This is a genomic window from Curtobacterium phoenicis (assembly GCF_047238015.1).
Lineage (GTDB): Bacteria > Actinomycetota > Actinomycetes > Actinomycetales > Microbacteriaceae > Curtobacterium.
Genome location: NZ_JBDFLZ010000002.1, coordinates 3,587,427 through 3,643,093, shown reverse-complemented (window position 1 = coordinate 3,643,093; position 55,667 = coordinate 3,587,427). Strand labels below are relative to the sequence as shown.

General features: G+C 71.3%; 55 protein-coding genes and 2 tRNA genes (1 of these 57 only partly in view). 31 read left to right on the top strand and 26 right to left on the bottom strand.

Annotation, left to right across the window (positions count from 1 at the left end; translation table 11 throughout):
• On the top strand, positions 1-749 hold the 3' portion of the coding sequence (locus tag ABC270_RS17500) for an anti-sigma factor (RefSeq protein WP_412881983.1). 154 nt of this gene lie to the left of the window's left edge; only the last 749 of its 903 coding nucleotides appear in the window; its start codon lies off the left edge, out of view; the stop codon is at positions 747-749.
• 455 nt (positions 750-1,204) lie between these two features.
• Here ABC270_RS17500 and pstB read toward each other — a convergent pair whose 3' ends face one another.
• The 8 genes from pstB to ABC270_RS17460 all read right to left on the bottom strand — a co-directional run bounded on the left by pstB (position 1,205) and on the right by ABC270_RS17460 (position 10,360).
• Positions 1,205-1,984, bottom strand: a complete 780-nt coding sequence (gene pstB, locus ABC270_RS17495; protein WP_412881982.1) for a phosphate ABC transporter ATP-binding protein PstB — start codon at positions 1,982-1,984, stop codon at positions 1,205-1,207.
• A 33-nt stretch (positions 1,985-2,017) separates the two neighbouring features.
• Positions 2,018-3,103, bottom strand: a complete 1,086-nt coding sequence (pstA, locus tag ABC270_RS17490; RefSeq protein ID WP_290133701.1) for a phosphate ABC transporter permease PstA — start codon at positions 3,101-3,103, stop codon at positions 2,018-2,020.
• Positions 3,104-3,116: 13 nt separating this feature from the next.
• Positions 3,117-4,064, bottom strand: a complete 948-nt coding sequence (pstC, locus tag ABC270_RS17485) for a phosphate ABC transporter permease subunit PstC (protein ID WP_412881981.1) — start codon at positions 4,062-4,064, stop codon at positions 3,117-3,119.
• A gap of 138 nt (positions 4,065-4,202) precedes the next feature.
• Entirely contained in the window at positions 4,203-5,315 is a 1,113-nt protein-coding gene (locus ABC270_RS17480; RefSeq protein ID WP_412881980.1) for a phosphate ABC transporter substrate-binding protein PstS, read from the bottom strand.
• 344 nt (positions 5,316-5,659) lie between these two features.
• Complete coding sequence (locus tag ABC270_RS17475; RefSeq protein WP_412881979.1) at positions 5,660-6,607, bottom strand: NUDIX hydrolase; 948 nt, start codon at positions 6,605-6,607, stop codon at positions 5,660-5,662.
• Positions 6,604-8,769, bottom strand: coding sequence for an RNA degradosome polyphosphate kinase (locus tag ABC270_RS17470; RefSeq protein WP_412881978.1), 2,166 nt, complete (start codon positions 8,767-8,769; stop codon positions 6,604-6,606). The genes ABC270_RS17475 and ABC270_RS17470 overlap by 4 nt, the downstream gene beginning before the upstream one ends.
• Before the next feature lie 89 nt (positions 8,770-8,858).
• Positions 8,859-9,680 carry a mycothiol synthase gene (gene mshD, locus ABC270_RS17465; protein WP_412881977.1) on the bottom strand — a complete coding sequence of 274 codons (822 nt, stop codon included), beginning with the start codon at positions 9,678-9,680 and terminating at the stop codon, positions 8,859-8,861.
• Positions 9,677-10,360 carry a response regulator transcription factor gene (locus ABC270_RS17460; RefSeq protein ID WP_412881976.1) on the bottom strand — a complete coding sequence of 228 codons (684 nt, stop codon included), beginning with the start codon at positions 10,358-10,360 and terminating at the stop codon, positions 9,677-9,679. The genes mshD and ABC270_RS17460 overlap by 4 nt, the downstream gene beginning before the upstream one ends.
• A 205-nt stretch (positions 10,361-10,565) precedes the next feature.
• Here ABC270_RS17460 and ABC270_RS17455 point away from each other — a divergent pair, with 205 nt between their 5' ends.
• From ABC270_RS17455 to ygfZ, 3 genes are all read left to right on the top strand, one after another.
• Complete coding sequence (locus ABC270_RS17455) at positions 10,566-10,847, top strand: hypothetical protein (protein ID WP_412881975.1); 282 nt, start codon at positions 10,566-10,568, stop codon at positions 10,845-10,847.
• 136 nt (positions 10,848-10,983) lie between these two features.
• Positions 10,984-11,586: a heme-binding beta-barrel domain-containing protein gene (locus ABC270_RS17450; RefSeq protein WP_412881974.1), complete on the top strand. Its 603-nt coding sequence runs from the start codon at positions 10,984-10,986 to the stop codon at positions 11,584-11,586.
• Complete coding sequence (ygfZ, locus tag ABC270_RS17445) at positions 11,586-12,656, top strand: CAF17-like 4Fe-4S cluster assembly/insertion protein YgfZ (protein WP_412881973.1); 1,071 nt, start codon at positions 11,586-11,588, stop codon at positions 12,654-12,656. The genes ABC270_RS17450 and ygfZ overlap by 1 nt, the downstream gene beginning before the upstream one ends.
• Before the next feature lie 124 nt (positions 12,657-12,780).
• Here ygfZ and ABC270_RS17440 read toward each other — a convergent pair whose 3' ends face one another.
• A complete protein-coding gene (locus tag ABC270_RS17440) occupies positions 12,781-13,560 on the bottom strand; it encodes a class I SAM-dependent methyltransferase (protein WP_412881972.1) in 780 nt (259 codons plus the stop codon).
• 44 nt (positions 13,561-13,604) lie between these two features.
• Here ABC270_RS17440 and ABC270_RS17435 point away from each other — a divergent pair, with 44 nt between their 5' ends.
• Entirely contained in the window at positions 13,605-14,351 is a 747-nt protein-coding gene (locus ABC270_RS17435; protein ID WP_412881971.1) for a phosphoglyceromutase, read from the top strand.
• A 94-nt stretch (positions 14,352-14,445) separates the two neighbouring features.
• Here the strand turns inward: ABC270_RS17435 and ABC270_RS17430 are convergent, their stop codons facing one another.
• A complete protein-coding gene (locus tag ABC270_RS17430; protein WP_412881970.1) occupies positions 14,446-14,994 on the bottom strand; it encodes a P-loop nucleotide/nucleoside kinase family protein in 549 nt (182 codons plus the stop codon).
• 71 nt (positions 14,995-15,065) lie between these two features.
• Entirely contained in the window at positions 15,066-15,737 is a 672-nt protein-coding gene (gene phoU, locus ABC270_RS17425; RefSeq protein ID WP_412881969.1) for a phosphate signaling complex protein PhoU, read from the bottom strand.
• Positions 15,738-15,895: 158 nt separating this feature from the next.
• On the opposite strand from phoU, the gene ABC270_RS17420 reads away from it, so the two are divergent.
• Together ABC270_RS17420 and ABC270_RS17415 are read left to right on the top strand one after the other, a co-directional pair.
• Positions 15,896-17,062, top strand: coding sequence for a sensor histidine kinase (locus tag ABC270_RS17420; protein ID WP_290133714.1), 1,167 nt, complete (start codon positions 15,896-15,898; stop codon positions 17,060-17,062).
• Positions 17,059-17,739 (top strand): response regulator, encoded by a 681-nt coding sequence (locus ABC270_RS17415; RefSeq protein WP_412881968.1) that lies wholly within the window; start codon positions 17,059-17,061, stop codon positions 17,737-17,739. Before ABC270_RS17420 ends, ABC270_RS17415 begins: the two co-directional genes overlap by 4 nt.
• 147 nt (positions 17,740-17,886) lie before the next feature.
• On the opposite strand, the gene ABC270_RS17410 is transcribed toward ABC270_RS17415, so the two are convergent.
• On the bottom strand, positions 17,887-18,504 hold the full coding sequence (locus ABC270_RS17410) for a hypothetical protein (protein ID WP_412881967.1): 618 nt from the start codon (positions 18,502-18,504) through the stop codon (positions 17,887-17,889).
• 159 nt (positions 18,505-18,663) lie between these two features.
• Between ABC270_RS17410 and ABC270_RS17405 the strand changes: the two genes are divergently transcribed.
• From ABC270_RS17405 to rlmB, 4 genes are all read left to right on the top strand, one after another.
• Positions 18,664-19,146 carry a CarD family transcriptional regulator gene (locus ABC270_RS17405; RefSeq protein WP_412881966.1) on the top strand — a complete coding sequence of 161 codons (483 nt, stop codon included), beginning with the start codon at positions 18,664-18,666 and terminating at the stop codon, positions 19,144-19,146.
• Between the two features lie 49 nt (positions 19,147-19,195).
• On the top strand, positions 19,196-20,359 hold the full coding sequence (gene ispD, locus ABC270_RS17400; RefSeq protein ID WP_412881965.1) for a 2-C-methyl-D-erythritol 4-phosphate cytidylyltransferase: 1,164 nt from the start codon (positions 19,196-19,198) through the stop codon (positions 20,357-20,359).
• Positions 20,360-20,470: 111 nt separating this feature from the next.
• A complete protein-coding gene (gene cysS, locus ABC270_RS17395; RefSeq protein ID WP_412881964.1) occupies positions 20,471-21,880 on the top strand; it encodes a cysteine--tRNA ligase in 1,410 nt (469 codons plus the stop codon).
• A gap of 28 nt (positions 21,881-21,908) precedes the next feature.
• Positions 21,909-22,919 carry a 23S rRNA (guanosine(2251)-2'-O)-methyltransferase RlmB gene (gene rlmB, locus ABC270_RS17390; protein ID WP_412881963.1) on the top strand — a complete coding sequence of 337 codons (1,011 nt, stop codon included), beginning with the start codon at positions 21,909-21,911 and terminating at the stop codon, positions 22,917-22,919.
• Between the two features lie 305 nt (positions 22,920-23,224).
• Here rlmB and ABC270_RS17385 read toward each other — a convergent pair whose 3' ends face one another.
• Both ABC270_RS17385 and ABC270_RS17380 read right to left on the bottom strand, forming a co-directional pair.
• On the bottom strand, positions 23,225-24,526 hold the full coding sequence (locus tag ABC270_RS17385) for a DUF4032 domain-containing protein (RefSeq protein WP_412881962.1): 1,302 nt from the start codon (positions 24,524-24,526) through the stop codon (positions 23,225-23,227).
• A gap of 103 nt (positions 24,527-24,629) precedes the next feature.
• Positions 24,630-25,730 carry an ABC transporter ATP-binding protein gene (locus tag ABC270_RS17380; RefSeq protein WP_412881961.1) on the bottom strand — a complete coding sequence of 367 codons (1,101 nt, stop codon included), beginning with the start codon at positions 25,728-25,730 and terminating at the stop codon, positions 24,630-24,632.
• A gap of 246 nt (positions 25,731-25,976) precedes the next feature.
• Between ABC270_RS17380 and ABC270_RS17375 the strand changes: the two genes are divergently transcribed.
• Positions 25,977-26,939, top strand: coding sequence for a DsbA family protein (locus tag ABC270_RS17375; RefSeq protein WP_412881960.1), 963 nt, complete (start codon positions 25,977-25,979; stop codon positions 26,937-26,939).
• 37 nt (positions 26,940-26,976) lie between these two features.
• On the opposite strand, the gene ypfJ is transcribed toward ABC270_RS17375, so the two are convergent.
• Positions 26,977-27,870 (bottom strand): KPN_02809 family neutral zinc metallopeptidase, encoded by an 894-nt coding sequence (gene ypfJ / locus ABC270_RS17370; RefSeq protein ID WP_412881959.1) that lies wholly within the window; start codon positions 27,868-27,870, stop codon positions 26,977-26,979.
• A gap of 134 nt (positions 27,871-28,004) precedes the next feature.
• Here ypfJ and ABC270_RS17365 point away from each other — a divergent pair, with 134 nt between their 5' ends.
• Both ABC270_RS17365 and ABC270_RS17360 read left to right on the top strand, forming a co-directional pair.
• Positions 28,005-29,147, top strand: coding sequence for a glycerol dehydrogenase (locus tag ABC270_RS17365; protein WP_412881958.1), 1,143 nt, complete (start codon positions 28,005-28,007; stop codon positions 29,145-29,147).
• 34 nt (positions 29,148-29,181) lie between these two features.
• Positions 29,182-30,123, top strand: a complete 942-nt coding sequence (locus ABC270_RS17360) for a 2-deoxy-5-keto-D-gluconate 6-phosphate aldolase domain-containing protein (protein ID WP_412881957.1) — start codon at positions 29,182-29,184, stop codon at positions 30,121-30,123.
• A gap of 10 nt (positions 30,124-30,133) precedes the next feature.
• Here the strand turns inward: ABC270_RS17360 and ABC270_RS17355 are convergent, their stop codons facing one another.
• On the bottom strand, positions 30,134-30,898 hold the full coding sequence (locus ABC270_RS17355; RefSeq protein ID WP_412881956.1) for an NAD(P)H-hydrate epimerase: 765 nt from the start codon (positions 30,896-30,898) through the stop codon (positions 30,134-30,136).
• 34 nt (positions 30,899-30,932) lie between these two features.
• On the opposite strand from ABC270_RS17355, the gene ABC270_RS17350 reads away from it, so the two are divergent.
• Both ABC270_RS17350 and ABC270_RS17345 read left to right on the top strand, forming a co-directional pair.
• Complete coding sequence (locus ABC270_RS17350) at positions 30,933-31,754, top strand: alpha/beta fold hydrolase (RefSeq protein WP_412881955.1); 822 nt, start codon at positions 30,933-30,935, stop codon at positions 31,752-31,754.
• Positions 31,755-31,807: 53 nt separating this feature from the next.
• On the top strand, positions 31,808-32,839 hold the full coding sequence (locus tag ABC270_RS17345) for an aldo/keto reductase (RefSeq protein WP_412881954.1): 1,032 nt from the start codon (positions 31,808-31,810) through the stop codon (positions 32,837-32,839).
• A 190-nt stretch (positions 32,840-33,029) separates the two neighbouring features.
• On the opposite strand, the gene ABC270_RS17340 is transcribed toward ABC270_RS17345, so the two are convergent.
• Together ABC270_RS17340 and msrB are read right to left on the bottom strand one after the other, a co-directional pair.
• Positions 33,030-33,102, bottom strand: a tRNA-Thr gene (locus tag ABC270_RS17340).
• 33 nt (positions 33,103-33,135) lie between these two features.
• A complete protein-coding gene (gene msrB / locus ABC270_RS17335) occupies positions 33,136-33,537 on the bottom strand; it encodes a peptide-methionine (R)-S-oxide reductase MsrB (RefSeq protein ID WP_412881953.1) in 402 nt (133 codons plus the stop codon).
• Positions 33,538-33,594: 57 nt separating this feature from the next.
• Here msrB and ABC270_RS17330 point away from each other — a divergent pair, with 57 nt between their 5' ends.
• From ABC270_RS17330 to ABC270_RS17300, 7 genes are all read left to right on the top strand, one after another.
• Positions 33,595-34,062: a GNAT family N-acetyltransferase gene (locus ABC270_RS17330; RefSeq protein ID WP_412881952.1), complete on the top strand. Its 468-nt coding sequence runs from the start codon at positions 33,595-33,597 to the stop codon at positions 34,060-34,062.
• Positions 34,059-35,060 carry a DUF2332 family protein gene (locus ABC270_RS17325; protein WP_412881951.1) on the top strand — a complete coding sequence of 334 codons (1,002 nt, stop codon included), beginning with the start codon at positions 34,059-34,061 and terminating at the stop codon, positions 35,058-35,060. Before ABC270_RS17330 ends, ABC270_RS17325 begins: the two co-directional genes overlap by 4 nt.
• Positions 35,061-35,157: 97 nt before the next feature.
• Positions 35,158-35,457, top strand: coding sequence for a DUF3263 domain-containing protein (locus tag ABC270_RS17320; RefSeq protein WP_290133731.1), 300 nt, complete (start codon positions 35,158-35,160; stop codon positions 35,455-35,457).
• The gene (locus tag ABC270_RS17315) at positions 35,454-36,056 is read left to right on the top strand and encodes a LytR C-terminal domain-containing protein (RefSeq protein WP_412881950.1); all 603 of its coding nucleotides are present in this window, start codon (positions 35,454-35,456) and stop codon (positions 36,054-36,056) included. The genes ABC270_RS17320 and ABC270_RS17315 overlap by 4 nt, the downstream gene beginning before the upstream one ends.
• 190 nt (positions 36,057-36,246) lie before the next feature.
• Complete coding sequence (locus tag ABC270_RS17310; protein ID WP_412881949.1) at positions 36,247-36,450, top strand: cold-shock protein; 204 nt, start codon at positions 36,247-36,249, stop codon at positions 36,448-36,450.
• A 267-nt stretch (positions 36,451-36,717) separates the two neighbouring features.
• Positions 36,718-38,337 carry a chaperonin GroEL gene (gene groL, locus ABC270_RS17305; protein ID WP_412881948.1) on the top strand — a complete coding sequence of 540 codons (1,620 nt, stop codon included), beginning with the start codon at positions 36,718-36,720 and terminating at the stop codon, positions 38,335-38,337.
• A 268-nt stretch (positions 38,338-38,605) separates the two neighbouring features.
• Positions 38,606-39,496 (top strand): hypothetical protein, encoded by an 891-nt coding sequence (locus ABC270_RS17300; RefSeq protein WP_412881947.1) that lies wholly within the window; start codon positions 38,606-38,608, stop codon positions 39,494-39,496.
• Positions 39,497-39,630: 134 nt separating this feature from the next.
• On the opposite strand, the gene ABC270_RS17295 is transcribed toward ABC270_RS17300, so the two are convergent.
• The 5 genes from ABC270_RS17295 to ABC270_RS17275 form a co-directional block, all read right to left on the bottom strand.
• On the bottom strand, positions 39,631-41,331 hold the full coding sequence (locus tag ABC270_RS17295) for a sensor histidine kinase (protein ID WP_412881946.1): 1,701 nt from the start codon (positions 41,329-41,331) through the stop codon (positions 39,631-39,633).
• Positions 41,332-41,394: 63 nt separating this feature from the next.
• A complete protein-coding gene (locus ABC270_RS17290; protein ID WP_022903465.1) occupies positions 41,395-42,090 on the bottom strand; it encodes a response regulator transcription factor in 696 nt (231 codons plus the stop codon).
• Between the two features lie 147 nt (positions 42,091-42,237).
• Entirely contained in the window at positions 42,238-43,932 is a 1,695-nt protein-coding gene (locus tag ABC270_RS17285) for a DNA repair helicase XPB (RefSeq protein ID WP_412881945.1), read from the bottom strand.
• 47 nt (positions 43,933-43,979) lie between these two features.
• Positions 43,980-45,740, bottom strand: a complete 1,761-nt coding sequence (locus ABC270_RS17280) for a helicase-associated domain-containing protein (RefSeq protein WP_412881944.1) — start codon at positions 45,738-45,740, stop codon at positions 43,980-43,982.
• Positions 45,741-45,771: 31 nt separating this feature from the next.
• On the bottom strand, positions 45,772-46,071 hold the full coding sequence (locus tag ABC270_RS17275; protein ID WP_412881943.1) for a hypothetical protein: 300 nt from the start codon (positions 46,069-46,071) through the stop codon (positions 45,772-45,774).
• Positions 46,072-46,126: 55 nt separating this feature from the next.
• On the opposite strand from ABC270_RS17275, the gene ABC270_RS17270 reads away from it, so the two are divergent.
• Both ABC270_RS17270 and ABC270_RS17265 read left to right on the top strand, forming a co-directional pair.
• Complete coding sequence (locus tag ABC270_RS17270; RefSeq protein ID WP_412881942.1) at positions 46,127-46,504, top strand: cold-shock protein; 378 nt, start codon at positions 46,127-46,129, stop codon at positions 46,502-46,504.
• Positions 46,504-47,181 (top strand): DUF3027 domain-containing protein, encoded by a 678-nt coding sequence (locus tag ABC270_RS17265; protein ID WP_412881941.1) that lies wholly within the window; start codon positions 46,504-46,506, stop codon positions 47,179-47,181. The genes ABC270_RS17270 and ABC270_RS17265 overlap by 1 nt, the downstream gene beginning before the upstream one ends.
• A 90-nt stretch (positions 47,182-47,271) precedes the next feature.
• On the opposite strand, the gene serC is transcribed toward ABC270_RS17265, so the two are convergent.
• Positions 47,272-48,390 (bottom strand): phosphoserine transaminase, encoded by a 1,119-nt coding sequence (serC, locus tag ABC270_RS17260; RefSeq protein ID WP_412881940.1) that lies wholly within the window; start codon positions 48,388-48,390, stop codon positions 47,272-47,274.
• A 116-nt stretch (positions 48,391-48,506) separates the two neighbouring features.
• Here serC and ABC270_RS17255 point away from each other — a divergent pair, with 116 nt between their 5' ends.
• The 4 genes from ABC270_RS17255 to ABC270_RS17240 all read left to right on the top strand — a co-directional run bounded on the left by ABC270_RS17255 (position 48,507) and on the right by ABC270_RS17240 (position 51,461).
• Positions 48,507-49,208, top strand: coding sequence for an iron-dependent transcriptional repressor DtxR (locus tag ABC270_RS17255; protein WP_412881939.1), 702 nt, complete (start codon positions 48,507-48,509; stop codon positions 49,206-49,208).
• Positions 49,209-49,461: 253 nt separating this feature from the next.
• Positions 49,462-50,394 (top strand): C40 family peptidase, encoded by a 933-nt coding sequence (locus ABC270_RS17250; RefSeq protein ID WP_412881938.1) that lies wholly within the window; start codon positions 49,462-49,464, stop codon positions 50,392-50,394.
• 394 nt (positions 50,395-50,788) lie between these two features.
• Positions 50,789-51,283, top strand: a complete 495-nt coding sequence (locus ABC270_RS17245) for an HNH endonuclease (protein WP_290133744.1) — start codon at positions 50,789-50,791, stop codon at positions 51,281-51,283.
• A 103-nt stretch (positions 51,284-51,386) separates the two neighbouring features.
• A tRNA-Arg gene (locus ABC270_RS17240) sits at positions 51,387-51,461 on the top strand.
• Between the two features lie 11 nt (positions 51,462-51,472).
• On the opposite strand, the gene ABC270_RS17235 is transcribed toward ABC270_RS17240, so the two are convergent.
• On the bottom strand, positions 51,473-52,495 hold the full coding sequence (locus ABC270_RS17235; RefSeq protein ID WP_412881937.1) for an aldo/keto reductase: 1,023 nt from the start codon (positions 52,493-52,495) through the stop codon (positions 51,473-51,475).
• Between the two features lie 91 nt (positions 52,496-52,586).
• On the opposite strand from ABC270_RS17235, the gene ABC270_RS17230 reads away from it, so the two are divergent.
• On the top strand, positions 52,587-53,156 hold the full coding sequence (locus ABC270_RS17230; RefSeq protein WP_412881936.1) for a TetR/AcrR family transcriptional regulator: 570 nt from the start codon (positions 52,587-52,589) through the stop codon (positions 53,154-53,156).
• A 52-nt stretch (positions 53,157-53,208) separates the two neighbouring features.
• Complete coding sequence (locus ABC270_RS17225; protein ID WP_412881935.1) at positions 53,209-53,880, top strand: hypothetical protein; 672 nt, start codon at positions 53,209-53,211, stop codon at positions 53,878-53,880.
• Between the two features lie 252 nt (positions 53,881-54,132).
• On the opposite strand, the gene ABC270_RS17220 is transcribed toward ABC270_RS17225, so the two are convergent.
• Complete coding sequence (locus ABC270_RS17220; protein WP_412881934.1) at positions 54,133-55,569, bottom strand: MATE family efflux transporter; 1,437 nt, start codon at positions 55,567-55,569, stop codon at positions 54,133-54,135.
• Positions 55,570-55,667 lie beyond the last annotated feature (98 nt).

The window sequence follows — 55,667 nt, the reverse complement described above, 5'->3', positions numbered from 1 at the left end:
TCGCGTACTCGACCGACCCGATCGAGCCGCCGGCGTCGCTCAAGGCGTCGCTGATGGCACAGATCCAGAACACGCCGCAGGTGGCACCGGCCGCTCCCGCAGCCTCGGCTCCCGCTTCCGTGCCGGTGTCCTCCGAGGCTGCGTCGTCCGGCGCTGCGTCGTCCGACGCCGGCCGGGAGGCACGACCCGCCTCCGCCCCGTCGCCCGCCTCCTCCGTGGTACCGGGCCCGGCGGAGACCACGGCTCGCCGCCGCTGGTTCCAGCGTCCGGCAGCTGCCCTGTCCGCCGCTGCCGCCGTCGCGGTGGTGTTCCTCGGCGTCGGACTCGGCGTCGGCGGGGTGCTCAGCCCCGCTGGTGAGTCGCCGAGGCCGGGCACCTCGCAGGGCACGAGCGTCCTCGACGGGATCTACGCGGCGTCCGACTTCCAGCGGAGTTCCACGCCGGTGCAGGGCGGTGGGACGGCCACGGTCGTCTGGTCGCAGGACCTCGGCAAGTCGGCGGTCATCCTCGACGGGGTCGAGGCCGCGCCGAAGGGCAAGACCTACGAGCTCTGGTACATCGACTCGAAGCAGCAGGGCGGCGCGATCACGCCCGCCGGGTTGATGGACCGGTACGCCGACGGGGTGCACTCCGCGGTGCTGACCGGCAAGGTCCGGGACGGCGTCACGGTGGGCATCACGGTCGAGCCGGAGGGTGGCTCGAAGCAGCCGACGACGACCCCGATCGCCGCGGTCCCGCTCGACGCGTAGCGGGTTCCCCTCCCTCCCTCCCTCCGCGAAACGCGCGCGTCCCGACGAAGCACGTGTCGATCGACACGTGCTTCGTCGTCCCGTGTACGCGCATGCGCTGCCGCGTCGTGACCGCGACGAAGCACTCGTCGATCGACGGGTGTTTCGTCGATCCCTGCACGCGCATGGAGCCGGCCGACCCGTGCCAGGTCCGGCGGCACCGTGGGCCAGGGCGACCACCCGCCGGACCCGGGTGGGCGCGCCGGACCCGACCCGTGCCTCCCGTCCGCCCCTCCTGACCGCAGCGCGGCGTCCGGACCACAGCGCGCCTGCCGACCACGGCGGGATGGCCGCCCACGGCGGGACGGCGACCGCGCGACCAGGGCAGCGCCCCGGAACGCCGACGGCCCCGTCGGACCGAGGTCCGACGGGGCCGAGCGTGCGGAGCGCGAGCGGTCCGAGACCGCGTCAGCGGATCAACCGAAGCGGCCGGAGACGTAGTCCTCGGTGGCCTGCACGGACGGGTTCGAGAAGATCGTCGCGGTGTCGTCGTACTCGATGAGCTTGCCGGGGTGCCCGGTGCCGGCGATGTTGAAGAACGCCGTCTTGTCGGACACCCGCGAGGCCTGCTGCATGTTGTGGGTCACGATGACGATCGTGTACTCCTTCTTGAGCTCCTCGATGAGGTCCTCGATGGCGAGGGTCGAGATCGGGTCGAGCGCGGAGCACGGCTCGTCCATGAGGAGCACGTCGGGCTGCACGGCGATCGCCCGCGCGATGCACAGTCGCTGCTGCTGGCCGCCGGAGAGTCCCATGCCGGGCTTGTCGAGGCGGTCCTTGACCTCGTTCCAGAGGTTCGCGCCCTGCAGGGAGCGCTCGACGATGTCGTCGGACTCGGACTTCGAGATGCGCTTGTTGTTGAGCTTCACGCCCGCGAGCACGTTGTCCTTGATCGACATCGTGGGGAACGGGTTCGGACGCTGGAACACCATGCCGACCTGCCGCCGGACGAGCACCGGGTCGACGCCCGCGCCGTAGAGGTCGTCGCCGTCGACCTTGACCGAGCCCTCGACCCAGGCGCCCGGGATGACCTCGTGCATGCGGTTCAGCGTGCGGAGGAACGTGGACTTGCCGCAGCCGGACGGGCCGATGAACGCGGTCACGGTGCGGGGCTCGATGGTGATGTCGACACCCTCGACCGCCTTGAACTTCGAGTAGTAGACGTTGAGGCCGTCGACCTCGATGCGCTTGGACACGTGGATTCCTTCGGGGTGGTGGTCGTTGCCGCGCTAGCGGGGGAGCTTGGGGGCGAAGAGGCGGGTGATGAAGCGCGCGAGCAGGTTGAGCGCCATCACGATGAGGATGAGGAGCAGCGCGGCCGTCCAGGCCCGGTCGACGAACGGCACCGGGTTGGCGCCCTGCTGCGAGTACTGCGTGTACGCGAAGACCGGCAGGGTCATCATCGGGTCCTTGAACAGGTCGTAGTTCATCGAGGCGGTGAACCCGGCGGTGACGAGCAGCGGTGCGGTCTCGCCGATGACACGGGCGATGGACAGCATGACACCGGTCGTGATGCCGGCGAGCGACGTCGGGAGCACGACCTTCACGATCGTCAGCCACTTCGGCACGCCGAGCGCGTACGAGGCCTCGCGGAGCTCCATCGGCACGATCTTCAGGACCTCTTCCGTGGAGCGCACGACGATCGGGATCATCAGCACGCTCAGGGCGATCGAGCCGACGAGGCCGAAGCGCGCACCGGGGCCGAGGAAGAGCGCGAAGAGCGAGTAGGCGAAGAGGCCGGCGACGATCGACGGGATGCCCGTCATGACGTCCACGAAGAACGTGATGCCCTTCGCGAGCGCGCCCTTGCCGTACTCGACGAGGTAGATCGAGGTGAGCAGGCCGATAGGGACCGAGATGAGCGCTGCGAACAGCGTGATCTCGAGCGTCCCGACGAGGGCGTGGACCGCGCCGCCGCCCTCGGAGATGACCCCGCGCATCGAGTACGAGAAGAACTGCGCGTCGAACCGGGCGAGACCGTCGGCGAGGACGGTCCAGAGCAGCGACACGAGCGGCAGGACGGCGATCACGAACGCGGTGACGACGAGTGAGGTCACCAGGCGGTCGACGGCCTTGCGGCCACCCTCGACGATGCGGGACACGACGACGATGAGGACGTCGAACAGGACCGTGCCGAGGAAGAGCGCCGCGACGACGTTGAAGTCCTTGACCGCACCGCCGGCGTTGAGCAGGGCGAACACCGCGATCAGGGCGACCCAGGAGCCGATGAGGAGCAGCCACGGCACCGACTTGTGCAGCTTGCCGTTGGCGTAGACGTTGCCGGCCATGCCGGACTGACGGAGGGCGAGGGACATCGGGTCGTACCTCTCAGCTCACTCGCTTGCGGACGATGTACCGCGCGAGCATGTTGATGACCAGGGTGATGACGAAGAGGACCAAGCCGGACGCGACGAGGGCGTTCAGCGCGGTGCCGGAGGCCTCGGCGAACTGCAGCGCGATGTTCGCGGCGATGGTCGACGGGTTCAGCGAGGTGAGCACCTGCAGCGTGACGTTCGTCGACACCGAGAGGACGAGCGCGACGGCCATGGTCTCGCCGAGGGCGCGGCCGAGGCCGAGCATGATCGCGGACACGATGCCCGACTTCGCGAACGGCAGGACCGACATGCGGATCATCTCCCAGCGGGTGGCACCGAGGGCCAGCGCTGCCTCTTCGTTGAGGGTCGGCGCCTGCAGGAAGATCTCGCGCATCACGGCGGTCATGATCGGGATCGCCATCACGGCGAGCACGATCGACGCGGTCAGGATCGTGCGACCGGTGCCGGAGACCTGCCCGGAGAACAGCGGGAACCAGCCGAGGTAGGTGTTGAGGAACGTGTAGAACGGCTTCACGAACGGCGCGAGGACGACGATGCCCCACAGGCCGTAGACGACCGACGGCACCGCGGCCAGCAGGTCGATGACGTACCCGAGCACCGGGGCGAACCGCCGGGGCGCGTAGTGCGAGATGAAGAGCGCGATGCCGAGCGAGAGCGGCACGGCGATCACGAGTGCGATGAGCGCGGACCAGACGGTGCCGAAGACGAGCGGACCCACGTAGTCCCAGAAGTTCGCCGAGCCGTTCGGCAGCGTGCCGGCCTTCGCCACGAGGGCGGGGATGCTCTGCCAGACGAGGAAGGCCGCGACGAGCACGAGCACGAGCAGGATGATGCCGCCGGAGATCACCGAGGCGGCGGAGAAGACGCGGTCGCCGACGCGGACGACGGCCTTCGGCTTCGGGATGACGGTGGCCCCTTCGCGGGCCGGTGCGGTCGTCATGGGGCTCCTGTGGCGAGGCGCGCGCCCGCGGGGGACGAGCGGGCGAGCGGGGAGGTGGAGTGGGTGGTGGTGCCGTGACGGGCGAGTGCCCGGACGCCGGTCGTGGTGGGTGGGACCGGCGTCCGGGCGCTCAGGGCGTTACTTGATGGAGGCGACGGCCTTCGCGGCCTTCTCCATAAGGTCGCTGGAGAGGGCGGCCGACTTGGCCTCCTTCGCGGCGGCGTCCTGCGCGTCCTTCGAGACGACGTAGTCGAGGTAGCCCTTCACGAGATCACCCTTGGCCGAGTCCTTGTACTCCTGGCATGCGATGGCGTAGGAGACGAGGACGAGCGGCCACGCGCCGTCCGCGGTGTCGGTGCGGTTGATGTCGATCGCGAGGTCGTTGTCCGCGCGACCCGAGACCGTCTTCGAGTCCGCGACGACCTGCGCGGCGCCGTCGGCTGAGATCTCGGTGGCCTTGTCGCCGACCATGAGCTTCGCCTTGTCGAGCGAGCCCGCGCCGGAGTCGTCGATGTAGGTGATGGCGTTCGAGGCGCTGGCCATGGCCGAGGCGACACCAGAGGTGCCCTTGGCAGAGTCACCGATCTGGAACGGGAAGGTCTGGCTCGGGTCCTTGCCCCAGGTGTCGCCGGCGTTCGCGTCGACGTACTCGGAGAAGTTCTGCGTGGTGCCCGAGTCGTCCGAGCGGTGCACGACGGTGATGTTCGCGTCGGGGAGCGAGGCGTCCTTGTTGAGGTCCTTGATCTCCGAGGCGTTCCACTTCGTGATCTTGCCGGAGAAGATGCCCGCGATGGTCTTCGCGTCGAGGGTGAGGTCCTTGACGCCGTCGACCTTGTACGCGATCGCGATCGGGGAGATGTACACCGGGATGTCGATCGCCTTCGAGTCCGCGGCGCAGTTCGCGAACGAGCCCGAGAGCTCCTTGTCGGACAGGGCGGCGTCGGAACCGGCGAAGTCCGCCGCACCCGAGATGAAGTTCTTGCGGCCGGCGCCCGAACCGTCGGGCGAGTAGTTGACCGTCACGCCCGAGGCGACGTTCTGGAACCCGGCGGTCCATGTGGCCTGCGCGGTCTGCTGCGCGGAGGAGCCCGAGCCGGTCAGCGTGCCGGAGAGCTTCGAGTAGTCCGTGCCCGAGCTCGACGAGGCGGAGGCTCCAGCGCCCGCGCCGCCTTCGTTCGAGGCGCAGGAGGACAGCGCGACGGCGCCGACGACCGCGATCGCCGCGACCGTGCCGATTCGCTTGATGTTCACAGGGGTCCCTTCGGGAATGTCAGTGCAGGTGGGACCGCTGCTGGTCCCTCGGGCCGGTGCTGACCCGGGAGCGACTGTAGGGACGACAGATGACCCGGGAGGTGCCCGCGGGTGAACGGGAGGTGAACGAGGCCTTGCCCCGCCCGCGGCGTGCGGACACGCTCGCTGCGCGGATGCAGGATCGGGTCACCGCGCCCAGGCGCAACGCATGCGTTCGCATGGTCGCCCGGTCCGTGTCGGAGCGGTGTGCGAGGACCGGCCTGGAGGCACGGATCACCGCTGCCACGCTGCTTCCGTGACGGCGTGGTCGGCCCGGACCGTCGCCGGGCGAGCTCGTCGGGTCGCTACGACGCGATCGTGTTGCGGTGCGTCTCGACGGCGACGAGCTTGCCGCCGGCGATGTGCATCACGGCGAAGTCGCCGACGGAGAGCATGGCCGCACGCCGGAGGTCGAAGTGGCGGCTGCCGTCCGCGGTCGCGCCGGCGATGCGGGCGATGATGTCCGGCAGCACCGGACCGTGCGAGCACAGGACCGTCGACTTCGCCTTGTCGATCCGCCGCAGCACGACGCCCTTCACGTTCGCGGCTCCGCGGTCGTGCGCGTCCTGGCTGATGTCCGGCGTCGACTGCACCCCGACCTTCGTCCGGGCGGAGAGCGGCTCGACGGTCGCGAGGCACCGCGCCGCCGTGCTCGACACGATCTTCTTCGGCCCGAACGCGGCGACCGGCGCGGCGACGGCCTTCGCCTGCGAGCGCCCGACGGGCAGGAGCGGCCGGGTGGCGTCCGGGCCGTCCCAGTCGGAGCCGGGGACCGTCTTGGCGTGCCGGAGTGCGATGAGCGCGAACGTCTTGTGCTCACCGGCAGCAGCGCGGTCGGCGAAGCGGTCGAGGATCTCGACGTCCCGGTCGTACGTGAGCCGGCCACGGGCGTCGTCGATCGACACCCACTCGACGGCGGCGACCTCGTCGTTGGGGTGGAACTTCCCGGCGCGCTCGAACTCCTTGTTCGACACCCGCGCCGACCAGTAGTGCACGACCTTGTCGCGCCCGTTCGGCAGCACGTACTCGGCGGTGCCCAGGGGAGCGCCGAGGTGCACCCGGTAGCCGGTCTCCTCGTCGATCTCGCGCACGGCGGTCGTCGGGACGCTCTCGCCCGGGTCCACCTTGCCCTTCGGGAAGGAGACGTCGTTGTGGTGCCCGCGGTGGATCAACAGCACCAGCGGCCGTCCGTCCTGCTCGCGCCAGACGACGGCTCCTGCCGCGACGACGGGACCGGTGGGACCGCCGCTCACCGAGTCGAGCGCTTCCGGGCCGAGATCTTGCGCATGAGGACATTCTGCACGTCCTGCAGCGGGCGCCCGTCAGCGTCGGTCGAGTGGCGCGTCCACTCGCCGTCGGACTCCAGGTGCCAGGAGCTCGTCTCGTCCGCCATCGCGAGGTCGAACATGTCCTGCACCTCGGCCACGTGCTCCGGCGCTGACAACCGCACGAGGGCCTCGACGCGGCGGTCGAGGTTCCGGTGCATCATGTCCGCCGAGCCGATGAAGACCACCGGGTCGCCGTCGTTGTGGAACGCGAACGCCCGCGAGTGCTCGAGGTATCGCCCGACGACGCTGCGGACGCGGATCGTCTCGCTGACGCCCTCCATCCCCGGCTTGAGCGAGCAGATCCCGCGCACCCACACGTCCACCGGCACACCCGCCTGGCTCGCGAGGTAGAGCGCGTCGATGATCTGCTCGTCGACCATCGAGTTCACCTTGATGCGGATGCCCGACGGCTTGCCGGCCCTGGCGTTGTCGGCCTCGGCCTGGATGCGCTTGATGAGCCCCTTGCGCAGGTGCAGCGGGGCGACGAGGAGCCGCTTGAACTTCTTCTCGATCGCGTAGCCGGACAGCTCGTTGAACAGACGCGTGAGGTCCTTGCCCACGGTGTCGTCCGACGTGAACAGACCCATGTCCTCGTAGATGCGCGAGGTCTTCGGGTTGTAGTTGCCCGTGCCGATGTGGCTGTAGTGCTTGAGCGTCCCGCCCTCCTGCCGGATGACGAGCACGAGCTTCGAGTGCGTCTTCAGCCCCACGAGGCCGTACACGACGTGCACGCCGGCCTTCTCGAGCTTCCGAGCCCATGTGATGTTGTTCTGCTCGTCGAAGCGCGCCTTGATCTCGACGAGCGCGAGGACCTGCTTGCCCGCTGCGGCCGCGTCGATGAGGGCCTCCACGATGGGGCTGTCGCCGGACGTGCGGTACAGCGTCTGCTTGATGGCCAGGACGTTCGGGTCGGCCGCGGCCTGCTCGAGGAACGCCTGCACGCTCGTCGCGAAGGACTCGTACGGGTGGTGCACGAGGACGTCCCGGGCCTTGATCGCGCCGAAGAGGTCGGGCTTGGTGTTCGGTTCGCCCGGCTGGAACTGCACGGGCGTCGTCGGCACGTGCTTCGGGTAGTGGAGGTCCGGGCGCGCGATCTTCGCGATCTCGAACAGGCCCCCGAGGTCGAGCGGCGACGGAAGCCGGTAGACCTCCTGCTCGGTGATGTCGAGCTCGCGGACGAGCAGGTCGAGCGTCACCGGGTCCATGTCCTCGGTGATCTCGAGCCGGATCGGCGGACCGAACCGACGACGGAGGAGCTCGCGCTCGAGGGCCTGGATGAGGTTCTCGGCCTCGTCCTCCTCGATCTCGACGTCCTCGTTCCGGGTGACCCGGAAGACGTGGTGCTCGAGGACCTCCATCCCCGGGAACAGGTCGTCGAGGTGGTTGGCGATGAGGTCCTCGAGCGGGATGTAGCGCTCGCGCCCGGACCCGTCGTCGGGCAGTGCGATGAACCGGGAGAAGTTCTGCGGCACCTTCAGGCGCGCGAACTCCTGCCGCTGCGACTTCGGGTTGCGTACCCGCACCGCGAGGTTGAGCGACAGCCCGGAGATGTACGGGAACGGGTGTGCCGGGTCGACCGCGAGCGGCATGAGCACCGGGAAGATCTGCTCGTTGAAGTACTCGCGCATCCGGAGACGGTCGGCTTCGTCGAGGTCGGACCAGTGCTCGATGTGGATGCCGGCGGCGTCGAGGTCCGGCTTGAGCGAGTCCATGAACGCGTGCGCGTGCCGGTCCTGCAGCTCGTGGGCCTTGCGTGCGATGTCCCGCAGGACGTCGCTCGGGGCGCGGCCGACGTTGGTCGGGACGGCGATCCCGGTGTCGATGCGACGCTTCAGGCCGGCGACCCGGACCATGAAGAACTCGTCGAGGTTGGAGGCGAAGATCGCGAGGAAGTTCGCCCGCTCCAGCAGCGGCTGCGTGCGGTCCTCACCGAGCTCGAGCACCCGCTGGTTGAACCGGAGCCAGCTGAGCTCACGGTCGAAGTAGCGGTCCGAGGGCAGCGACTCGTGCTCGACCTCGACGACCTCGTCGAAGTCGTCGAGGTCCGGTGCGACGGAGTCGCCGTCGAGCTGCGGTTCGGTGTCCATGCCCACATCCTGCCACCCGCGGCCTCCGCGACGAGGGCGGCACGTAACGGCTGTGGAAACGCCGCGTGAACGGACCGACCGTGCAGGGATCAGGGAGCGGCGTACTGCACGTCGATCGCGTGCTGGGCGAACCCCGAGCGGCGGTAGAGCGCGAGTGCCGGCTCGTTGTCGCCCTCGACGTAGAGCGCGGCAGCGTCCAGACCCCGCCCGACGAGCCGCCCCCAGCCCGCACGCATGAGCACGCCGCCGAGCCCGCGGCCCTGCAGGTCGGGTCGGACGGCCACGGCGTAGAACTCCCCGACGCCGTCCTCGACCTTGAGCCAGCACGACGCGGCGAGGACTCCCGAGGCGTCGCGGAGCAGCAGCAGGTCGTCCGCGGAGAACCACGGGTCCGCCTCGCGGGCGTGGAGGTCCTCGAGGGTCATCCGGCCCTGCTCGGGGTGGTGCGCGAACGCGGCGGCGTTGAGGTCGAGCCACGCTGCCTCGTCGTCCGGGTCGCCCGCCCGGAACGCCGTGAGCGACCAGCCGTCCGGCGCCGCGGGGTCCGGTGCGGTGGTCGGGATCGGCGCGCGGAGTTGGAGCAGGGTCCGCACGGCGCGCCAGCCGAACCGTGCGGCGAGTGCCCGCGCGGCCGGGTGGTCCCCGTGCGCCCACGCCAGCCGGGGCGCAGACGACGACCCGTCGGCGGCCCCGTCGCCCAGCGCGAGCGCCTGCTCGACGAGCGTGGTCCCGAGGCCGCGGCCACGGGCCTCCCGGCGGACCGCGACCTCGAGCTCTCCGTCGCGCACCACGGCGACCCCCTGCTCGTCGCCGATGACGGTGGCGCGCCCCGCGCGCACGTCGACCAGGGTCTGGTCGGAGAACGGCCGGGGCTCGCCCGCGACCGTGAAGGCGTCGAGCGCGACGGTCACTGGCCGGCCAGCCGGTCGGCCTCGTCCTCGTAGACGTTGAAGCGGTAGCCCACGTTCCGGACCGTGCCGATGAGCGACTCGAGGTCGCCGAGCTTCGCGCGGAGTCGTCGGACGTGCACGTCGACCGTGCGGGTGCCGCCGAAGTAGTCGTAGCCCCAGACCTCGCTGAGGAGCTGCTCGCGGGTGAACACGCGCGAGGGGTGCGTCGCGAAGAACCGGAGGAGCTCGAACTCCTTGAACGTGAGGTCGAGCGGCCGCCCTCGGACCTTCGCCGAGTAGCTGGCCTCGTCGATGACGACGCCGGAGGCCTGGATCTTCGTGCTCGCCGGCTGCTTCGCGGCACGACCGGCCGCGAGCCGGATGCGCGCGTCGACCTCGGCCGGACCGGCTGTCTCCAGGACGACGTCGTCGACGTTCCACTCGCTGTTCACCGCGGTCAGACCGCCCTCGGTGACGACGAGCACGATGGGGGTCGGCGATCCGCTCGTCAGGAGGATCTTGCAGAGGGCCTTCGCGCCCACGAGGTCGACCCGGGCGTCGACGAACACGAGGTCGCTCTGGGGCGCGTTGACGAGCTGGGCGGCCTCGGCGGGGACGTGGCGGATCCGGTGGCTCAGGAGACCGAGACTCGGCAGGACGTCGCCGGGCGCGGCAGAGGTGAGTACCAGGAGCTGGGCCACAGGACCTCCAGAGCGTGGGGGACGTCGTGGACACATCCTAGTGATGCTCGGGAAGCGCCCTGCCGTCCGGGCGGACGGTGCGGGCGCGGACGGTGCGGGCACGGCGCGGACGGCGCGGACGGTGCGGGCACGGCGCGGACGGCGCGGACGGCGCGGACGCGGGCGTCGGCCGCCCGCTCCTCGCCGCGCCTGTCATGATGGGCGCGTGACCGAGCCCGTGCAGCCGACCGACCAGCGTCGCCTCAGACTGACGTCCGTGCTCCCCGTGTGGCTGCTCGCCGTCGTCGGCGCCGTCCTCGTCATCACGCTCGCGCAGAAGGACTCGTTCGCCTGGCTGCTGCTCGTCTTCGTCCTGTGCGTCCTCGTGAGCTTCGTGCTCCAGCTCATCACCGCGACGAAGGACGGCCTGGTCGAGCGGATCAGCATCGCGTCGTCCGGGGCCTTCGTCGTCGTGCTCGTCACCGCCGTGGTGCTCCTGGCGCGTTGAGCCCGTCCGCGTAGACTCGCAGCATGGATTCGCTGCTTGCGCTCGAGCTCTTCTACGTGGGCCTCCTCGGCCTGGCGTCGCTCGCGATCGCGTTCGTCTCGGTGACCGTGATCGTGAAGCTGTTCAAGGGTCAGCGTTGATCGAACTGCCCAAGGGGCTCGCGCCCGAACTCGTCCCGCTGTCCTGGCTCGTCGGCGTGTGGGAGGGCACCGGCGTCGTCGAGTACCCCGTCGGCGACGAGGGTGAACCGCGGAAGTACGACTTCGGCCAGCGCGTGAGCTTCAGCCACGACGGCCTGCCCTACCTCAACTACTCCTCCACGACGTGGCTGCTCGACGACGAGCACACCCCGCTCGCGGCGGAGATGGGCTACTGGCGGCTCGACCGGCCGCACGAGCCGGGCGACCGCGGCCCCGCGATGCTGCTCGGCGACGGACCGACCCCGTTCGGCACGACCCAGAGCGTCGAGACGCTGCGGAACGCGACCGACGGCTTCGACATCGAGGCCGCGATCGTGCACCCCACGGGCGTGAACGAGCTCTACGTCGGCCGGGTGCTCAAGGGTCGGATCGACCTCGCGACCGACGCCGTGATGCGCTCCCCGAACGCGAAGGACTACTCGGCGGCGACCCGGCTGTACGGCCTGGTCGAGGGCAAGCTCTTCTGGGCGTGGGACATCGCGGCGCTCGGGCAGGAGCTCACCTCGCACGCCTCGGGGCAGCTCGCGAAGGTCGACTGATGACGACGCCGTTCGCGTCGCGTCCGGGGTTCGTCGCTGGTGACCACGGGGTGGCCGCGCACTACGGCAACCCGCTCGGTGAGCAGCGGCTGCTCGAGCGCGGCCGGGCCGTCGTCGAGCTCGGGCTCGGCGTCGTCACGGTCGCGGGCCCGGACCGCCTGTCCTGGCTCAACTCGATCACCTCGCAGCTCCTGACCGGCCTCCGGCCCGGCGTCTCCACCGAGACCCTCGTGCTCGACGCCTCGGGCCGTGTGGAGCACGCCGCCCGCGTCGTCGACGACGGTGCGACCACCTGGCTGCTCACCGAGCCCGAGGACGCCGCACCGCTCGCCGGGTGGCTCGACTCGATGCGGTTCATGCTGCGCGTCGAGGTCACCGACCGGTCGGCGGACTTCGTCACCCTGGGCCGGTTCGCCGGGGCCGTCGGCCCCGCGGACGCCGCGGTCGAGTGGGTCGACCCGTGGTCGGAGGTCGCGCCCGGCGGGTGGGGCTACGCCGCCCAGGAGGCACACCCCGCCTCCGACTGGACCCTCCGGATCTCCGTGGTCGCCCCCGGCACCGCCGCCGCGATCGCCGCGTCCGACGTCGCCGCCGCGGGACTCCTCGCGTACGAGGCCCTGCGGATCGCTGCCTGGCGCCCGTCGCTGTCGGACGTCGACGAGCGCACGATCCCGCACGAGCTCGACTGGCTCCGTTCCGCCGTGCACCTGTCGAAGGGCTGCTACCGGGGGCAGGAGACGGTGGCGAAGGTGCACAACCTCGGGCACCCGCCGCGTCGGGCGGTCCTGCTGCACCTCGACGGGTCCGACGCCGTGCTGCCGGCACCGGGCACGCCCGTGCTGCTCGACGAGAAGGAGGTCGGGCGGCTCTCGGCGTCCGCGGTCCACCACGAGCTCGGGCCGATCGGACTCGCGGTCGTCAAGCGCTCCCTCGACCTCGACGCGACCCTGACGCTGCACGCCGACGACGTCGTCGTGACCGCGGCGCAGCAGGTGATCGTGCCGCCGGGCGCCGGTGCGACGGCGAACGTGCCGCGCCTGCCCCGACTCGGAGCCGTCCGGCGCTCGTAGCCGCGCACAGTCCGTCCTGCTCCACGAAACGCGCGCGTTTCGACGTCCCACCCGTCGATCCCGGCGCGCATTGTCGAAACGCGCGCGTTTCGCCTGACCCGACCGCAGACCGCCGTCGAGCCGGTCAGGCGTCCACGGGCGCGACGGACGCCCACGGCACGCTGAGCTCGCCGAGTCGCCACCGGGTGGCCCCGTGCAGTACCGGCCAGCCGCGGTCCCGCATGCCGCCGACGGCCGCGAGCCACCGCTGCCTCGGCCCGTACGTGCTGATCGGTGCCGCGACGGCCCATGCCAGGTCGAGGTCGCGCAGGAATTCGTGGATGCGCTCGCCGGGCACGTTCCGGTGGATGAGGGCCTTCGGCAGGCGTTCCGCCAAGACGCTCGGCACGTCGAGCCCGGTGAGCCGCAGCGACACGGTGAACGTCCGCGGGGCGACGTCGTCGAGGGTCACCCAGGAGGCCACCCGCCCCACCTCGTCGCAGGTGCCCTCGACGAGCGCACCGCCGGGCTGGAGACGGTCCTGCATGATCCGCCAGGAGCCGACCACGGCGGACTCGTCGTACTGCCGGAGGACGTTGAACGCCCGGATCACGGCCGGTCGTCGGCCGCCGGGCGTCGGGGTCTCGAAGCCGCCGAGCCGGAACGTGACGCCCTCGCGGGTGCCGGCGTTCGCGAGCGCCACCCGGTCGGGCTCGATCTCGATGCCGGTCACCTCGACGTCCGGCCGTACGCGGGCGAGCCGGTCGCGCATCTCGAGCGTCGTGGTCGGTCGGGCGCCGTAGCCGACGTCGGCGACGAGCGGGTCCGACGTCCGGCGGAGGACCGGGAGCGCGGCGATCCACCGGTCGACGCGGCGGAGCCGGTTGTACCCGGTGGTCCCGCGCGTCACGTTCCCGATGGGCATGGACCCAGGCTACCGAGGCGCACCCGCTCGGTAGACTCGGGCGCATGACCTCCACGCTCGTCCTGCTCCGTCACGGCAACAGTGACTGGAACCAGAAGAACCTGTTCACCGGTTGGGTCGACGTCCGACTCAGCGAGCTGGGCGAGAAGGAGGCGAAGCGCGCCGGCGAGCTCATCGCCGAGTCGGGCATCGTCCCCGACGTCCTGTACACCTCGCTGCTCACCCGGGCGATCCAGACGGCGGACATCGCACTGCTCGAGGCCGACCTCGCCTGGCTCCCGGTGAAGCGCGACTGGCGCCTCAACGAGCGCCACTACGGCGACCTGCAGGGCAAGGACAAGGCCCAGACGCTCGAGCAGTACGGCGAGCAGCAGTTCATGGAGTGGCGCCGTTCGTTCGACGTCCCGCCGCCCCCCATCGCCGACGACGCCGAGTGGTCGCAGGCCGGGGACCGCCGGTACGCCGGGCTCGGCGACCAGCTGCCGAGGACCGAGTCGCTCAAGCTCGTGATCGACCGGCTGCTGCCGTACTGGGAGTCCGACATCACGAAGGACCTCGGCGCGGGCAAGACCGTGCTCGTCACGGCCCACGGCAACTCGCTGCGCGCGCTCGTGAAGCACCTCGACGGCATCTCGGACGACGACATCGCCGGGCTCAACATCCCGACGGGCATCCCGCTCGTGTACGAGCTCGACGACGACTTCCGTCCGACGAAGCCCTCGTACTACCTCGACCCCGAGGCCGCGGCTGCCGGTGCCGCCGCCGTCGCCGCGCAGGGCGCGAAGAAGTAGCACCCGCACCACGACAGCACCCCGCACGACGACGAACGCCCCGCCGGACCCCGGCGGGGCGTTCGTCGTCGGCGCCGCCTGCGGGAGCAAACGCTCAGACGAAGTGCGACGCGATCTCCTGCACGAGGGCACCCACGTCGTAGGGCTTCGCGGTGTCGACGCGGACGACGGGGACGCCCGGCGACGCGACGGGGCCGGCCGTCGCGCCGTGCTCGTCCCAGAAGGCGAGCACCCCGGCGAGGTCCCCGTGCACGTCGTGCCGCACCGGGAGCGTGCCGGGCTCGTAGCGTTCCCGCAGCCGCTCGTCGGCGGTGGCGCGGTCGACGTCGCACCACACCTCGACGGCCCGCGGCGACCCGGCGGAGGTGAGCCCGGCCTCCAGGAGGTCGCGGTCACGGGACGGGAGCCAGACGGCGTCGAGGACGACCCCGTTCTCGACGGCCCGCGCCATCGACCACATCGTGTCCATGGCGATCGCGCCGAGGTCGCGCGAGGCGATCATCGGGCCGGCGATGTCCGCGAGCGGTTCCTTGATGCGGTCCTTCGACAGGAACGGGCAGCCGAGGACCTCGGCGAGGGCGGCGCCCACCGTGCTCTTGCCCGAGCCGGGCATCCCGTTGACGACGATCGCGACCTGAGCCATGCCACGATCCTCCCGTCAGAGCGGGGAGACCGCAAAACCGCCGGTCAGGTGACTCCGGCGATGACGGCGGCTCAGGCCGGTGAGGTCGTGACCGAGGCCGCGCCGGCCCAGTCGCCCGTCGCCAGGTACTCGACCTTCTTCGCGATGGACACGGCGTGGTCGGCGAAGCGCTCGTGGTACCGCGAGGCCAGGGTCGCGTCGACGGTGTCGACGGGGTTGCCCTTCCACGTCTCGCCGAGCACGAAGTCGAAGACGCTCGCGTGCAGCTCGTCGACGGCGTCGTCCTCGTCGCGGATCTCGGCGGAGAGCGCGATGTCCTCGGTGGCGAGCAGCCGGGTGAGCTTCTGCGCCATCGCGACGTCGTGCGCGCCCATCTTCTTGAAGGTGCCGCGGAGGCCCTTCGGCACGACCTTCTCCGGGAAGCGCTGGCGGGCGAGCTGCGCGATGTGCTCGGCCATGTCGCCCATGCGCTCGAGCGAGGAGCTGACCCGGAGCGCGGTGACGACGACGCGGAGGTCGCGGGCCACGGGCGCCTGGCGGGCGAGGATGTCGATCGCGACCTCGTCGAGTTCGTTCGCGGCCTCGTCGATCTTGGCGTCGTCGGCGATGACCTCCTCGGCCAGCGCGACGTCGGACTCGCTGAAGGCCTGGGTGGCCCGGGTGATGGCGGACTCGACGAGCCCGGCGATCTCGGTCAGTCGCTCCTGGACGTCCTGGAGTTCCTGCTGGAACACTTCGCGCATGGGGGATGTGCCTCTCGTTGCGGTACCGCACGAGTGTCGTCACCGCAGGTGAACGGACGGTGACGTGCGGTTGAACGTCTGACCGGACGAGGCCGGAACCGCGCGGAACCGCGGTGAACGGCGTCCGAACCGGGCATGACCATCCCTACACTGACGGCATGGACAACGCGTGGCTCGTGCCACTGTCGATGCTCCTCGGCGGGGTCTTCGGCGCGGGCGTCGTGGTGCTGATCATCACCGCCGAGCGCACGGCTCGTGCGGCCGACGTCGCGGAGCGGACGCTCCCGGACGGCGTCGCCGCGGTGATCGCCACGATGCACAACCCCGCCGTGGTCGTCGACCCCTCGAACACCGTCGTGGCGGCGTCGCCGCAGGCGCTCACGGTCGGGCTCGTCGTGCGCCGACGGCTCGTGCACAAGGAGCTCCGTGACCTCGTGGACCGCGTGCGCGCGAGCGGTGAGATGGGCTCCGAGGACATGGAGCTGCCCCGCGGTCGGCACGGGGAGCTGATCGGCTACCTGAGCTTCCGGGCGGCGCAGCTCGGCAACCGGTACGTGCTCGTGACGGCCGACGACCTCACCGAGAGCCGCCGCATCGACGAGGTCCGGCGGGACTTCGTCGCGAACATCTCCCACGAGCTGAAGACGCCGATCGGCGCCATCGGCCTGCTGTCGGAGACGCTCGTGGCCGCGGCCGACGAACCCGAGCACGTGCGGAAGTTCGCCGCGCAGCTCGTCACGGAGTCCGAACGGCTCGGCGCCCTCACCAAGGACATCATCGAGCTGTCCCGCCTGCAGTCCGTCGACGCGCTCGAGTCCAGCGAGGAGACGTCGATCGACCGCATCGTGCAGGCCGCCGTCGACGCCAACGAGGTCGTCGCCCGCGCACGCGACATCGACATCGTGCGCGCGAAGAAGACGAAGCTCCGCGTGATGGGCGACCCGGGCCTCCTGCAGGTGGCGGTGTCGAACCTCATCGCGAACGCCGTCAAGTACTCGCCGGACCACACCCGTGTCGGCGTCGGCGTCCGGAGCACGAAGGGCTTCGTCGAGATCGCGGTCACCGACCAGGGCGTCGGCATCCCCGAGGCCGACCTCGATCGCGTGTTCGAGCGCTTCTACCGCGTCGACCCGGCTCGCTCGCGGGCCACGGGCGGCACCGGCCTCGGCCTCGCCATCGTCAAGCACGTCGTCGGCAACCACGGCGGCGACGTGCGCGTCTGGTCGCAGCCCGGCAAGGGCTCGACCTTCACCATCCGCCTGCCCGAGGCGGACACCGACCTGACCACCGCACTCGAAGAGCAACTGGAAGAGCAGCCATCGTGACCAAGATCCTCATCGTCGACGACGAGCCGGCCCTGAGCGAGCCCCTGGAGTTCCTGCTGCAGCGCGAGGGGTACGAGACCTCCGTCGCCGCCGACGGCGTGACCGCGCTGTCGAAGTTCGATGCCGAGAACCCCGACCTCGTGCTGCTCGACCTCATGCTGCCGGGGCTCTCCGGCACCGAGGTCTGCCGGCAGGTCCGCACCCGGTCGAACGTGCCGATCATCATGCTGACGGCGAAGGACTCCGAGGTGGACATCGTGGTCGGGCTCGAGCTCGGCGCCGACGACTACGTGACGAAGCCGTACTCGACCAGGGAGCTGCTCGCGCGCATCCGAGCGGTGCTCCGTCGTCGCACCGAGGACGACCCGGGGGACTCCGGCATCCTGCAGGTCGGCGGCATCCGGATGGACGTCGAGCGCCACACCGTGTCGGTCGACGGCTCGGAGACGCCGATGCCGCTCAAGGAGTTCGAGCTGCTCGAGCTGCTGCTCCGGAACGCCGGGCGCGTGCTCACCCGCGGCCAGCTCATCGACCGCGTGTGGGGCTCGGACTACTTCGGCGACACGAAGACGCTCGACGTGCACATCAAGCGGCTGCGCTCGAAGATCGAGCGGGTGCCGAGCGCGCCCAAGGTCCTCGTGACGGTCCGCGGCCTGGGCTACCGCATCGAGGCGTAGCGGGTCGCGTCCGCCCCGCGGCAGTGTCGCAACGCACCGGAGGCGCGGTGCCGGTCTCGGGGACCGGCACCGCGCCTCCAGGCGGTCGCCCTGTCCGACGGGAGTTCCGGGTCGGACGGGCGCTCGGGGTCGGACGGGCGCTGTGCGCTACGGGTTGATCGGGGCCTCGGTCGTCGCATCGCCCGACGGCTCGTCGGTGCTGCGCGAGGTCGCGCCGTCGGAGGGCTCCGTCGTCTCGCTCGGCGCCGAGGTCGGGGCGAGCGTCGCGTACTCCTCCTGCGCGGTGGTCAGGACCGGCACGTTCAGGGAGACGCCCTCGGCGCCCGAGTACGAGAAGTACACCTTGACGAGCGAACCGGGCTTCGCGTCGGCCTGGTCGAACACGACGTCCGTGCCGGCGGCCGCGGTGGAGCCCTGCGTGTCCTCGCCGTTCGTCTCGGTGCCCGGGGTCGGGGTGGGTGTCGCGCCGGAGTCGGACGCGGCGAGGTCCACGCGGGAGTTCTTCGGGACGTCGACCGTCTGGGTGTCGCCGCCGACCTCGATCGAGAGGGTCACGTCCTTCGAGTCGGAGTTGTTCACGAGCGTGCCGATGAAACGGGCGCTCTCGCCGTCGTCCGAGATGAGCAGGGCGTTGCGGATGTCGATCGAACCCGTCTTGGCGTTCACGCCGTCGGTGACCTGCTGGATCTCGGCAGTGCCGACCGGCGAGACGAACTCGCACCCGGTGGCGCCGAGCGCGATGGTTGCCGCAACGGCGACGGACACGAGTACCCGAGCTCGCAAGAGATTCCTCCGGAAGATCACGTTTGGGGACCGGACGGTCCGACCCCATCCTAGCGATCACCTGGGAGGGCGAGTGCCCAGGGCCCCCTTACCCGAACACCCCTTGTGGTAAACTGGGTGTCTCGGAACGGAGCCTGATACATGCAATTCGAGGTCGGCGAGACCGTGGTCTACCCCCATCACGGGGCGGCAACCATCTCAGAAGTCAAGACGCGCGTCATCAAGGGTGAGGAAAAGGTCTACCTGAAGCTGCGCGTGACGCAGGGTGACCTGACGATCGAGGTCCCGGCGGACAACGTCGACCTGGTCGGTGTGCGCGACGTGATCGGCAAGGAAGGGCTCGACAAGGTGTTCAAGGTCCTCCGGGCACCGTTCACCGAGGAACCCACCAACTGGTCCCGCCGGTACAAGGCGAACCTCGAGAAGCTCGCGTCGGGTGACGTCATCAAGGTCTCCGAGGTCGTCCGCGACCTCTGGCGTCGCGACCAGGACCGCGGGCTCTCCGCCGGTGAGAAGCGCATGCTCGCGAAGGCCCGGCAGATCCTGATCTCCGAGCTCGCGCTGGCCGAGAAGACCGACGAGGACAAGGCATCGACCGTCCTCGACGAGGTCCTCGCCTCCTAGCGCGTCCGAAGCACTGGACACCACTGCGACCGCTCTGCTCCCCTCCGGGGTGAGCAGGGCGGTCGTCGTCGTCGCGGCAGGGTCGGGCACCCGGCTCGGCATCGGCACCGCCAAGGCCTTCGTCCCCGTGGCGGGGCGCGTGATGCTGGCGCGGGCGCTCGAGCCGCTGTTCACCCTCGAGTCGCCGACCCTGGTCGTCGTGGTCGCCCCGGCGGCGCTCCTCGACGAGTGTCGGGCGCTGGTCGCCGCGGTCGCGGGCGCCGCGGTCGCGTACACCATCGTCGTCGCGGGAGGGGCTGATCGCCACGCGTCGGTCCATGCCGGCCTGGCAGCGTTGCCCGACTCGGTCGACGTCGTGCTCGTGCACGACGCGGCGCGGTGCCTCACCCCGGCGGCGCAGTTCGAGCGGGTGTTCGCCGCAGTGTCGACGACGGGCGACGGGGTGGTCCCGGCGCTGCCGGTCGTGGACACCGTGAAGCGCGTCGACGGCGACGTCGTGCTCGAGACCGTGGACCGTTCGGCGCTCGTCGGGGTCCAGACGCCCCAGGGCTTCCCGCTCGCGGCACTCCGGCGGGCCTACGCGGTGTCCGAGCGGTCCGAGACCGACGACGCCGGGGTGTTCCAGGCGGCCGGGCGCACGGTGCGGTCCGTCCCGGGTGACGCGGACGCCTTCAAGATCACCACGGCGTGGGACCTCGGTCGAGCCGAGGCACTCGTCCGGTCGCGCGACGGCTCGGACGGGGTCGGCGTCCGGGTCGGCCTCGGCGTCGACGTGCACGCGTTCGACGACAGCGCACCCTGCCGCGTCGGTCTGCTCGACTTCCCGGGGGAGCCGGGCCTCTCCGGGCACAGCGACGGGGACGCGGTGTCGCACGCGGTGTGTGACGCGCTGCTCTCCGCCGGCGGGCTCGGTGACATCGGCGGGCGGTTCGGCACCGCCGACCCGCGGTACGCCGGTGCGACCGGGGACGTCTTCGTGGCCGGCGCCGTGTCGCTGCTCGCCGACGCCGGGCTCGTGCCGGTGTCGGTGACCGTGCAGGTCGTCGGCAACCGCCCACGCATCGGCGCCCGGCGCACGGAGATGCAGGACGCGCTGGCGGCCGTCGTGGGTGCTCCCGTCGCCGTGTCCGGCACGACCACGGACGGCCTCGGGTTCACCGGTCGCGGAGAGGGGCTCGCCGCGATCGCGACCGCCGTCGTCCGGCAGGCCTGACGGACCGCGGCAGGGCTGACGGACCGCGGCTGGCATGACGGACCGCGGCTGGCCTGACGGACCGCGGCAGGCCTGGCGGATCGCGGCGGGCCGGCGTCCTAGGCTTGGGGCGTGACCGTTCGCCTCCACGACTCCCGCGCCGCCGCCGTCGTCGACCTCGTGCCCCTGGTCGACGGACACGTGAGCGTCTACGTCTGTGGACCCACGGTGCAGTCGTCGCCGCACATCGGGCACCTCCGCTCGGCACTCGTCTACGACATCTGGCGCCGGTGGCTCACCTACCGGGGCTACACGGTGACCCTCGTCCGGAACGTCACGGACATCGACGACAAGGTGCTCGACCTCGCGGCCGGCACCGACGAGGAGTGGTTCGCCCGCGCCTACCGCGTCGAGCTCGAGTTCACGGCGGCCTACCGGGCGCTCGGCATCCTCCCCCCGACCTACGAGCCCCGCGCGACGGCGAGCGTGCCGCAGATGCACGAGATCATCGAGCGGCTGATCGAGCGTGGCCACGCCTACGCCGCGCAGGACGGCTCCGGGGACGTCTACTTCGACACCGGCAGCTGGGCCTCGTACGGTGCGCTCACCCGGCAGCGCCGCGAGGACATGGTCGACGCCGCCGACGCCGACCCCCGGGGCAAGCGCGACCCCCGCGACTTCGCCCTCTGGAAGGGCCGGAAGGACGGCGAGCCCGAGACCGCGGTGTGGGAGAGCCCCTGGGGCCCCGGCCGTCCGGGCTGGCACATCGAGTGCTCGGCGATGAGCCGGCGCTACCTCGGCCCGGCGTTCGACATCCACGGCGGTGGGCTCGACCTCCGTTTCCCGCACCACGAGAACGAACTCGCGCAGTCGACCGCAGCGGGCGACCCCTTCGCGACGTACTGGCTGCACAACGGCCTCGTGACCGTCGACGGCCAGAAGATGTCGAAGTCGCTCGGCAACTCGATCTTCGCGGCCGACTTCCTCGCGTCCGCGCGCCCGGAGGTCGTCCGGTACTTCCTCGGCGCCGCGCACTACCGCTCGTCGATCGACCACCACGAGGGGTCCCTCGCCGAGGCCGAGGCGGCGTACGACCGCATCGCGGGGTTCCTGACCCGGGCCGCTCCGCGGCTCGAGGGCGTCCGGCTCCGCGAGGCACCGGGCGTCCCGGACGCCTTCGCCGAGGCGATGGACGACGACCTCTCGGTCCCGCAGGCCCTCGCCGTGCTGCACGAGACCGTCCGTGCCGGGAACGCCGCACTCGACGCCGACGATGCGGACGCGCTCGGACTCGCGTACCATCAGGTGGCCGCGATGGTGGAGGTGCTCGGCATCGACCCGCGAGCGGCCCACTGGTCGAGCGGCGGTCAGGACACTGCGGCCGCCCCGCTCGCAGCCCTCGTCGAACGCCTCGTGCAGGAGCGTGCCGACGCCCGGGCCGCACGGGACTTCGCGACGGCCGACCGCGTGCGTGACGACCTCGCCGCCGCGGGCATCACCATCGAGGACACCGCAGCGGGTACACGCTGGAGCATCGCCTGACCACGGCCGTGCCGAACAGGAGCTGAGCATGAAGAACGTTTCCGGGAGCAAGAAGGGCCGTCCGGGCGCCGTCCGGTCCGGCCGCAAGGGCAACAAGCAGGTCGGCTCCGGCGGACAGGGCGCCCAGGCGCTCGAGGGGCGCAAGCCGACGCCGAAGGCCGAGGACCGTCCGTACCACCCGGCAGGCAAGCGCAAGGCGGCCAAGGAGCGGCTCGAGGCCGCCCGCGGACGCCACGGTGCGTCGAGCGCGCCGCAGCAGCGCACCGGCCGTCCGCCGCAGCGCAAGAGCGACGACTCCGAGCTGGTCACCGGTCGGAACTCCGTGCTCGAGGCGCTCCGCACGAAGACGCCGTCGACGACGCTCTACGTCGCGTCCCGCATCGAGGTCGACGACCGCGTCAAGGAGATCCTCGCGCTCGCCAACCACCGCGGCGTCCCGATCATCGAGCTCATGCGTCCCGAGCTCGACCGCATCACCGGCCACGACAGCGTGCACCAGGGCGTCGCGCTCAAGGTCCCCGCGTACGAGTACGCCGTGTCCGAGGACATCGTCGAGCGGGCCTTCGCCAAGGACGAGGTCCCGCTCATGGTCGCGCTCGACGGGATCACCGACCCGCGCAACCTCGGGGCGATCATCCGGTCGACCGCGGCGTTCGGCGGGCACGGGGTCATCGTGCCGCAGCGTCGTTCCGTCGGTGTCACCGCGAGTGCGTGGAAGACCTCCGCCGGTGCCGCGGCCCGGACCCCGGTCGCCATGGCGCCGAACCTCACACAGACCCTGAAGTCGCTCAAGTCGATGGGGCTGTTCGTGCTCGGCCTCGACGGCGACGGCGACGTGGAGCTCGACGGCCTCGAGCTCGCCGACCGGCCCATCGTGATCGTCGTCGGCTCGGAAGGCAAGGGGCTGTCGCGCCTCGTCACCGAGACCTGCGACGCGATCGTCTCCATCCCGATCTCCTCGGCGACCGAGTCGCTCAACGCGGGCATCGCGGCGAGCGTCACCCTGTGGGAGGTCGCGCGCCGCCGTCGCGCCGCCTAGCGACGCGAGCTGTCGCAGAGCGCGCCGCGCCCAGCGCATCCGACTGGAGGCCCGGTGCGGGTCCGCGAGACCGGCACCGGGCCTCCAGTCCGTCGGGGGCGACGCACCTGCGCGACGCACCTGCGCGACCAAGAGGTAGGCGAGCCGCCCGTCCGAGCGCCCCGAGGTTCCACGACTCGCGCCTGCGTCGCCGAGGTTCCACGGACCGGACCGGACGGCGCGGAGATGCCGAGATTTCGGAACCTCAGCGCACAGCTCGGTCCTCGGCGCACCGCCCCGACGCCGGGGCGCCAGCGGCGCGGGCGTCAGACGCCCGCGCGCCAGTCCTCGACGTCCTCGTCGGCGTCCACGTCGTCGTCCAGCCCGACCGGCAGCGGCATCGAGGACGTCGGCGGATTGATGAGCAGCCGCTCGTCACGGCGGTGCCGGAGCACGTCGTTGATGTAGGCGGTCGTGGCTTCGGGCAGCGAGACCGCGCGCTCCTCGGCCTGCGACATGAACCAGCGGTGCTCGAGCAGCTCGTGGAACACCTCGGCGGGCTCCAACCGTCCGCGCAGGTCGCGGGGGATGGACCGCACCACGGGCTCGAACACCCGCGACACCCACTCGTGCGCGACCATCTCCTCGTCGAGGGCCTCACGGCCGTTCCGCGCACGGTAGGCGTCGAGGTCGTTGAGCAGCCGCCGGGCCTGGTTCTCCCCGGCGTCGAGGCCGGTGAGCCGCAGGAGTCGGCGCTGGTGGTGCCCGGCGTCGACGACCTTCGGCTGGATGCGCACCTGCGAGCCGCCCTCGGTCGTGTGGATCGAGAGCTCCTCGACGTCGAACCCGAGCGCGTTGAGCCGCTCGACGCGGTCGTTGATCCGCCAACGCTCCTTGATGTCGAACTGCTCGGTGCCGGTGAGCTCCTTCCACAGCGTGCGGTACTGCGCCACGATACGGTTCGAGACGTCCACCGGGTCGGCGTTCTCGTCGAGCCGACCACCGGCTTCGAGGTCGAGCAGTTCGCCGGCGATGTTCACCCGCGCGACCTCGAGGTCGTTCTCGCGCTGCCCGTTCGAGAGGCCGCCGGGGTAGAGCTTCCCGGTCTCGGCGTCGACGAGGTAGGCCGCGAAGGCTCCCGCGTCGCGGCGGAAGAGGGTGTTCGAGAGCGACACGTCGCCCCAGTAGAACCCGATGACGTGCAGGCGGACGAGCAGCAGTGCGAGGGCGTCGACGAGACGGGTGGCGGTCTCCGGGCGGAGGGTCTGCGAGTACAGCGCGCGGTACGGCAGCGAGAAGCGCAGGTGCCGTGTGACGAGGACGGGGTGGAGGGGCTCGCCGTCGGCGTCGACGCGGTTCGTGATGACCGCGACCGGATCGACGCACGGCACGTCCATGCGCTGCAGGGTCCGGAGCATCTCGTACTCGGCGCGCGCGACCTCCTCGCCCGTCTCCTTCACCGCGGCGACGTACCCGCTGAGGTGCACGAAGCGCACCAGGTGCCGCGAGATGCCCTTCGGCAGGGCGACGATGACGTCGTCCGGCCAGTCCTCGAGCGGCTGGTCCCACGGCAGGTCGAGGAGGCCGGGGTCGACGGTGGCGGCGGTGATGGACAGGGAGTCGGGCACGGTTGGCTCCTGGTGGTGCGGTGGCCGGTGACGTCCCGGCAGTCTGACAGACGGGAGGCGCGGTGCCAGCTGGCACCGCGCCTCCTGTTCGGCTGTTCCGGCGTTACGCGCTGACGACGGCCTTGTCGTCGAGGCGGTCGCCCGACTCGGTGTCGAAGGCGTGCACGTGGCCCTGCTTCGGCGAGATGACGATCGTGTCACCGATCGACGGGTGCGAACGGCCGTCGACGCGGGCGACGATGTCGGTGCGCTGGCCGTTCACGTCGGCGTGACCGTAGAGGTAGCCGTCGGCGCCGAGCTCCTCGACGACGTCGACCGTGACCGGCAGACCCTCGCCCGAGGCCGAGACGATGACGTCCTCGGGGCGGATGCCGACCGTGATCTGGCCGGCGCGGGCGTTCGACAGGGTGTCGCGGTCGATGGCGTGGTTCAGCGTGCCGAACTTGATGCCGCCCTCGACGACGTCGGCCGGCAGGAGGTTCATGGCCGGCGAGCCGATGAAGCCGGCGACGAACACGTTGTTCGGCTTCTCGTAGAGGTCACGCGGGGAGCCGACCTGCTGGAGGATGCCGTCCTTGAGCACCGCGATGCGGTCGCCCATGGTGAGCGCCTCGGTCTGGTCGTGGGTGACGTAGACCGTGGTGACACCGAGGCGGCGCTGCAGCGAGGCGATCTGGGTGCGGGTCTGGACGCGGAGCTTGGCGTCGAGGTTCGACAGCGGCTCGTCCATGAGGAACACCTGCGGCTGACGGACGATCGCGCGGCCCATCGCGACGCGCTGACGCTGACCACCGGAGAGGGCCTTCGGCTTGCGGCCGAGGTACTGCTCGAGGTCGAGGAGCTTCGCGGCCTCCTGCACGCGCTGCGCACGCTCTTCCTTGCCGACGCCGGCGATCTTGAGCGCGAAGCCCATGTTCTCGGCGACGGTCATGTGCGGGTACAGCGCGTAGTTCTGGAAGACCATCGCGATGTCGCGGTCCTTCGGCGGGACGTCGGTGACGTCGCGCTCACCGATGCGGATCGCACCGGAGTTGACCTCTTCCAGACCCGCGAGCATGCGGAGGGAGGTCGACTTGCCGCAGCCCGAGGGGCCGACGAGGACGAGGAACTCGCCGTCGGCGACGTCCAGGTCGAGGGAGTCGACCGCGGGGCGGGTGCCTCCGGGGTAGAGACGGGTTGCCTTGTCGTAGGTGACGGACGCCATGAGCGTTCGGTCCTTCCTTCACCGGCAGGTACGTGCCGGACGATCCGTAGTGAAGCGGTTGCCCGTGGGGGCCCCGGATGGTCGCCGTCGACCATCGATGCTCATACAACACGACTTCCCCGAGGAGCGCCAGTGCCTCTCGGCTGGTTGGGTGGTTCCCAGAGCGCCCCACTACAATCGCCGGGTCCGTCCGCGCCAGTGGGGGCACGGTGCGCGCGGACACCCGATCAGGAGGACGACACACCGATGACCAACCGCCCCGAGGGTGACGCCCGTGCCGAGCGGGCAGCTGCCGGTCGCGCCGAGCGGAACGAACGTCGAGAAGCCGCCCGGCAGCGCGCGCAGAAGCACCGGACCCAGCAGAAGCGTCGCCAGCGCGGGGCCCGGCTCGGGATCCAGATCGGCATCGGCGTCGTGCTCCTCGCCGCGGCCACCGTCGTGACCCTCGTGCTCGTCCAGTCCGCACAGCCCGCCGGCCCCGGTCCGTCGAACATGTCCCAGGGCGGCATCACGATCGGCGAGGGCCTCGAGGCGCAGACCGCCGGCTCGACCCCGTCCGCCTCGGCCTCCGACGGCGCCGGCGCCGTGCACATCACGACCTACATCGACTACCTCTGCCCGACGTGCGGCCGGTTCGAGAAGGCCAACGGCGACTACATCGAGAGCTTGGTCGAGTCCGGCGCGGCGACGGTCGACATCCACCCCGTCGCGATCCTCGCGAACCGCTCGCAGGGCACGAAGTACTCGCTCCGCGCCGCCAACGCCGCCGCCTGCGTCGCGGACCGCTCGCCCGACCAGTTCTTCGCCTTCAACAAGGCCCTGTTCGCCGAGCAGCCGCAGGAGGGCACGGCAGGGCTCAGCGACGCCGACCTCGTCAGCGTCGTCCGGAGCGTCGACGGCATGCGGGACCAGCGCGCGATCGCGGACTGCATCCAGGACCAGACCTACGCGCGGTGGGTGACCGAGCGCACGAACGACGTGTCCGACGGCAAGATCCCGGGCAGCGACCTCACGTCGTTCCCGGGCACGCCGCTCGTCCTCGTCAACGGGCAGCAGTACGAGCTCACCGACCCGATCACGAACGACGACTTCCGCACGTTCGTGCTGAGTGCGGCCGGCTCGACCGACTCCTCGTCCACCCCGACGGCGACGCCGGCCCCCTCGGCGACCTCCACCCGGACCCCGTCGGCCACGCCGTCCGCCGGCTGACCGCAGCCCCGCCGTCCGCGGCCTGACGCGCGGTCCGCTACAGGGCGCTGCCCGGCACGCTGAGGGTGTCGCAGGACGTCGCACCCTGCTGGTACCCGCGGAGGAACCAGCGCTGCCGCTGCTCGCTCGAGCCGTGCGTGAACGAGTCCGGGTCGACCGAACCCGTCGACCGTCGCTGGATGCTGTCGTCACCGACGGCGCTCGCGGCGGAGAGTGCGTCGTCGATCTGCGCCCGGGTGATCGGCTCGAAGAACGTCCGGCCGGCCGCGTCCTTCGTCGTGGCGGCGTCGCCCACCCAGGCGCCGGCGTAGCAGTCGGCCTGCAGCTCGACGCGGACACTGCCCGACGAGGCGCCCGTACCCGAGCGGTCCGTGTCGGCGAACGTGCCCTGCAGCTGCTGGACGTGGTGGCCCCACTCGTGCGCGACGACGTACATCTGCGCGAGCGGACCACCGGACGAGCCGTAGCGGGACTGCAGCTCGTCGTAGAAGGACGTGTCGACGTAGAGCGCCCGGTCCGGCGGACAGTAGAACGGCCCGGTCGCCGACGACGCGGTCCCGCAGCCGGTGTCCGTCGAGTCCTGGAACAGGTAGAACGTCGGCGTCGTGTAGGAGATCCCGAGCCGGGGTGCCTCGGCGGACCAGTACGCGTCGAGCGACTCGGCCGCGCCCTCCATCCGGCAGTCGACCGAGGCGTTCGCATCGCGTCCGGTCCGGCACTCGGGCGCCGCGTCGACGGTGTCTCCGCCCTGCTGGATCGTGGTGAGGCCGCCGCCCCCGCCGAGGACGCCCGTCAGGTCGACCCCGGAGACCGCGGAGACGATGTAGACGAGGAGCGCGAGACCGCCGACGGCGCCGCCGCCGATCGCGGCCGTGCGCCCGCGGCGCTTCACCTTCCCGCCGGAGAGCTGCGAGTCGTCGTTGAACGTCATGCCCCGAATGTACGGACGGACGGGTGGCCACGTCACAGTGCGCTGAGGAACGGTCGCGTACCGTCGGGCGCACCCCGCAGCCGACACCTGTCGTGCGCGTCGCGGGGTGCCGCACCGAGGAAGGACGCAGCACCATGGCCACCCCCGTCAGCACCGTCATGAGCCCCGCGCGCTACGTGCAGGGCAAGGACGCCATCACCCGGATCGGCGAGTTCGTGGAGCCGATCGGATCGCGTCCGCTCATCGTCGCCGACGACGTCGTGTGGGGCATCGTCGAGGACGCCGTGCGCACCGCCTTCGACGCTGCCGGGCTGCCGGTGGAGCGGGTCGGGTTCGGTCGTTTCGCCACCCCGACCGCGGTCGACGTCCTCGTCGAGGCCATCCGCGAGCACGACATCGACGTCGTCGTCGGGGTCGGTGGCGGGAGCGCGATCGACGCCGCGAAGGCCGCCGGACACCTCACCGAGATCCGCTGGGTCAGCGTCCCGACCGCGGCGAGCACCGACGCCCCGACCTCGGCCCTCGCCGTCATCTACTCCGAGGAGGGCGAGTTCCTCGAGTACCGCTTCTTCCCGCACAACCCGGACCTCGTGCTCATCGACACGAACCTGGTCGCGCACGCTCCGGTGCAGTTCCTGATCGCGGGCATCGGCGACGCGCTCGCGACCTGGGTCGAGGCACGCGCCGCGAAGCGTGCGAACGCGGACACGATGGCCGGCGGGCTCCAGACCGAGACGGGAGTGGCGCTCGCCGAGCTGAGCTGGCGACTGCTGCACGAGAACGCCCTGCAGGCCATCGAGGCCGTCCGGGCACAGGTGGTGACCCCGGCGCTCGAGAAGGTCGTCGAGGCGAACACCCTCCTCTCCGGCCTCGGCTTCGAGTCCGGCGGGCTCGCAGCCGCGCACGCGATCCACAACGGGCTGACGGCGGCCCCGCAGACCCACGGACTCGCGCACGGGCAGAAGGTCAACGTCGGCACCGTGGCGCAGCTCGTGCTCGAGGGTGCTCCCGCGCAGGAGATCGAGGACTTCGTCGTGTTCACCACGAAGGTCGGGCTGCCGAACACGCTCACCGAGATCGGCCTCACGATCGACGACACCGACGAGCTCCGCGCGGTCGCCGAGGCCGCGACGGAAGCCGGCGAGACCATCCACAACATGCCGTTCCCGGTCACGGCGGAGATGGTGGTCGACACGCTCGTCGCGATCGAGGGCATCGCGCGCAGCATCCGCGTGGACCACGGACTGCCCGAGCCGGTTCCGTACCGCCACCGCTGAGCCGGCACCGAGGGGCCGCGAGCAGCATGGCGGCATGGCCGATCTCGACGAACAGCACCCCCTCTTCCTCCTCGCGATGGACCAGCGGTCCTCGCTCCTGGAGCACACCTACGGCGACGAATCCGGCGAGCCGTCCGACGAAGCCGACGCCGAGCGCGTCCGTGCCGGCAAGCAGCTCGTCTACCGTGGGCTGCTCAGCGCACTCGCCGCAGGGGCGTCGCGGGAGCGCACCGGCGTCCTCGTGGACGAACGGTACGGCGCCGACGTCGCACGGCTCGTCCGCGAGGCCGGGCTCCGGCTCGCGATGCCGATCGAGCGGTCCGGTCGGGACTGGTTCGAGCTCGAGTACGGGGACGAGTGGCAGGCGCACGTCGACGCGTTCGACCCCGACTTCGTCAAGGTGCTCGTCCGCGACAACCCCGCCTTCGACGCGGACGACCGCACGGCGCAGGCCGGACGTCTCGCCGACGTCTCCCGGGCGCTGCACGACGCCGGACGGACGTTCCTGGTCGAGCTCCTCGTGCCGGGGACCGACGAACAGCGGGCATCCGCGGACGACTACGACCGGGACGTCCGCCCCGGGCTCGTGGTCGAGGTGGTCGCGTTCCTGCAGGAGCACGGCGTCGAGCCCGACGTCTGGAAGCTCGAGGGGCTCGACCGCACCGAGGACGCCGAACGCGTCGTCGCCGCTGTGCGCGCGGGCGGCCGTGACGGCGTGCAGTGCATCGTGCTCGGCCGGGACGCCCCGGAGGAGCAGCTCGACCACTGGCTCCGGGTCGCCGCACCGGTCGACGGGTTCGTGGGGTTCGCGATCGGGCGGAGCAACTGGCAGGACGCCCTCGACGACGTCGTGCAGCAGGGACTCGACCCCGAGTCGGCCGAGCGACTCATCGCGGCCAACTACCGCCACTTCGTCGACACCTGGGTCGAGGCACGCCCCGACGTCGAGCACGGGGTGGACGCCGGCGGCTCCTGACACCGCGGGCTCAGGTGCGGACCAGCGGCTCCACGGTCGCGAGGTCCGCACCGATCCCGACGTCCACGAGTTCGATGCGTCCGGCGAGCGTCGCGGCCGGCCCCGTGAGGAGCCCCGCCTTCACCCCGCCGAACGTCACCGTGACGTCGGCGTGCAGCACGTGGTCGTCCGCGACGCCGCCCGTGTCGACGTCGATGCCGCTCGGCACGTCGACGGCGACCACGAAGGGTGCCCGCTGGTCACGGGCGAGCTCCCGCAGGGCATCGACGACCTCGCGGGCGGGGGAGCGCAGCGGGCCGGACGCCCCGATGCCCAGGATCCCGTCGAGCACGAGGTCGGCGTCGAGCGCCGCCTCCGCGGCGACCGCCGCGAGGCGGTCGCCCTCGTCCGGCACCACCGCCCGCAGGATGTCGGCCGCCCCCGCGTCCGTCGTGCCCGCCCCGGCGGCGGCAGGGCCGTCCAGGAGGCGCGCCCCGGCCTCCAGCGCCGCTGCCAGGCCCGCCTCGTGGACGCGTGAGCCGACGCGCAGCACCGCCACGTGCCTCCCGGCCGACGCCAACCGCGCACCCGCGAACAGGGCGTCGCCGCCGTTGTCGCCGCTGCCCACCAGCAGCAGGACGGAACCCGGTCCGTCGCCCGGCCGGACGGCCGGGTCGTCGAGCAGGTCCGCGACGATCCCGGCGAGTCCGTCCGCCGCGCGTTGCATCAGCGGTTCGCCCGCGTCGAGGTGCGGCCGCTCCGCCGCCCGGATCTGGTCCGCTCCGTACCCGTCCATGGCGACCACAGTGCCCCGCTAGCCTGGGGTCGCCATGTCACTCGTCCCCGAAGCGCCCCGACCCCGTGCCGTGATGTCCCCGGACGGCCTCCCGATCGCGACCTATGACTTCGGCGACCCGGACGCACCCGTCGTCGTCGCGGTGCACGGCTTCGCCTCCGGTGCCCTGCTCAACTGGCACGCCTCCGGGTGGACGCGCGACCTGCTCCGTGCCGGATACCGGGTCGTCGCGATCGACCAACGCGGACACGGCGCCTCCGCGAAGCCGCACGAGCCGTCCGCGTACTCGATGGAGCTCCTCGTGGCGGACGTCGTCAGCGTGATCGACACGTACCTGCTCGACGACGTCGCGTACCTCGGCTACTCGCTCGGCGCGCGCGTCGGTTGGCACACCGCGGAGCAGCTGCCCGACCGGGTGTCACGAGCCGTCCTCGGCGGGATCCCGGACGCCGACCCGATGCGCCGGGTCGCCGTGGACCAGGCGAAGGCGTACCTCGCGGACGGCACGCCGATCGAGGACCGGGTGACGAACGGGTACCTCACGATGGCGGGGAACGTCGAGGGGAACGACCTCCGGGCACTCGTCGCGATGGTGGAGGGGATGCGGGACAGCATCGAACCGACGCCGGAGAACGCGCCGGCGCAGCCGCTGCTCATGGCCGCGGGGAGCGAAGACGGCATCAAGGACAGCGCCGTTCGGCTCGCGGCGGCGGCACCGGACGCGACGTTCTTCGAGATCCCGGGGCGGAACCACTTCAACGCGCCGACGTCCCGCGCGTTCAGGGAAGCCGCGATCGCGTTCCTGCAGGCTGAGCGGCCGCACGGTGGCGCCGTCGCCCTGTCCAGCGCACGCTGACAGGTACTCGCAGGTCCTCGCTGCCGGAGTGGCCCCGGCGTACCGTCCCGGCCATGGACTACAGACTCCTCGGCAACAGCGGGACATCGGTGTCGACGCTGACCCTCGGCACCATGACGTTCGGCAGCGAAGCCGACGAACCCACCTCCCACCAGATGCTCGACACGTTCGTCGCGGCCGGCGGCACGCTCGTCGACACCGCCGACGTGTACTCGGGCAACGAGTCCGAGCGGATCATCGGCCGCTGGCTCAAGGCGCACCCGACCGAGGCGCAGCAGGTCGTCCTCGCCACCAAGGGGCGCTTCCCCCAGGGTGACGGGCCGAACGACGTCGGGCTCTCCCGCCGCCACCTGTCCCGCGCGCTCGACGCCTCGCTCGAGCGACTCGGCGTCGAGACGATCGACCTGTACCAGATGCACGCCTGGGACGCCCTCACCCCGATCGAGGAGACCCTGCGGTTCCTCGACGACGCCGTCTCGGCCGGCAAGATCGTCTCCTACGGCTTCTCCAACTACCTCGGGTACCAGATCACCAAGGCGGTCTACGAGGCGAAGGGCCACGGCTGGGCGCCGCCGGTCACGCTGCAGCCCCAGTACAACCTCCTCGTCCGCGACATCGAGCACGAGGTCGTCCCGGCCTGCCTCGACGCCGGCATCGGCCTGCTGCCCTGGTCGCCCCTCGCCGGCGGTTGGCTCTCCGGGAAGTACCAGCGCGACGAGGCCCCCACCGGTGCCACCCGTCTCGGCGAGAACCCGCAGCGCGGCATGGAGGCGTGGGAGGCCCGCAACGCCGACGAGCGCACCTGGGCCGTCCTCGACGCGGTGTCCGCCGTCGCCGACGCGCACGGGGCCTCGAAGTCCCAGGTCGCCCTCGCCTGGCTCCTCGCCCAGCCCGCCGTGACGAGCGTCATCCTCGGCGCCCGCACGGTGTCGCAGCTCGAGGACAACCTCGGCGCGGCGGACCTCGTGCTCGACGAGGCCGAGCTGCGGTCACTCACGGAGGCGAGTGCTCCCCGCATCGACGACTACCCGTACGGAACCGCAGGTGTGGCGCAGCGCAACCGCAACATCACGGGAGGCCGCTGACCGTCCGCTGCGACGTCCATGCGGAAAGCCGCGCAATCGACACCGATGTGTGGACTTCCGTTTCCGTGCGGTGTCATCCTCGTCTCACGACCGGCTGGTTACCGCGTCGAGCGATGAGGAACACCCCCTGATCCGTGTTCCACGTACGCCGGAGGCCCGGGCGATCAAGTCGCCCGGGCCTCCGTCTCAGGGCCGGCAGCGGGACTCGAACCCGCAACCCCCGTATTACAAGTACGGTGCGCTACCAATTGCGCCATGCCGGCTGACGCGCCCACTCTACCGGGACGCGTCCGCGCTCACTCCGTCGCCGAGAAGTTCAGCGAGATCGAGTTCATGCAGTAGCGGTCACCCGTCGGGGTGCCGAAGCCGTCCGGGAACACGTGCCCGAGGTGCGAGCCGCAGTTCGCGCAACGGACCTCGGTGCGGACCATGCCGAGCGACTTGTCCTCGATGAGCTGCACCGCCTCGGGTCGTACCGACTCGTAGAACGACGGCCAGCCGCAGCCGGAGTCGAACTTCGTCCCGCTCTTGAACAGCTCCGCGCCGCACGCCGCACACGTGTAGACGCCGGCACGCTCCTCGTCCAGGAGTTCGCCCGTCCACGGACGCTCGGTGCCGGCCTGACGCAGGACGGCGTACTGGTCCGGGGAGAGCTCCTCGCGCCACTGGGCGTCGGACTTGTCGACGTTGTATGCCATTGGTTCCTCCTGCTCCTCGGCCGCTGCTGGACGGCCACCTTCAGTAAACTCGCGCCGATGTCCGAACATTCCGTGCACCGCGCCCGCTGGGACCGTCTGACGACGGACGCACTGTACGGCATCGTGGTGCTCCGGAACCGCGTCTTCGCCCTCGAGCAGCGGGTCACCGCCGAGGACTTCGACGGCCGTGACCGCCACGCGGACACCGAGCACTGGTGGTTCGGAACGGACGCCGAAGCCGTCGGGTACCTGCGCCTCGTCCGGCCCGCTCCCGACGAGGCGCACCCGGAGGGCTCGGCCCCGCCCGAGTGGGTGATCGGCCGGGTCGCGACCGACCCCCGGCACCGCGGGCACGGCATCGCGGGGCGGTTGGTCGCCGCGGTCCTCGCGCAGCACGGGCACGAGCCGTTCGTCCTGCACGCCCAGGAGTACGTCGCCGGGCTGTACGAGCAACACGGCTTCGTCCGCTTCGGGGACCCGTACGTCGAGGCCGGCATCATCCACGTCGGGATGCACCGCCCGTGACCACCCGGGACCGCTACGCGGCCTACGCCGACCGCATCCAGGCGGTCTCGCCCTCGTACGCCGCGTGGGCACGGTCGCTCGACGACGACCTCGTCGCGCTCCTCGACTCGGTCCCGGAGCAGCGCCGACAGCCCGAGCTGGTCTTCGCGGTCGCCCGGCGGATGGGTGCGGACCCGGCGGATCCCCACGCGCTCCGCGCACTCGCCCGGGAGGCACGACCCGCCCTGGCTGCGCGGCTGGCGTCCGCCACGGTGCAGGCCAACGACCCACGGCGGCTCGCGCCGGTCGTCCCGCTGTTCGCGGCGCTCGCCGCGAGCTCGTCGGAGCCGATCGGCCTCGTCGATGCGGGAGCCGCGGCGGGGCTCTGCTCGATCCCGGACCGCGTGACCCTCGACTACACCGTCGTGGACCGCGGGGGCGAACGGGTCCGGATGCACACCCCGACCGCCGAGGGGTCCCTGCTCCACCTCGTCGCCGACGCCCGCGGTGCCGTACCCGCTCCCGCGGTTCGCCCGATCGCCGTCGCGGCACGGGTGGCGCTCGACCCGAACCCGATCGACCTCGGCGAGCCGGGCGCCTTCGACCGGCTGGTCGAGGCCGTCCCGCCCGAGGCGACGGACCGGACCGCCCTGATGCGTGCGGCGGCGTCCGCGGCGCTCGCCGTGCCTCCCGTCCGGTTGCGGGGGAGCCTGCCCGGCGACCTCGACCGCGCACTCGACCACCTGCCGGACGGCTGCGAGCCGGTCGTCCTCACGACCGGGACGCTCGTGTACGTGCCCGGCGCGGACCGGCAGCGCGTCGTCGACCGCCTCGCGGAGCGGGGCGTGCGCTGGGTCGCGCTCGAGCGGACCGGCATCCTCGAGGGCGTCGCGGCGACCCTGCCGGCCGACGTCGACCGGAGCGACCCGGACGCCTTCGCGACCGTCTCGCTGGACGGGGTCGCGGTCGCCGTGTCCGACGCGTTCGGGACCCGGATCCGGTGGCTCCGGGACCTGTGACCGGCTTCGCGACAGTCCAGCGGCGTGCCAGGGTCCGGCGACGCGGCACCCCTACGATGTGCGAGACCGTGCCCTACCGCCTCGTGATCGGACCGTCGTGACCACCACCCCCGCAGACGCGCTCAGCGAGCTCGACCTGCACGTGCTCGCGTTCGAGCACGACCGGGCGCGGCACGACCGCACGAAGGAGGCGGAGATCCGCGTCGAGTTCGACATGTCGCCCGCCCGGTACTACCAGGTGCTCGACCGCGTGATCGACTCCCCGGCGGCGCTCGCGTACGACCCGCAGCTCGTCACCCGGCTGCAACGACTCCGGCACGCCCGCGTCACGGCGCGGGCGGGGCGCAGCTTCGCGCTCCCCGGAGCCGCACCAGAACCCCGCGAAGAGGACCGATGACCGAGAGATTCCCCCGAGACCGGTTCGACGACGCCACCGACGGCCCGCGCGTCGGCGCGCACCGCGGCCCCCAGCGTCGGGGCCGCGGCTGGATCGTCTTCGCGTGGGCAGCCCTCGCCACGGGTGTCCTCGTCGGCCTCGGCGTCCTCGGGCTCGGGCTGGCGACCACCGGCCTCTCCGACGGCAACGACTCCGGCGGGAGCGCCGCGTCCCCGACGCCCTCGGCCACGGCCTCCGCGACCGCGAAGCCGTCGCCGTCCTCGTCGCCGTCCGCGTCGTCGGGCTCCGGGTCGGGCGCGGCGGCCGCGACCCCCGCGCAGCAGGGCAGCACGAGCGTCGTCGTGCTCAACGGCACCACGACGACCGGACTCGCCGGGCGGGCAACCACCGCACTGACCGGAGCGGGGTGGAAGATCGCCTCGACGGGTGACGCCGGTACGACCGGGACCACGCAGACGATCGTGTACTACCGCTCGGCCGAGGCCGTGGCGGTCGCGCAGGGCATCGCGAAGTCGCTCGGCACCACGGCCGTGCAGCAGTCCACGGCGTTCCCGAACGCTGACGTCAGTGTCGTCCTGGGGTCCGACTACACCGGTTGACGGGCATTCCCGGACGCATTCCGTGTGCTTTCGTGACGAACGTGTTTCCGGCGCGTTGCGATTGCACGGAATGGACGTGAAACGACGTCACACCTCTTGTCGGATCGACATCCGTGCGCAAGAGTCACTGCGAGGTGTCGCACCGACGACGCCGTCGATCGCAGCAGCACCACCGCAGGGAGCAACAATCATGGCCAACGGAACGGTCAAGTGGTTCAACGCCGAGAAGGGCTACGGCTTCATCACCGTCGATGGGGGTGGCCAGGACGTCTTCGTGCACTACTCGGCCATCGACATGTCGGGCTACAAGGTCCTCGAGGAGGGGCAGGCGGTCACGTTCGACGTCGGCACCGGCTCGAAGGGCCCGCAGGCCGAGGCGGTCCGCCCCGCCTGAGCCACCGAACCACACCGGAACGCGCCGTCCCCTCGGGGGCGGCGCGTTCGTCGTACCGGGAGCGTGTGCCGCGCGTGCAGCGCGCGTGCGGTGCGCGTGCGTCGCGTGTGCGTTGCTCGCAGCGGGACCCGACCTGGGAAGTCGACACGTGCCTCCCGGCTGTGTTGCACTCGCACCCGTCGAGTGCCAGAATCGGCGTTGGCACTCGCTCACGCTGAGTGCCAGCACGACCCCCATGACGACGTCCGGGAGGGACGAGAAACTCACATGGCTAAGATCATTGCTTTCGACGAGGAGGCCCGTCGCGGCCTCGAGCGCGGCCTGAACACCCTGGCCGACGCCGTGAAGGTGACGCTCGGCCCGCGCGGCCGCAACGTCGTCCTCGAGAAGAAGTGGGGCGCCCCCACGATCACGAACGACGGTGTCTCCATCGCCAAGGAGATCGAGCTCGACGACCCGTACGAGAAGATCGGCGCCGAGCTCGTCAAGGAGGTCGCGAAGAAGACCGACGACGTCGCCGGTGACGGTACGACCACCGCGACCGTGCTCGCCCAGGCGCTCGTCCGCGAGGGCCTCCGCAACGTCGCCGCCGGTGCCGACCCCGTGTCGCTCAAGCGCGGCATCGAGAAGGCCGTCGCCGCCGTCTCCGACCAGCTCCTCGCCAACGCGAAGGACATCGAGACCAAGGACCAGATCGCCGCGACCGCGTCGATCTCGGCCGCTGACACCACCATCGGTGAGCTCATCGCCGAGGCGATCGACAAGGTCGGCAAGGAAGGCGTCGTCACCGTCGAGGAGTCGAACACCTTCGGCACCGAGCTCGAGCTCACCGAGGGCATGCGCTTCGACAAGGGCTACCTGTCGCAGTACTTCGTCACGGACCCGGAGCGCCAGGAGGCCGTCTTCGAGGACCCGTACATCCTCATCGTCAACTCGAAGATCTCGAACATCAAGGACCTGCTCCCGGTCGTCGACAAGGTGATCCAGGCGGGCAAGCAGCTCCTCATCATCGCCGAGGACGTCGACGGCGAAGCCCTCGCGACCCTCGTCGTGAACAAGATCCGCGGCATCTTCAAGTCCGTCGCCGTCAAGGCCCCGGGCTTCGGCGACCGTCGCAAGGCCATGCTGCAGGACATCGCGATCCTCACCGGCGGCCAGGTCATCTCGGAAGAGGTCGGCCTCAAGCTCGAGAACGCGACGCTCGACCTGCTCGGCAAGGCCCGCAAGGTCATCATCACCAAGGACGAGACGACCATCGTCGAGGGTGCCGGCGACGAGGAGCAGATCGCGGGCCGCGTCCGTCAGATCCGCTCCGAGATCGAGGCGACCGACTCCGACTACGACCGCGAGAAGCTCCAGGAGCGCCTCGCGAAGCTCGCCGGTGGCGTGGCCGTCATCAAGGCCGGTGCTGCGACCGAGGTCGAGCTCAAGGAGCGCAAGCACCGCATCGAGGACGCCGTCCGCAACGCGAAGGCTGCTGTTGAGGAGGGCATCGTCGCCGGTGGTGGCGTCGCCCTCATCCAGGCGTCCGTCGCGCTCGAGTCGCTCTCCCTCGAGGGTGACGAGGCGACCGGTGCGAACATCGTCAAGGTCGCCATCGACGCGCCGCTCAAGCAGATCGCGCTGAACGCCGGTCTCGAGCCGGGTGTCGTGGCCGCCAAGGTCCGCGAGCTCGAGTCGGGTCACGGCCTCAACGCCGCGACCGGTGAGTACGTCGACCTCGTGGCCGCGGGCATCATCGACCCGGCGAAGGTCACGCGCTCGGCGCTGCAGAACGCTGCGTCGATCGCCGGTCTGTTCCTCACGACCGAGGCCGTCGTCGCCGACAAGCCCGAGAAGGCCCCGGCCATGCCGGCCGGCGACCCCACGGGTGGCATGGACTTCTAGTCCCGGCTTCCGGAAGGGCCCCACACGCTGCGCGTGCGGGGCCCTTCCGCGTGCTGGGGGGGGCGTGCGTGGGGGGCGGGTGCCGCCGGTTGGTCGCAAAACGTGTCGGCTTCGTCGCTGGTAGGCGACAGTTCGTGAGACCACGACGCTCCGCGCACGGCACGTTGCGCGACCACCGAGTTCCGCACGGGAGGCGCGGCTCGCCGAGTTCTCCACAGCTCGCGCCCCGAGGGAGCCAGCGGACGTAGCCCGAGGCAATACTCCCGGCATGACCCACCCCCGTACGCTTTCGCCCGAGCTTGACCGAGCGGGCTTCCTCGTCCGTGATGCCAACGCGATCGGGGTCGGCGCCGATCGACTCCGTCGAGGAGACTTGCTCCGCCCCACCCACGGTGTCCGCACGACCGACCCGTCGCTCTCGCTGGTCCGGGCGGTCGGTCTGGTGCTGCGTCCGGACCAGCACGTGAGCCACACGTCGGCACTCGCGGTGTGGGGTGCGCCGCTCCCTCGCCGGGCGGCGGACGAGCCGGTTCACGTGTCGACCGCCGGCACCGGTCCACTGATGCGGCGACGAGGTGTCACGGGACACCGGCGTCGGGCTCCGATCGACACAGTGGTCCGCGACGGTGTCCGCGTCAGCGCTCCCGCACAGGCCTGGCGAGAGAGCGTCGGTCTCCTCACGGTGCACCAGGCAGTCGCGGTCGCAGACCACTTCGTCCGATCCGGTGGACTGCTGACGGTCGGCGACCTCATCGCGGCGATTCGCCCGGGAAGTCACGGCAACACAGCGGCACGGGAGGTGCTCGACCTCGTGCGGGTGGGCGCGGACTCGGCCATGGAGACGTGGCTCCGGCTCGCGGTCGTCGATGCCGGCTTTCCGGAGCCCCAGCTCCAGGTAGAGGTGTACGACGCGCGCGGTGTGTTCCTCGCGCGGGTCGACATGGCCTGGCCGGAGTGGCGGATCGCGCTCGAGTACGACGGCGCCCATCACCGGGAGCGTGCAGCGTTCGAGCACGACCAACGTCGGGACAATGGCCTCGCGGTCAACGACTGGCTCGTCATCCACGCCACTCGCGCCGATGCATCGCGCCCGGCTGTGCTCTTCGAACGGCTTCGGCAGGCGTTCGTCGTCCGAGAGCGTGTTCGGCGAGCCGCGTGAGAGCGGTGCCCCGGTCGCACGACCTGCCGTCGGCCGATCGAGCTGGTCGCAGAACCTGTCGGCTCGGCCGGCGTTTAGCGGCACGTTGTGCGACCAACCGGACCGGCCGGCGGCGGAACGCGCCCGCGGACGCGTCAGGGGGCGGGCGCGGCCTCGGGGGCCGGGGGCGTCCAGTCGCGGGGGAGCAGGGGGAGCCACACCCGGAAGGTCGCGCCGCCGCCCTCGGTGTCGAACACCTCGACCGACCCGTGGTGCGCCTGCACGATGCCGCTCACGATCGCCAGCCCCAGGCCGGAGCCGCCGGTGTCGCGCGCCCGTGAGGTGTCGGCGCGCCAGAACCGCTGGAAGATCTTGTCGCGGAGCTGCGGCGGGATGCCCTCGCCGTGGTCGATGACGTCGATGTTCGCCATGCCGCGCTCCTCGTCGACGCCGATGCCGATCTCGATGGGGTCGTCGGACGGGGTGAACCGCATCGCGTTGCCCATGAGGTTCGTGACGACCTGCCGGATCTTGTTCTCCTCCGCGAGGACGATCGGCGGGCGCTTCGGCAGGACGACCGTCGGCAGCGGGGTAGTCTCGTCGGTCGGAGCGGCGTCGAGGCTCATCGCACGGTTCCGGCGGGCACGGAGTCGGGCGATCGTCTGACGCGAGAACGCGATCGGTCCGGTCGTGTTGGCGGACGCCGACGTCGGCGACGCCGGGACCTCACCCGTCTCGGACATCGCCGGACGGACGGCCTGCGGCACGCTCTCGCCGGTGACGCTGTCCTCGACGAGCACCTGGATCTCCCGGTCGGGGTTCGACGCCATCGTGTCGAGCGCCGAGTCGCGGGCGATCGACACGAGGTCGACCGGGCCGAGCTCGAGCGGCTTCGACTCGTCGATGCGGGCGAGCTGGAGCAGGTCCTGCACGAGGAGACCCATGCGCTGGGCCTCCTTCTCGATGCGCTCCATGGCCTGGGCGACGTCTTCCTCCTTGCGGAGGGCACCCATGCGGTAGAGCTCGGCGTAGCCGCGGAGCGAGACGAGCGGCGTCCGGAGCTCGTGGGAGGCGTCACCCACGAACCGACGCATCTGGTCGATGGTGCGCTCCCGGTCCTCGAACGCGGTGTCGATGCGCTCGAGCATGGCGTTCAGGGACCGGTTGAGGCGCCCGACCTCGGTGTTCGGGGTGTCTGCCTCGAGCCGCTGGTTGAAGTCCCCGGCGGCGAAGCGCGCAGCGGTGTCCTCGACGTCGCGCAACGGGTCGAACGTGGCCGTCACGAGGAGCCGGGTCAGCATGGCGCCGAGCAGCATCACCGAGATGCCGAAGAACAGGAAGATGACGGTGAACCGGAGGATCGTCTGGTCGTTGTCGGCGCTCGACACGGCGACGAGCACGTACCCGGTCTCCGTGGTGCCGTCGGAGCGGTTCTGCAGGGCGGCGGGGATGACCTGCGCGCGCCACTCGTGGTCGTGTGCGCTGTCGTAGAGCGAGAACCGCTGCGTGCTCTGCGAGGCCTGCGCGAAGTCGAGCATCCGGATGTCCGGCCGGCTGCTGGTCTTCGTCTGGCAGATCTGATCGCCGTCGGCGTTGTACGCGGCGACGTAGGCGCGCTGCGACAGCACGACCGACAGCTCGCAGTACTGCTTGCCGTCGCTGATGTTCTGGCCCTCGAGCTGCTCCGTCGTCTGCTTCACGGTGTCGTCGAGCTGCGTGAGCAGGTAGGTCGAGAGGACGGTCATCGTGCCGAGCCCGGCGACGAGCAGCCCGAGCGCGACCAGGAGCACCGTGATCCCGGTGATCTTGGTGCGCAGGGAGATCCCGTCCCACCAGCGGCTCATTCGCGTGTGCATGCTGCCCCAACGATAGACAGCGACCGCCCGGTGAAACCGGACGGCCGCCGTGAAGAAGCCCGCCTAGGAGGCCTTCGCCGCCTTGAGCATGTAGCCGAAGCCGCGCTTGGTCTGGATGACCGGCTCGGCCGAGTACTGGTCGAGCTTGCGGCGGAGGTACGAGATGTACGACTCGACGATGCCCGCGTCGCCGTTGAAGTCGTACTCCCACACGTGGTCGAGGATCTGCGCCTTCGAGAGCACCCGGTTCGGGTTGAGCATGAGGTAGCGGAGCAGCTTGAACTCGGTGGGGGAGAGCTCGATCTGCGCGTCGCCGATGGTGACCTCGTGGGTGTCCTGGTCCATCGTGAGCTCGCCGGCGCGGATGATGGCGTCCTCTTCGTCGTTCATCGTGCGACGCAGGATGGCCTTGATGCGGGCGACGATCTCGTCGAGGGAGAACGGCTTGGTCACGTAGTCGTCGCCGCCGACGGTGAGGCCCGTGATCTTGTCCTCGGTGTCGTCCTTCGCCGTGAGGAAGAGGATCGGCGACGTGTAGCCCGAGGAACGGAGGCGCTTGGTCACGCCGAAGCCGTTCATGTCGGGGAGCATGACGTCGAGGATGATGAGGTCCGGCTCTTCCTCGAGCACGGCGGAGATGGCCTGCGCGCCGTTGCCCACGGCACGCACGGCGAAACCGGCGAAGCGCAGGGAGGTCGTCAGCAGGTCGCGGATGTTCGGCTCGTCATCGACGATCAGGATCTTGGGGCCATCGCTCATGGCCCCATCTTCTGACCGTTCCTTGTGGCTTTCCTGTGAGCGGCGCGTGCGTGAGCACGGGACGGACTGGAGGCGCGGTGCAGGCTGGCACCGCGCCTCCCGTCCGCCCTCCGGTCACCTGCCACGGCGTCGCTCGGCGACGGCGCGCTACGCGGCGGTGGCCACCTGGTCGGCGTCGAGGATCGTGTACGAGTACCCCTGCTCGGCGAGGAACCGCTGCCGGTTCTGTGCGAAGTCCTGGTCGACGGTGTCCCGCGTCACGAGCGTGTAGAAGGACGCGGGCAGGCCGTCCTTGTTCGGGCGGAGGAGCCGACCGAGGCGCTGCGCTTCTTCCTGTCGGGAGCCGAACGAGCCCGACACCTGGATCGCCACGGTCGCGTCGGGCAGGTCGACCGAGAAGTTCGCGACCTTGGACACCACGAGCACGTCGATCGCGCCCGTGCGGAAGGCCTGGAAGAGCCGCTCGCGCTCGTCGACCGGGGTCGCCCCGGTGATCTCCGCCGCGTCGAGCGACTCGGCGAGCGAGTCGAGCTGGTCGATGTACTGCCCGATCACCAGGATCTGCTCGCCCCGGTGCTTCTCGATGAGCTCGCGCACGACCGGGGTCTTCGCGGGCGTCGTCGCGGCCAGTCGGTAGCGCTCGTCGTCGCCGGACGCCGCGTACTCGAGCCGGTCGCCGTGGGGCAGGTCGATGCGGACCTCGTAGCAGGACGCGGGGGAGATGTAGCCCTGGGCCTCGATCTCCTTCCACGGCGCGTCGTACCGCTTCGGCCCGATGAGCGAGAACACGTCGCCCTCGCGCCCGTCCTCGCGCACGAGGGTCGCGGTGAGGCCGAGACGCCGACGCGCCTGCAGGTCGGCGGTGAGCTTGAACACCGGCGCGGGCAGGAGGTGGACCTCGTCGTACACGATGAGCCCCCAGTCGAGCGCGTCGAGGAGCGACAGGTGCGTGTACTCGCCCTTCCGCCGCGCGGTGAGGATCTGGTAGGTCGCGATCGTGACCGGACGGATCTCCTTCACGGAGCCCGAGTACTCGCCGATCTCGTCCTCGGTCAGCGTCGTCCGACGCAGGAGCTCGTCGCGCCACTGCCGGGCGGAGACGGTGTTCGTCACGAGGATGAGCGTCGTCGCCTTGACGGTCGCCATCGCGCCGGCACCGACGAGCGTCTTGCCCGCGCCACAGGGGAGCACCACGACCCCGGAGCCCTGCGCGAAGAAGGTGTCGACGGCCTGCTCCTGGTACGGCCGGAGGTGCCAGTCGGCGGTCGCGAGGTCGATCGCGTGCGGCTGCCCCGGCGTGTAGCCCGCGAGGTCCTCCGCCGGCCAGCCGAGCTTCACGAGCTCCTGCTTGACCTGGCCGCGGGCCCACGGCTGCAGCTCGATCTCGTTCGGGGACCGCTGGTCGCCGAGGAGTGGCTTGATGCGCTTCGACCGCGTGACCTCGGCGAGGATCGTCGGGTCGGTCGCCGTCAGGAGCAGCATCGGCTGCCGCTCGAGCTCCTCACCCGGGGAGTTCGCGATCGCGGGTGCGTCCGGCCGCTCCTCGCGCCGGATGACGAGCCGGCCGTAGCGGGACACCGTGTCGCGGATGTCGACCGTCACGCTCTGCGGGACGGGGAACTTCGCGAACCGCTCGAGCGTGTCGATCATCGACTCGGCGTGGTGCCCGGCCGCCCGGGCGTTCCACAGACCGAGCCGCGTGATGCGGTACGTGTGGACGTGCTCGGGGGCGCGTTCGAGCTCCGCGAACACCGCGAGTTCGTGGCGTGCGTCCTCGGCGTCGGGGTGTGCCACCTCGAGCAGCACGGTGCGGTCGCTCTGCACGATCAGCGGTCCGTTCATGACGGATCAGCCTAGGCGCTCCGCCTGCGCACCGGCCGGGGTGTGGATCAGGCGTCGCTCTCCACAGCCACCACGAGGGAGAGGGGGAGCGTCCGCTCGACGTCCACCGCCGTGTCCTTGCCGCGGACACGACCGGCCGCGACCGAGGTCGGGACGATCGAGAACGGTCGCTCCGAGCCGTCCGGCATGCGCACCGTGAGCCGGATGGGCGTGCGTCCGCGCACCGCGAGGTCGATCTGTCTCCCGAGCCACTCCTGCTCCGGCTCGCCCTCGGCCCGCTCGGTCGTCAGCCGGAGGCGCTCCACGAGCGCACGGGCTGCCTCGCGCGGGTCGCGTCCCCCGGCGCGGCGGACGGGAGGCACGCCCTCCACGGTCGCCTGGGCTGCGGCCGTCAGCACGGCCGGGTAGCGCGCCTCGCGCAGCGCGGTGTGCACGACCTGCGCCGGGTAGCGGGTGGTCAGCGTGGTGAGGTCCGGGCGCTCCCACGACACCTGCCGGAGCTCGGCGTCGACGCCGATCAGGTCGAGCTGGTCGGCCGTGCCCCGGACGACCGACCCGACGCCGCCCGGACCGGTGTCGACGACGATGCTCCCGTCGCGCTCGGCGACCTGGTCGACGAGGTAGGCGAGCGGCTGGGGGACGCCCGACACCGAGAGCCGTTCGAACCGCCCGAGCACCGCGTCGCGGTCGAGCCCGGACCGGAAGGCCCGGGCGAGGGACTCCTCCGACACCCGGTAGCGTGCGGCGAGGCCCGGCGCCTCGAGCGTCGCGACGGCGCGGAGTTCGGCGTCGTCCACCGGGGCGAGCGGCCCGGGTGCGATGACGGTGAGGTCGTGCTGGAGGTACACGCCCGGCACGGTGTCCGGGAGGTCCGCATCGGCACGGTCGGCTGCGTCCGGGGCGCCGGTGAGCAGCGCGGCTCCCGTGGTCGTGAGCGCGCCGTCCACCACGAGGCCGAGCGCGCTCCCCGTGCCCGCCACCGTGAGGAGTTCGGCGTCGAGCCACCGGGCGCCTGCCGGGTACGCCCAGCGCCCCGTCGCGACGAGGTCGTGCCAGTCGGCGCCGGCGAGGTCGAGCACCTCGCGCACGGCGGGGTCGAGTGCGGCCCGCCACGCATCCGTGAGGGTGGTCCACCGCTCGGCCCACGGCGCGAGGAGCCACGCCTCGCCGGCGTCCGTGACGCTCCATGTGCCGTGGTCGAGCGCGGCCAGCCCGGTCCGGCGCAGGAGGGTGAGACGGTCGGGGACGACCTCGGGGTCGGTGCCCAGTCGCTCGCCGAGCGTCCGAGCGAGCGGCGTCCCGATGCCGCCCTTCACGAGCTCGCGCACCTCGCCGGCGTCGACCGCACGGAGCAACTCGGCGAGCACCGTCATCGTGCCGAACGCGTGCTCGGCACCCGTCGCCCGGGCCGTGTCGTCGTCGACGGGGGCGGCGGGACGGACCGGTGCCGGGCCTCCCGGCTGGTCTGCCGCGTCCACCAGGTCGGGGTGGGCGGCCAGGCGGGCGGACACCGCGTCGTCGACGCCGCCGTCCGCGTCGGCGAGGCCGAGTGCGATCGCGGGCGCGAGCGCACCCGGAGCGTCGCCGTCGCGGAGGGCGAGGAGTGCCGCACGCGGCAGGTGCTCGATCGCGGCGTCGACCGCGTCGTCGGTCCGGAGCGCCTCGGCGAGGTCGAAGAAGTCCGCGATGTGCTGCGGGCCGCTCTCGGCGAGCGAGGCCGCAGGCAACCGGCGGGCGACGACGAGGCGCTCGAGTGCGTCGTCGGGCATGGCCCGGAGCCGGGCGGCGAGGTCAGCGGTGGTCGTCATCGTCCGTCCGCTCCGTCGAAGGTCCGGGACCTCAGCGAGACGTCCGGTTCTCGCGGGCCCGACGCGTCCAGACGACGCCCAGGAGCACGAACAGCAGCAGCATGCCGATCGGGAGTCCGACCAGTGGGATCGCCATGACGACCGGCCACGGCATCGACCCCCCGGCGCTCGGGACCGTCAGCCACATCACGATCACCGCGACGAGGCAGAGGAGGGCGGCGATGAAGATCCCGCCGACCATGAACCCGAGGACGCGTTCGGTACGATTGAACGTCACCGAGGGGTCCGCTGCGGCGCGGGGGGTCCCGGTGGATCGGGTCGGCTTGGCCATCGACCCAGGATATCCGACGCACCACGGCCGTTCCACGACCACGAGGAGTCCACGCATGCCCACCGGCAAGGTCAAGTTCTACGACGACCAGAAGGGGTTCGGGTTCATCACCGGCGACGACGGCGACCAGGTGTTCCTGCACGCGTCCTCGCTGCCGGACGGCGTCACGACGGTGAAGGCCGGCTCGCGACTCGAGTACGGCGTGGTCCAGGGGAAGAAGGGCTCGCAGGCGCTGTCCGTGCGGCTCCTCGACCCGCAGCCGTCGCTGTCGAAGATGTCCCGTCGCTCCGCCGATGACATGGCCGTGATCGTCGAGGACCTCGTGAAGGAGCTCGACCGGATCAGCGGCGACTTCCGGCACGGCCGCTACCCGAAGAACGGGGACCGCATCGCTGCGATCCTCCGCCACGTCGCCGACCAGTTGGACGCCTGATGCCCACGCACGAGTACGAGCGCCTGGCGCGCACCGCCCTGCTCGAGGTCACGCCGGACTCGACCGTCGGCGCCTTCGTCGATGCCGTGGACGAGGGCGAGGACGTCGTGTCGCTCCGCTTCGCCAACCGGATGCCGGGCTACCCCGGCTGGCGGTGGACGGTCTCGGTCGCGAAGATCGGCGACGACGAGCCGACCGTGCTCGAGGTCGAGCTCATGCCCGGTGACGGCTCGCTCGTCGCGCCCGAGTGGGTGCCGTGGTCCGAGCGGCTCGCGGAGTACCGCGCGGCGCAGGAGGGCGAGGATGCGCACGGGGACGACGGGTCGGACGAGGACGACGACGAGTCGGACGATGACGACGACGAGGACGCCGACTACGACGACCCGGACGACGACGAAGCGGACGACGACGAGTCGGACGACGACGACTTCGACGCCGACGAGGACGACCTGAGCGAGTCGGACGACGACGACCTCGACGGCGTGGACGTCGACGAGCTCGACGACGATCCGGACGACGACGAGTCGGACGATGACGACGCTGACGACGAGCCGGCCGTGCCCGCTCGTGGTCGGCGACGTCGGACGCCGCGCGTCCGTCCCGTCGACCCGGACGACGACCTCGAGTTCGACCGTCTGGACGCCGGCGAGGTCGACCCGGACCACCACCGGTCCTGACGGTACGAGCGTCGTCCGCGACGCGACCAGCAACGGACGGGAGGCGCGGTGCCAGCTGGCACCGCGCCTCCCGTCCGTGCAGGACGCCTGTCAGCGCGACAACTCGCCCACCACGTACTCGATCGCCTTGGTGAGCTGGGTGACGTCCTCCGGCTCGATGGCCGTGAACGTCGCGATGCGGAGCTGGTTCCGACCGAGCTTCCGGTACGGCTCGGTGTCGACGATGCCGTTCGCGCGGAGCGTCGCGGCCACGGCCTTGGCGTCCACGGTGTCGTCGAGGTCGATCGTGGCCACGACCTGCGACCGGTGCGACGGCTCGGACACGAACGGCGTCGCGAAGTCGACCGACGCCGCCCAGTCGTAGACGGTGCCGGAGGACTGCTTCGTCCGGGCGTCGGCCCACGCGATGCCGCCCGACTCGTTGATCCAGCGGACCTGATCGTCGAGGAGCAGCAGGGTCGCGAGCGCCGGGGTGTTGAGCGTCTGGTCGAGCCGGGAGTTGTCGACGGCGTTCTTGAGCGACAGGAACTCCGGGATGTACCGGTCCGACGCAGCGATGCGCTCCACCCGCTCGATCGCGGCGGGGGAGAACAGCGCGAGCCAGAGGCCGCCGTCGGACGCGAAGTTCTTCTGCGGCGCGAAGTAGTAGACGTCGGTGGCGGACACGTCGAACGCCGCGCCGCCGGCAGCACTCGTGGCGTCGACCATCGTCAGCGCGCCGGCGTCGCCTTCGGCGCGGACGACGGGCGCCATGACGCCGGTCGAGGTCTCGTTGTGCGGGTAGGCGTAGACGTCGACGCCCTCGACCGGTTCGAGGGCGGCGAGCGACCCACCGGGGGCCTCGATCACGTGCGGCGCCTCGAGCCACGGGGCGGCGACGGCCTTGGCGAACTTCGAGCCGAACTCCCCGAACGACAGGTTCTCCGCACGACGCTCGACGAGCCCGAAGGCGGCGGCGTCCCAGAACGCGGTCGACCCACCGTTGCCGAGCACGACCTCGTAGCCGTCCGGCACCTGGAACAGTTCGGCGATGCCCTGCCGGACGCTGCCGACGAGGTCCTTCACGGGCTTCTGCCGGTGCGAGGTGCCGAGGATCGTCGCCCCGCGCGTCACGAGGGACTCGAGCTGCGCGCCACGGATCTTGGACGGGCCGCAGCCGAAGCGTCCGTCGGTCGGGAGGAGGTCGGACGGGATGACGATGTCTGCCATGGAGCGATCCTACCGGCGCGGTATCCCAGGGCATTCCTTGACCCGTGCAAGTGTTGGTCCTCCAGTGTCACCACGAGCAAGTAGGGTGGCTGGACCTGAGACCAGAGAGGCGGACCGTGACCGATCTCGTCGACACCACGGAGATGTACCTGCGCACCATCCTCGATCTCGAGGAAGAAGCGATCATCCCGCTGCGGGCCCGCATCTCGGAGCGCCTCGGCCACTCGGGTCCCACGGTCTCGCAGACCATCGCCCGCATGGAGCGCGACGGCCTCGTGGTCGTGTCCGGCGATCGGCACCTCGAGCTCACGACCGAGGGGCGGTCCCGCGCGACCCACGTCATGCGCAAGCACCGGCTGGCCGAGCGGCTACTCTCCGACGTCATCGGGCTCGACTGGGCGTTCGTGCACGACGAGGCCTGCCGGTGGGAGCACGTCATGAGCGAGCAGGTCGAGGTCCGGCTGCTCGAGATGCTCGGCAACCCGACGGAGTCGCCGTACGGCAACCCGATCCCGGGGCTCGCCGAGATCGGTGGGCCCGATGCCGGCGGGTTCCTCGACGGCGTGCAGAACATCGTGGCCGCGACCGAGGGCACGGACGCCGTCGCCACCGGGACGATCCGCCGCCTGGGCGAGCCGGTGCAGTTCGAACCGGAGCTCCTCCACCAGCTGCGGACCGCCGGGGTCATGCCGGGCCGGGTCGCGAGCGTCCAGCGTGCCGGGGCCTACGTGGCGGTGCGGGTCGAGGGCGAGGACTCGGGCATCGAGCTGCCCAGCGAGGTCGCGCAGCACGTGTACATCGAACGCGGCGACGACTGACCACTGCTCGCCTTTACCGTTCTGTTACAAATCGGCGGTTTCGTCTCGACAAGGTAACGACGGCCACGTACACTCGTGCGAGTCCCCGGGCCGACACCGAACCCGGGAACCCGTGGCAGGACGTCTCGAACCCGTCTCCTGCCTCGATCGGAAACGATGACGAACGGATGGGGTTCCACGGTCCAGGTCAGGCGAGTCCCCCAGCTCGTCGCGATGCCCTGGTCGTGGTGACGAGGCGCCGGAGATCCCACCCTTGACGCTGAACGGTTCCGCCGCGGACGACCAGACCGCGAACCCGACGAACACCGCCGACGCCCCGGCACTCCCCACCCGACGCACCGCCCGTGCTGCCGCCCCGCAGTCCGTCAAGACCGCGCCCCTCGCCGGCGGACGCCGCGCCGCGCAGGCCGCCCAGCGCGCCGAGCAGGCGAAGGCCAGCTCCTCGGCCCGCAAGCGCCGCCTCCTCGCGCCCCTCGTCCTGACGGTCGCCGCCGGCATGTTCGGCACGATGGCCGTCCCGGCCGCCTTCGCGTCGACGCAGCAGCCCTCGGACGCTGCCGCCGCTGCCCAGCGCCAGCTCCGCACGACCGGCGAGCAGAACTTCTCCGTGTCCGACGCGGTGGCCCTCGCCGGCACCAGCCGCGACGGCTACGGCGCGACCGCCCAGTCGACGCTCGACGCCGAGGCAGCCCAGAAGGCCGAGGCGAAGGCCGCCGCGGATGCCGCGAAGAAGGCCGCCGCGACCGAGAAGGCCCGCGCGGCGACCGCCACGCAGTACGCCTCGTACTCGGGCCCGAGCGCCGCCGACTACGTCGCGACCTCGAAGGCCGCGAACACCCCGTTCTCGCTGCCCGCCGTGGTCGCCACCGCGAAGCAGTACATCGGCACCCCGTACGTGTTCGGCGGCGCGGACCCGTCCGGCTTCGACTGCTCGGGCTACGTCATGTTCGTGTACGCGCAGTACGGGATCAACCTCGCGCACTCCGTGCCGCTGCAGGACCAGGCGGGGACCACGATCCCCGAGTCCGAGGCGCAGCCCGGCGACGTCGTCATCTTCAACAACGAGGCGCACGACGGCTTCTACATGGGCAACGGCATGATCATGGACGCACCGAAGCCCGGCGGCTCCGTGTCGATCCGTCCGATCTGGACCAGCGACTACCACATCGTCCGCTTCGGGATCTGACGACCCCGGCGCTCCTGCGGTCCTGCGGAGCGCGCACCGGGCGACCTCGATGCGTCGAACCCGTGAACATCGCCGGAACCGGCCCGCACACCCTCGTGTCGGGCCGGTTTCCGACGTATCCTGACGCTGCACCGGCCCTTCGGCTGCGAGCAGGGAGACCTCATGTCAGCGTTCCGCACGACCCGCACCATGGGTCGGCGCGCGCACGTCGACATATGGTCGACCACCGCCTGCGTGCACGAGCGCGCCCTGTCATGACGAGAGCACTGCCCATCCGGGTGGTGCTCTTCGTGGTTCCGGGGCCGTGCGCGCGAGCGACGGTCACCTGCGCGACGCCCTGGCCCGGCGCACCCGCACCGCCTGGAAGCCGTCCAGGCACGTCGGAAGGGAACCCATGCGCACTCTCGTCCTCAACGCCGGTTACGAGCCCCTCGCGGTGATCTCGTTCCGACGGGCCCTCGTGCTGGTCATGAACCAGAAGGCCGCCATCGTCGCCGCTGACCTCGACCACCCGGTGACGGGGTCGACGTCGACCTACGATCGTCCGTCCGTCATCATCCTCACCCGGTACGTGCGCATCCCGCACTCCAGACTCGTGCCCGTCTCCCGCCGCGGCGTCCTCCGTCGTGACGGCAACCGCTGCGCCTACTGCGACCGGCACGCCACCACGATCGACCACGTCCAGCCGAAGTCCCGCGGCGGGCAGGACTCGTGGGAGAACCTCGTCGCCTGCTGCCTGGCGTGCAACAACACCAAGGGCGATCGCACGCCGCAGGAGATGGGGTGGCGGCTGCGCTTCCGCCCGAGGGCACCGCACGGCGCCTCGTGGGTGGTGCGCGGCATCGAGCGTCCGCAGGCGGACTGGGACGAGTACCTGGTCGCCGCGTAGCGGCGGTCGCCGCTGTCGCAGGTGACGGACGGGAGGCGCGGTGCCAGCTGGCACCGCGCCTCCCGTCCGCCTTGTGGTCTCTGCCGCTAGAGTGGTCCAGCCAGCCTCTGTAGCTCAATGGAAGAGCAGTTCCGTCCTAAGGAAACGGTTGGGGGTTCGAGTCCCTCCAGGGGCACCAGCACCAGCCCGTCAGGCGGCGGCGCGCTCGGCCTCGGGGCGGCGGCGCATCGCGGGGGAGCCCACCTCAGGCCCGCGGTAGACCATGTCCATCGCGCCGATGCTCTCGCCCGGCGGGACGATCGCGTCGATCCGGTCGAGGACCTCGTCGGAGAGCACCACGTCCATGCCCGCCAGGGTGTCCTCGAGCTGCTCCATCGTCCGGGGCCCGGCGATCGCCGACGTCACGCCCGGGTGCGCGATCGTGAACGCCATCGCGAGGTGCGTGAGCCGGATCCCGGTCTCGTCCGCGAGCGCGATCAGCTGCTCGATCGCGGCCAGCCGTCGTTCGTCGCGGAAGTGCCGCATGCCGGTGCTCGCCCGGAACTCGTCATTCGCCTGCCCGGCGCGGTACCGCCCGGTCAGCGAACCGCCCGCGAGGGGGCTGTAGACGAGCGTCCCCATGCCGTACCGCTGTGCGACGGGCAGGACCTCGCGCTCGATCTCCCGGTCGAGGATCGAGTAGTTCGGCTGCTCGGTGCGGAACCGCTCGAAGCCGCGGCGCTCGGACACCCACTGCGCCTCGACGATCTCCGAGCCGCGCATCGACGAGCTGCCGATCGCGCGGACCTTGCCCTGCCGGACGAGGTCGGTGAGCGCTGACAGGGTCTCGTCGATGTCGGTGTCGGGGTCCGGTCGGTGCAGCTGGTAGAGGTCGATGTGGTCGGTGCGGAGGTTCCGGAGCGACCGCTCGACGGCCTCGACAATCCACCGACGCGAGGCTCCGCGGTGGTTGACGTCGTCGTCGACGGGCCCGTGGAACTTCGTGGCGAGGACGACCTGGTCGCGTCGGCCGACGAGCGCTTCGCCGACGACCTCCTCCGAGTCGCCGTAGCGGTCCGCCGTGTCGATGACGTTGATGCCGGCGTCGAGCGCCCGGTGGATGATCCGGATGCCCTCGTTCCGGTCGGGGTTGCCGAACTGGCCGAGCATCATCGCGCCGAGCGCGTAGGGCGTCACCTTGATGCCGGTGCGTCCGAGGGTGCGGTACTGCATGGCGGTCTCCTGTAGTCTCGTATCCGGAACAACGTTCCGCTGATGGTCCCGACTATACGGAACAACGTTCCGCTTACGCAAGGGGTGTGCTGTGCCGACCGCCGAACCGCGTCGCCTGCGGGCCGATGCCCGCCAGAACGTCGACGCGATCCTGCAGGCCGCCCGGACGGTGTTCGCCCGCTCCGGCGTGGACGCCCCCGTGCGTGAGGTCGCTGCCGAGGCCGGCGTGGGCGTGGGCACGCTCTACCGGCACTTCCCGCAGCGTGCGGACCTCGTCGCGGCGGTCTTCACCTCGGAGATCGACGACACGGCCGCCGAGGCCGACCGACTGCGCGCCGAGTACCCGCCGGGGGAGGCCCTCGACCGCTGGGTCACCCGGTTCACCCGGTTCGTCGCGACCAAGCAGGGGCTCTCGGCGGCACTGCACTCCGGCGATCCGGCGTTCGACGCGCTGCCGGGGTACTTCGTCGACCGCCTCGGGCACGTGGTGCGCGAGCTCCTCGACGCGGCGATCGCCACGGGGGAGGTCCGCACCGACGTCGACGCGGTGGAGCTCCTGCAGGCGATCGGCGACCTCAGCCACCGAGCGCCCGGGGCCGACGGCACGCCGAACCCGATGGTGCGCGTGCTCCTCGACGGCCTCCGCGTCCGCCGCGGCTGAGGGAGCGCGCAGCAACGCCTGCCCCACCCGGCCGCGGCCCTAGTCTGGCGCGATGGGGAACAACGGACGACGCCGTGGGGGCGCGATCGGACTGGTCGTGCTGGTCGGGTACCTGGTGCTGCGCTTCGGGCTGCTCGCGTACCGGGAGCACGAGGAGGGCATGTCCACGGAGGGCATCGTCCTGAGCCTCGTCGGCATCGCTGTCGGCGTGTTCGTGTTGCTCGAGCTGATCAACCTCGGCTACCACGCGCACACCCAGCGCCGTGAGCAGGCCCTCGCCGCCCGGCACCCGGGCGCCCACCTCGTGCCGGTGCGGGTCAGCCGTGACCTCGGCAAGCAGATCGACTGGGCGGCGGGCGCCCTCGGCCTGCCCCGCGGATCGGCGCCCCGACGCGGCTACGGGACCCTCGTCGCCGACGGGAACGGCATCGGCCTCTACTCCGGCGGATCGACCCCGACGCTCCTCATCGGTATCCCTCGCGGCGCGGTCGTCTCGGTCGCGAGCGGCGACGCGAAGGCCGTCGGTCGGTACGCCTTCGGGCGGGTCGACGCGATCCGGGTGCTCGCGGGTGACCCGAACGCGCCGGTGTGGATCGACGTGCCCGCCTACCGTGTCGTGTTCGGCTTCCCGAAGCACCTCCGTGGCGAGGAGCTCGACCAGCGCGTCCGCGAGGTGGCCTCGGCGGTCGGCGTCTCGGTCGCGACACTCCCGCCACTGCGCTGAGCGCAACGCGCAAGGCGCAAGGCGCAACGCGCAAGGCGCAGCGCGCAAGGCGCAGCGCGCAGCCCGCAGCGAGTGCACCGCAACGCGCAACCAGCAACCCACAACCCGTGCAACGCCCAGCGCGACCGGGGCGGCGCTCATGACCCAGAGGGTGGGCGGAGCGCCCCGCGCCCGACGCGTGGACCACCGGACGGGAGGTTCGTGGCGGCGTCGCCACGGGCCTCCCGTCCGGTGGTCCGACGGGCCTGCTGCTCAGGCAGCCGACTCGACGAGCGTCGTCTCTGCGCGTTCCTGCGATCCTTCGGCGAGTCCGCGTGCGATCCGCCCGCGGGACACCACCCACAGCACGAGCGCCGCGACGAAGACGAGCACCTCGGTCACGGTGAGTGCCCAGATGATCCCGGCGAGACCGAACCACAGGTTCCCGAGGACGACGATCGGCACGAACAGGACACCCTGTGCCATCGACAGCGTCATGGCCGGGGCGACCATCCCGGTCGCCTGGAACAGCGACGTCAGCAGTCCGGTGAACCCGTTGACGATCGTCGCGACGAGCTGCGCGGTGAGGATCGTGACGCCGATCGCGAGCACGGCGTGGTCACCCGAGAAGACGGTGAAGACCTGCTCGCGGAACACGAACACCGTGCCCGAGAACACCAGGACGATCCCGCCGACGGTCAGCGCCGCCGCACGCAGGGCCGAGCGCAGTCGAGCTGCGTCGCCCTTGCCGAACGCGTAGGCGAGGAGCGGCAGCACGCCGATCGTGACGCCCATGACGAGGAACTCCGGGACCTGCGCGATGCGGACCGCGACACCCATGGCAGCCAGCGGGTCGTCGCCGTAGGCGCTCGCGAGGTTGTTGAGGACGAGCGTCGTGACGATGAGGAACGCCGCCTGCAGTAGTTCGCCCGCACCGATGCCGAGGACCGGTCGCACGACGTCGGCGCGGAGCGTGAACCAGCGCGGTGCGAAGCTGACGTTCGCGCTGTGCCGCTGCAGCCAGGTCACCCAGTAGCCGATCGCGACGAGGTTGCCGAGACCGACCGCGAGTGCTGCGCCGGCGACACCCCAGTGCAGCACGAGGATGAAGAGCACGTCGAACACCAGGTTGCCGACGGTCGACAGCACGAGCCCGGTCATCGCCTGCCGGGCGGCGCCCTCGGAGCGGACGATCTGCTCGAGCGCGAAGGCTGCCGCGAGCACCGGGACGAAGGCGAGCATGACGGCGACGTACGCGCTCGTGGCGGGGACCGCTGCCGTGTCGGCGCCGAGCAGGGCGACGAGCGGGCGCAGCAGGAGGAGTCCGAGGACGCCGAGCACGGCTCCGGTGACGAGCGCGCCCCAGAGCGAGAACGCTGCGACGTGCTTGATGTCCTGCGCTCGGGACGGGTCGTGCTCGGCGGCGCCGAGCATCCGCGACATCAACGCGCTGCCGCCGACCCCGAACACGCCACCCACGGCCATGACCAGGCCGAGGAGCGGTGTGCCGAAGGTGATCGCGGCGAGCAGGGACGTGTCGTGCTGCGAGCCGATGAAGCCCGCGTTGATGACGTTGTAGACCGCGCTGACGACCATCGCGGCGGCCATCGGCACGCAGAGGTGGACGAGGGCGCGGACGATCGGAGCGGCGGACAGGTACCAGCGGTTCCGGTCGGCGACGTGGTCGGGCTGCGTCGTGGTGGTGCTCATTGCTGCCTCCTTCTGGGCAGGGCGGAGCGCGCGCCGACGGTCGTCGGCACGGCGTGGTGGGGCGCGCTGACGGGCGTCAGGGCGCGGGTGGTCGCGCC

What these genes read in the sequence shown, in the direction of transcription:
- msrB (WP_412881953.1), bottom strand. Translation starts at nt 33,537, where the DNA reads ATGGCATACAACGTCGACAAGTCCGACGCCCAGTGGCGCGAGGAGCTC.
- ABC270_RS17225 (WP_412881935.1), top strand. Translation starts at nt 53,209, where the DNA reads ATGGGGAACAACGGACGACGCCGTGGGGGCGCGATCGGACTGGTCGTG.
- ABC270_RS17405 (WP_412881966.1), top strand. Translation starts at nt 18,664, where the DNA reads ATGCAATTCGAGGTCGGCGAGACCGTGGTCTACCCCCATCACGGGGCG.
- groL (WP_412881948.1), top strand. Translation starts at nt 36,718, where the DNA reads ATGGCTAAGATCATTGCTTTCGACGAGGAGGCCCGTCGCGGCCTCGAG.
- ypfJ (WP_412881959.1), bottom strand. Translation starts at nt 27,870, where the DNA reads ATGACGTTCAACGACGACTCGCAGCTCTCCGGCGGGAAGGTGAAGCGC.
- ABC270_RS17420 (WP_290133714.1), top strand. Translation starts at nt 15,896, where the DNA reads ATGGACAACGCGTGGCTCGTGCCACTGTCGATGCTCCTCGGCGGGGTC.
- ABC270_RS17355 (WP_412881956.1), bottom strand. Translation starts at nt 30,898, where the DNA reads ATGGACGGGTACGGAGCGGACCAGATCCGGGCGGCGGAGCGGCCGCAC.
- phoU (WP_412881969.1), bottom strand. Translation starts at nt 15,737, where the DNA reads ATGCGCGAAGTGTTCCAGCAGGAACTCCAGGACGTCCAGGAGCGACTG.
- ABC270_RS17275 (WP_412881943.1), bottom strand. Translation starts at nt 46,071, where the DNA reads ATGGCCAAGCCGACCCGATCCACCGGGACCCCCCGCGCCGCAGCGGAC.
- ABC270_RS17280 (WP_412881944.1), bottom strand. Translation starts at nt 45,740, where the DNA reads ATGACGACCACCGCTGACCTCGCCGCCCGGCTCCGGGCCATGCCCGAC.
- ABC270_RS17290 (WP_022903465.1), bottom strand. Translation starts at nt 42,090, where the DNA reads ATGAGCGATGGCCCCAAGATCCTGATCGTCGATGACGAGCCGAACATC.
- ABC270_RS17350 (WP_412881955.1), top strand. Translation starts at nt 30,933, where the DNA reads ATGTCACTCGTCCCCGAAGCGCCCCGACCCCGTGCCGTGATGTCCCCG.
- serC (WP_412881940.1), bottom strand. Translation starts at nt 48,390, where the DNA reads ATGGCAGACATCGTCATCCCGTCCGACCTCCTCCCGACCGACGGACGC.
- ABC270_RS17440 (WP_412881972.1), bottom strand. Translation starts at nt 13,560, where the DNA reads ATGCCCATCGGGAACGTGACGCGCGGGACCACCGGGTACAACCGGCTC.
- ABC270_RS17310 (WP_412881949.1), top strand. Translation starts at nt 36,247, where the DNA reads ATGGCCAACGGAACGGTCAAGTGGTTCAACGCCGAGAAGGGCTACGGC.
- ABC270_RS17380 (WP_412881961.1), bottom strand. Translation starts at nt 25,730, where the DNA reads ATGGCGTCCGTCACCTACGACAAGGCAACCCGTCTCTACCCCGGAGGC.
- ABC270_RS17295 (WP_412881946.1), bottom strand. Translation starts at nt 41,331, where the DNA reads ATGCACACGCGAATGAGCCGCTGGTGGGACGGGATCTCCCTGCGCACC.
- ABC270_RS17365 (WP_412881958.1), top strand. Translation starts at nt 28,005, where the DNA reads ATGGCCACCCCCGTCAGCACCGTCATGAGCCCCGCGCGCTACGTGCAG.
- ABC270_RS17315 (WP_412881950.1), top strand. Translation starts at nt 35,454, where the DNA reads ATGACCGAGAGATTCCCCCGAGACCGGTTCGACGACGCCACCGACGGC.
- ABC270_RS17220 (WP_412881934.1), bottom strand. Translation starts at nt 55,569, where the DNA reads ATGAGCACCACCACGACGCAGCCCGACCACGTCGCCGACCGGAACCGC.
- ABC270_RS17430 (WP_412881970.1), bottom strand. Translation starts at nt 14,994, where the DNA reads ATGGCTCAGGTCGCGATCGTCGTCAACGGGATGCCCGGCTCGGGCAAG.
- ABC270_RS17435 (WP_412881971.1), top strand. Translation starts at nt 13,605, where the DNA reads ATGACCTCCACGCTCGTCCTGCTCCGTCACGGCAACAGTGACTGGAAC.
- pstA (WP_290133701.1), bottom strand. Translation starts at nt 3,103, where the DNA reads ATGTCCCTCGCCCTCCGTCAGTCCGGCATGGCCGGCAACGTCTACGCC.
- ABC270_RS17345 (WP_412881954.1), top strand. Translation starts at nt 31,808, where the DNA reads ATGGACTACAGACTCCTCGGCAACAGCGGGACATCGGTGTCGACGCTG.
- rlmB (WP_412881963.1), top strand. Translation starts at nt 21,909, where the DNA reads ATGAAGAACGTTTCCGGGAGCAAGAAGGGCCGTCCGGGCGCCGTCCGG.
- ABC270_RS17300 (WP_412881947.1), top strand. Translation starts at nt 38,606, where the DNA reads ATGACCCACCCCCGTACGCTTTCGCCCGAGCTTGACCGAGCGGGCTTC.
- ABC270_RS17470 (WP_412881978.1), bottom strand. Translation starts at nt 8,769, where the DNA reads ATGGACACCGAACCGCAGCTCGACGGCGACTCCGTCGCACCGGACCTC.
- ABC270_RS17270 (WP_412881942.1), top strand. Translation starts at nt 46,127, where the DNA reads ATGCCCACCGGCAAGGTCAAGTTCTACGACGACCAGAAGGGGTTCGGG.
- ABC270_RS17330 (WP_412881952.1), top strand. Translation starts at nt 33,595, where the DNA reads ATGTCCGAACATTCCGTGCACCGCGCCCGCTGGGACCGTCTGACGACG.
- ABC270_RS17245 (WP_290133744.1), top strand. Translation starts at nt 50,789, where the DNA reads ATGCGCACTCTCGTCCTCAACGCCGGTTACGAGCCCCTCGCGGTGATC.
- ygfZ (WP_412881973.1), top strand. Translation starts at nt 11,586, where the DNA reads ATGACGACGCCGTTCGCGTCGCGTCCGGGGTTCGTCGCTGGTGACCAC.
- pstC (WP_412881981.1), bottom strand. Translation starts at nt 4,064, where the DNA reads ATGACGACCGCACCGGCCCGCGAAGGGGCCACCGTCATCCCGAAGCCG.
- ABC270_RS17285 (WP_412881945.1), bottom strand. Translation starts at nt 43,932, where the DNA reads ATGAACGGACCGCTGATCGTGCAGAGCGACCGCACCGTGCTGCTCGAG.
- ABC270_RS17375 (WP_412881960.1), top strand. Translation starts at nt 25,977, where the DNA reads ATGACCAACCGCCCCGAGGGTGACGCCCGTGCCGAGCGGGCAGCTGCC.
- ABC270_RS17360 (WP_412881957.1), top strand. Translation starts at nt 29,182, where the DNA reads ATGGCCGATCTCGACGAACAGCACCCCCTCTTCCTCCTCGCGATGGAC.
- ABC270_RS17235 (WP_412881937.1), bottom strand. Translation starts at nt 52,495, where the DNA reads ATGCAGTACCGCACCCTCGGACGCACCGGCATCAAGGTGACGCCCTAC.
- ABC270_RS17265 (WP_412881941.1), top strand. Translation starts at nt 46,504, where the DNA reads ATGCCCACGCACGAGTACGAGCGCCTGGCGCGCACCGCCCTGCTCGAG.